We start from the raw sequence: 57,671 nt of genomic DNA on the forward strand, positions 1-57,671 counted from the left end.
ACGAGAATTCGCTTCATTTCTCCCCCCGTTTCGTGGCGTTTGTTGAAACGCTGGCCGAGCGCCTGAGCAGGACCTACGCGCTCTCGGGGAAGACGATCGTCGATATTGGATGCGGCAAGGGGGATTTCCTGAAGCGGCTAAGCATGATCAGCGGTGCGCAGGGAATCGGTTTCGACAAGAGCTTCGAGGACAATCGGGGGGAGGCGGTCCCTGGCGTACGATTTATCAACGACTGGTTCGGCGATTCCTACGCGGATCTGCGTCCTGACCTAGTGGTATGCCGCCAGGTTCTCGAACATATCGCCGAGCCGGTGAAATTCCTGCGCGGCCTTCGCGCCCATCCGGGCATCGGACCGGAGACGGTGTTCTTCTTTGAAGTCCCGAATGTCCTTTACACGCTCCGAGATATGGGAATCTGGGACATCATTTATGAGCACGCCTCCTATTTCACGCCCGCTTCGCTGAACGCGGCGTTCGAGACGGCTGGCTTTCGAGTGCTGGATGCAGGGACGTCTTTTGGCGACCAGTATCTTTACATTGAGGCGCGGCCGGCTGCCCCCAAGAACGTTACTTCCGTTGACAGCCGCGAGATCGAAATGCTCGTCCGCGATTTCGAGCGCGCCTATCGCGACAAGATCGAGCGATTGGGTGGTTACATCGCGAGGCGCAATCCCCAGCAGACCGTCGTCTGGGGAGGGGGATCGAAGGGCATTACATTCGTCAACGTGGTGCCAGGCGCCGATCGGATCCGCGCGATCATCGACGTGAATCCGCACAAGCAAGGTCGCTTTGCCCCAGGAACCGCCACTCCGGTCCTTGCTCCGGAGGAGTTGCGCGGCCAACCAGTCGAAACAATCATCGTCATGAACCCGCTCTACCGCGAGGAGATCACCAGTCTCGTAGCGGAGCTCGGCTTCACACCGGAGATTGCGGTTGCATGAAAGTTCAATTCAACCGCAGCGGCGCGAAAGCGCAGGATTGGTAGGGGATACTCCCACCAAGGGTCATCGGACTTTCTCGCCTCGTTTTACCCCGACAATCTGGCAGAGAGGCGCTCACCTTGATTGCCGCGGGCACCTCGCTTGCCCTTGAACATCAGCCGGCGCGGAAAGAGGTAGCCTCCCGCTTCTTGATCGCCTGCGCGGATGGGCGTGTGGGACGCGGGATGGTCCATCGGTAATCGTGCTGCACCAAACTGCCCCGGGTGCGTAAGACATACGTCGTTTGGGGACGTTTACGTTCCCACGCTCCGGCGTAGCGCCGAGCTACAGCACCTGTGGGGACGCGACCGTGACCAGTATCTCTTCATCGAAGCAAGCCTCCCGAAATCGGATGACGGCCGGTCTTTCAAGCCCTGGAGGGATCGATACCTTGGTCCGCCGCTTCGACCAAACCTATCGCGACAAAGTCGCTGGTGGCGCGATTACCCATTACCTTGCAACACGGAATCGAGAGCAGACCGTTGTCTGGGGTGCGGGATCAAAGGGCATCACTTTCGTCAACGTCGTTCCCGAGGGCGCGCGGATCAGCGCCCTGGTCGACGACAACCCGCACAAGCAAGGTCGCTTTGCTCCAGGTACAGGCACGCCTGTGGTTGGGCGGGAGAGCCTGCGCGGCAGACCCTGCGGTCGATATTGTGATGAACCCGCTCTATCGGGACGGAGTTGCCCAGGCGGCGAATAAGCTTGGTCTCGCGCCGGATATCATCATTGCATGAGCCGGCGACCCACCCTTTGTGGCTGACGGACTGACTTTACCACTCCATCGACGTCGATCCGTTGCAGGTTGACCGGCCTCAGCCAGCAATGTCGCGTATAGTCGGTCGACCGACGCATAAACTGTGTCCAATTGAGTGGTGTCCTGAACAGCGCCCGCCAAAGGGACAGGGAGTTAAGCCCGATCAGAAAGCGAGACTGGACGAGCTGCCCGCGCCTGTCCACCGCTGCATAGGTTACGAACCCGCGAAACGCAGTGCCGAACCTCTTCAGCACAGCATCAACCTGCACGTCGTAGCGTTCGTTGGCAGCGAAACCTTGAAGCGACTTTGTTGTCCCGACCGGCCGCGTGTGTCTTACAACAACATCGTCAACTATGGCGTACCGCAACCAAGGCATGTCAGTCAGGCGGGTCCAAAGAAGGTCTATTCCCGTTTCGTAGCCGAGCCCGAACAATTTCATCGCCGTTTGCAGGCACTTGGCGCTGAACACCGGGCACATCATCTCGACCGTGTTGGTATATCGCAACAAGTATCTGTCACCGCTGACAAGCGTCGCTGCGTAGGAGAAATAGCTGTTCCAAGACAGTGCTGGCTGAAACAGATCAAGTTTATAGCGGCGGCCGATAGCGAACAGACGATTCAAGTCCAGCTTCGTCGTCTCGATGTCATCATCGATCAGTGCAATGAGATCGTATCGCGTCACAATTTCAGGGTAGCGTTGAAACAAGGCATGATAGCCTGCGATCTTGCGCCCCGGGAGAAATACGCTGAAATCGTTCTGTCCATGGGAGACGCCAGCCTCGTAGGCGGCGACGAGAAGATCGAAGTCGGCGTCGCCCGCCCCATCAGTCCAACCGGCATGCAAAGAGCTACGCCCCGCCCGTACGATCACAAGGTTCTTCCTGCCGGTGCCGGCCGGCGGTCCCGATCCAGGCGAACCCTCTGAGCCGTTTGGTTTAGCGCGTCGCACGGTCGATCAGTCAGTTATCGGACTTCTGAAGGCGAACGCTGGGAGATTTCCCAAATAGCCCTCCTAGACGCCGAATCGACGTCCCAATCGATTGGCGCAGGTTTGGCGAGACGGCGCCGATTAGTTCCAGCACATAGCAACCAACCCGGAATGGATGCAGCGCCCACACTGTGAGATAAGGCAATGTCGTATGCAGCGGCGCGACGCTTCTGCCTTTCCAGGCGATTTCCAGCTGATGCGACAGCAGGCTCAGATGTTCGAAGCACCGGTGGTTCTTGACGCCGGGATTGGTCCACTTGCTGCGCGTCATCTTGTCCGCAAGTTTCGTCGAGCGCCCGGCATGATCCCGGTTGTAGAGCGTCATCCCTGGAACGTCGACGAATGTGCCCAGCACCGCTAGGTCAACCAGAAGAGCGCGGTCAGACATATAGTATTTTCGGTGAAGCGACGTTTTCGCCAGGGCCGCACGGCGCATGATGCCAAACATCGCATTATCCGACCCGCCCGCCGCTACTAGCATTCGAAACCGGCGGCCGGGTGTTATCCGTGTCATGTCGGGGAACGTCGTGGCATACACGGAAACATTTGGCTCGCCGCTGGCAGGCTTAGGAATGACGTTGCTGTTTGCGTCCACATATTCGAGCTTGCCATAAGCAACCACCGCTTCCGGATCCGCGACCAGTGCTTTCACACCAAGCCTGACGAAATTGGGACTTATGAAATCGTCATGCGCGCACCACTTGAAGAACTCTCCCCGAGCCAGCTGGAAAGTCAGATTGTAGTTACCCGACGCGCCCAAATTCCTTTCATTCCGGACATAGCGGATTCGTTGGTCGTCAGCGGCGAAGTCGAGACAGATTTCAGCCGTACGGTCGGTAGATGCATTATCAGCTATAATCAGCTCGAAATCACCGAAATCCTGCTCGAGGATCGACCGGATCGCCTCGGAGACGAAATTCTCGCCGTTGTAGACCGGCATGCCAAGGGAAACTTGCGGCGACTTGGAATGTTGCATTTTCCAGCTTCTTCTTGACGAGAGCGCAATCAGACCGCGACGACTTCCGGTCGCAGGTCCAGCGCAATCAAGGATTGCGCCACTTCGTTCAGGTATATCGGGTTCATGACGATGACGAGATCAGGCGGAGTGTCCAATAGGTCGCTTGGCGCGATGACCGGGTGACCGGTCCCGGGCGTAAACTTGCCTTGCTTGTAGGGGTTGATGTCGACTGCTGCCCAGACTTCGTCTCCAAGCTGCAAGGTCGTCAGGAAAGACACTGCCTTGGAGCCGCCGCCCCACAGGACGACCCGCCGGCCGGCGGCGTGCGCGGCGCGAATGCGCTCCTGCCAGGAATTCTGAGCGGCTCGCACGCGGGCGGGAAAGGTTTCCGCCAAACGGTGCATCACTTCCAGATCGTGCTCGAGCGGTAGTCTCGGCGTCGTCCGGCCGGCCGACGGCCGGGCGTACTGAACGATGTACTGGTTATCATAGACGAGTTCCAGATCGGTAACGTCGAAACCTTCCTGGCGAAACAGGCGTGCATGCGCACCAGGACTGAAATAAGAGCAATGCTCGTAGTAAATGTCCCAGAACGCGCTCTCCACGAGCACACGTTTTGCATCAGGCGTCTCGAAGACGGCCCAATCCTGGGTCCTTTTGCCAATCATCTTGCGGATCAGCCGCACGAAACTCGACACCGAGCTTACGTGTTCGAGTGTGTGGCGACAGAGGACCGTATCCGCCTGGAGATGCTGGTAGTCCGGTCCGAAATAGTCGACGATGATCTTGACGTCGCCGTACTCATCATTGCGGCCTTTGTCGGCTCGATAGGCTGGATCAATGCCGAGCCCGGTGGCGCCGCCCGCTATGCAAAGTTCGCGGAGAAATTCACCCTTGCCGCAGCCGATCTCCAACACGTGCTTGCCGGCTATCGCACATTTTTGTGCAATCTCGCGTGCAAGTCCCTTCGCGAAACCGTTGAAGGTGCTGGAAAAATGCTGGGATTCCTCGAAATTGGCCGAGTACCCCATGATCGTTTCGTCAAAGGCCCTGTTGAATATGAATCCGCATGCGTCACAGAATGCGAGGTCAAGATCGCGGCGGGGAAATGCGTGGGCTTCTTGGGCCGAGTTCAGCAGGACGCAACTATGCACCGGGATGGATTCGACCCGGTAGATTGACCGGCTGACTGGCGCCGAGCAGCACGGGCACGCGGCCGGTCCAAGCGCTTTTTTGTTGCTTGCCATGTGAAGGTCAAATGAGTTCATTGTAGAATTGGCTCGACAAGAGAACCGGTGATATCGCGCGTCGAGCTTTCGGCTCCGAAGAGTTCATTGTACTCGGTTGCGCGAGCGAGTTGGACAGACTGGGCCAGGCCAAAGGCGTCGAGTATCGCCAGGTCGAACCTTTCCTCGGAGAACCGGGTCGCGTTCATGCGACAGGCGTGCGGCGTAATGGACACCGCATTTTTCTCGAACAGATCAATGGCCCCAGCTACGGAATCGACAGTTTGACGGTCGAAGAGCACACCTGTCGGATGGGCGCTCTCGCCAAGCGGCCGGACAATGTCGCGCGCGCCGCCGCGGCCGAAGGCGATCAATGGCGTGCCGCACGCCTGGGCCTCGGCAAGCGTTATCCCGAAATCCTCGCATCCAGCGAACACCATAGCACGAGCATTGGCGATTTTTTCGATGTATTCATGCCGCGGCAGATAGCCGGTGAAGACGATGTTGGGGCCGGCAAGCGATCGCAGATGCCTGGATTGTACTTCGTCGCCGACGACAACCAGGCGACGCGACGGCGTTTTGCTGAACGCCTCGATTATCAGATCCGTACGCTTATACGGGGCGTGGAACGCGGCCGTGACGTAGTAGTCATCCTTGTTGACGACGAGATCAAGATCCTCGATGGCGACGGGCGGATGGACTACCCGCGCGTCGCGGCCGTAAATCCGCTCGATTCGAGAGCGGACATAATTCGAGTTCGCCAGCATAAGGTCAGGACCGTGCGCCGTTCTTGTGTCCCAGGTCCGCAGCCTGTGAAGCATGTAGCGAAAGGCGAGACCCTTCGGGCCAAATCCCAAGCGGGCTTGCTGCAAATAGGAGAATTGTTCGTCCCACGCATATCGCACCGGACTGTGCACATAGCACAAATGTGGTTGGTCTGGGCGAGTCAGAACGCCTCGAGAGAATGCGGCCGAAGAGGAAATTACCGCGTCATAACCCGTGACATCAAATTGTTCGATCATGAACGGACAGAGAAAAAATAGTGACCTGTAGTACTTTTCCACGAACGGAAGTCGATTCATGCCGGAAACGTGGAAAATCACGCCTGGAAAATACTCTTCCTTGATCTCCTTCGGAAGAAAATCGAACAGGGTGAAGACCTCGGCTTTCGGAAAAATCTTGCAGATCCGGGCAAGAACCTGCTCCCCTCCGCGAAAGTTCGGGCACCAATCATGCACGACGGCGATGCGCGCGTTGCGGTCAATGCCGGCAAATGGCGTCTTGCTAATGGATCGCAATTGTTTGGTATCCCGGCCCACCATGGTGGTTGCTTTCGGCTGTCGCACATGGCGCATGCATTGCCCTCCCGGAATGTTGGCACTTTTTTCCGGAATTCTTGTTGCCCGGATGCTCAGCGACTGTGTGGCGTCCGCCCCGTCCAAACAAGCTGCCTATCGGGTTAAGCGCCGCACCCTCCCGAGGCTGGATGTACTCCAACGAGGTACGCCTCCTACTTCGATGGGCCTAAGCACGCATCAACGCTAACCTTATGCGCAGGCTGTATCGGCGCGACTGGCGGATTAGGATCATAGCGCGCTCACTTCGCAAGCAGTGGTCGCGCGCCGTATCTGTATCCATTGCCCGCGAGGAGAGTTGATCGTCGATGAAAGTGGTCGTGATCGTCGCAACGTTTGGTCGCAAGGAACAAGTGACTCGGCTTCTCGCACAGCTTGAGCGGCAGACCCTGCTGCCTGACGACGTGATACTCTCGGCCCCCGACGCCGGCCATATTCCCAGCAACACGGTTTGCCGATTTCCTGTATCGTGCGTATTCGGAAAGACCGGCTTGCCGGCGCAGCGCAACATCGCCCTCGATGTCGCAGGCGACCGTTTCGACATAATCACCTTTTTCGACGACGATTTTGTTCCGGCGGACGACTATCTCGAAGGCGTATCGAAGGCGTTCACGCAGCAGCCCGACTGGGCAGTGGTAACGGGACACGTGCTGAAGGACGGCGCGACAACCGCAGGGCTCAGTTGGGACGAGGGTATCCAGGCGCTTCGCGAAGCCGGCCCAGCGACTGAAGCGCGTGGGGTGGATCAAATCAGCGCCTATGGCTGCAACATGTCGATCAGGGCGGCATGCATCGACGGCCTGCGCTTCGACGAACGGCTTGTGCTCTATGGCTGGCAGGAAGACGTTGATTTCACCAGTCAGTTGAGAGCCAGAGGGCGGGTCGTCTGTTTGCCGTTGATCCGCGGGGTTCACCTCGGCATCAAGAGCGGTCGCGTAAACGGCATTCGTTTCGGCTATTCCCAGGTGGCGAATCCAATCTACCTCGTCCGCAAAGGCACTGTTCCATCGACTTTCGCACTTAGGTTGATGGGCAAAAATCTGCTCGCCAATCTCGCGCGCAGCCTCTGGCCGGAACCCTATGTCGACCGGCGAGGGCGTCTGCGCGGCAATCTCCTGGCCCTTTCACATGTCGCAAGGGGCCGGGTGGAGCCCGAGTACATTCTGAAGATCTAGTCCAGAGGTAACAGATGCTCCATGAATTGCCCTTTTCAGTCGACAGCGGCGCTCGTTCAAATCATCGAGTTCGGCGCCTGGGCAAGCTGTCGGCTCGGCGCGACGGCTGGCGCATTCTCCACGTCGTGGCGTATGCGGGGATGTCCCTGGCCTGCATGTTGGGTGCCTCGGCTGCAAACGCCGAAGAGTATGTGCTCGGCCCGCAGGACAAGCTCCGCGTCAAGGTCTACGAATGGCGTGCGTCACGCGACACGATTTTTGCCTGGGATGCTCTCAACGACGAGTACACGGTCGGTCCCAATGGCTCCGTTTCGCTACCGCTGGTCGGCGAAATCAAGGCTGCCGGACTCACCACCGGTGAGATCGCGAACTCGATCGGCGACAGCCTCATGAAAAATATCGGCCTTGTCCGAAAACCGAATACGGCGGTGGAAATCGTCCAGTTCCGACCGTTCTATGTTGTCGGCAAGGTGACGCAGTCGGGAGAATTCGCATACCGGCCTGGGCTGACCGTCTTGCAAGCATTGAGCATCGCGGGCGGGTTGCGGACTCGAGAGGACAAGGACGCCAGGTTCGAGCGCGAAGTGATCCAGGGCCAAGGGGATGTGGGCCTGCTCAGACTGAACGAAGCCAGTCTCCTCGCTCGCAAGGCACGACTCGAGGCGGAACTCTCGCATGCCAGCGACATTCAGTTTCCGGCCCAATTGACATCGCGCATTCGGGACGACGTCTTTGCCATGCTCTTGAAGCAGGAACGCTCGATCTTCCAGGCGCGCAGCGAGGGATTGGACACTCAGGTCAAGGCGCTTCGTGGTCTGCGCGAGTTCCTCGAGAAGGAACTTGCTTCGCTGGAAGCGCAACTCGTTTTCCTCGACAAGCAAATCGGCTCAATCCAGAAAGAATTGACAGCGGTTTCGGCGCTTGTCGCCAAAGGTCTTGCGGCGGCGCCGCGCGAGTTTTCTCTGGAGCGGGCTCTTGCCCAGGCGCAGAGCGAGAGGTTGTCGGCGGAAACCAGTCTGCTGCGCGGGCGTCAGGAAATCAGTAAAACTGACATATCAATTCTCGAGCTCCAGGATGGGCGCAAAAATGAGGTAACGATCGACCTGCGTCAAACCCAAGCTGAGCTCGATGCTCTCGAAAGCAAGACAGAGACGGCAAGGCGGCTATTGTACGAGTCCGCGGTATCTGCCCCGACCCTTCTTGCCCGCCGAGCCGATGCGGAGCTGGCTGCGCCGATCTACACGATTTTCCGGCCGTCGGCGGATGGTGCGACAGTGCAAATCCAGGCTGACGAAACGAGTGCCGTCGAGCCCGGCGACACAATCAAGGTTGAAATACCACTGGCTGCGGATGAAACGGGCGCGCTGGACCTGACATCGACCGAGCGGCACGAGGCGCCGGGAATAGAACTCAAGGCAGAAACCGCCGGCGATACTGTAGGCATTCCGTAGCACCCCGGCGGATTCTGCTAGACGCGACCGGGAACGGCGCCGACCTGCGATTGAATCACGTCTTCACTGGAATCGCGCGAATGCTGGAGCGTCCTTGCAGGAGCTCCAGCAGCGCTGTCGTGTTCAACAGGCAGGCGCCGGCTGACAAGAACGACCGCGAGAGGAATCAGGAATACGATACCCGGGTCGGCGCTGCCGCTTGACAGGGATGCGGCCACGAGCCCCGCCAAGGCGCAAGCGCGAACACTCGATGCGATCGCGTCGACCTCGGGATCGATGCGACCGCGGCCACCCCGCAGCCCGCGCACCAGCATTGCCAACAGAACTGCCATCATCGCCGTGCCGAACAGTCCCAACTGGGACAGCAGAGCGATCGGCCAACTCGAGGCGCGCGAGCTTCCCAACCCGACCCCCAGTCCACCTGTATCGAAGAAAGACTGCAGGCTCTTGTAATTCCAGTAGCTGCGCTCCTGGCCGGAGGCTGATGTGAGTTTGTTAACGACCGTGGTGTCGAAAAGCTGCAAGACCGGATCGAAGAAATGCGGATAGGACAGACCGGCTGCCATCGCGGAGAGGAGCAAGGGCGGCAGCAACGCGATTAGCAGTGCCTCCGCCGACCTCAGCCGACCTGAAGCGAGCGACTTCACGATGGAAAAGACAACGGGCACGCTTACGATTGCAAGACCGACATAGGCGGTCGACGATGTCGACAGCAGCAGGAGAACGAACATGGCCGCTCCCAACCCCAATGCGCATTTGGAGCCGGTCTTGCGCCAATAGGTATAGGAGAACGCCAGCCCTGCCAGCGATGCCGCACCGAACGCCGATGCCTCTGAAAATGCCCCCGCGATCCGCGAAAACCCAGCTTCCGCGACTTGCGTCAGCATGGCGTAGTTGGCGGTACGGATCGGGGCAAGGATGTCGCCGGCACCGAGCACCTTGCCCAGCAAATCCAGGACGCCCATCAGCACGTGCAAGCCGAACCATAAGAAGAAGCCCCGCCTGATATCCGCTAACGTGCCGCTGCGCTGAAGCAGCAGACAGGCCGCCAGGAAGGTCAATCCGCCCAGAATAAAGTAACCCGCCTGAGAGATATTGGCAGACACCGGCGCCAAGGCCGCTTCGTAGACGCCCCTGCCCGTGCGGGACGCAACGAAGGCGCTCGTCTGACCTGCAAAGAGCCTCGGAAACAACAGCGCTCCGATGCAGACATAGATCATCAGCGCGCAGACGATCCATGCGGCACCTATACGAACGAAGACCGCTCCTATTTCCCTCCAGATTCCCCGTCGAGCCAGCGCGGCTAGTATCACCAGCATATCAAAGACGGTAAAGATAAGCGGCGATGAACCGCCAAGCGAGGTTATTGTCCCGATTGACGTCGCACCAAACGCCAGAGAGGCAATCAGCGCAGTGATCATCGACCAGCGCATATAGACGACGAGGGCCAGGATTCCCGTGCAAATCAGTGCTCCAACGACGGAAACCTGCATTTCACACCGCCACGATCAATGAACCAGACCCTGACTGCGCCGCCGGAACCGCTGAGCTAAAATGTTGGGCTTCACAAAATCGAGCGACTCTGATTTGCTTGGGACAAGGTCCGTCTTGCGTGGCGTCGATCGACCCTGGGAGGAGGTCGCCGTGTTGCTTGCCATTGTCGGCGTTGCCGGTCTTGCCCTGGCGATAGGGCTTACGTTGCGCGCGCCGGCGCTGATCGTGGCGACCTTGGTGGTGATCGTCGGCAGCATCGCTGTAGGCAGCTTTCTTCACCTGTCTGTTCCAAACACCATCCGCTCGACGTTTTATCTTGTTGTCGTCACCCAAATTGCCTACCTGGTCGGCCTTGCAATTGCCGTGCTGCGGCATCGCCCGAGGTGACAATAGAGTGGGCGGCAATAGAGTGGGCGACGATCCCTTGTGAGCGACGATCGCTTGAGGCCGTTTCTGCCGCGCCCCTGACATAGCCAAGGTCAGGAAGTCTGATCGAACTTCATCATGGCCGGTATCGTCCGCATCAGGATCGAAAGATCGCGGCGCAGAGACCATGTCCGAACGTACTGCGTGTCCAGCAATACGCGATGCGAATACTCGGTCGTGTTTCTCCCGTTTATCTGCCAGAGGCCGGTCAGTCCTGGCCGCGTCTTCAAATATTCGTGTGATGCGGCGCCATAGCGTTGCAATTCGTCGGCAACGACAGGACGCGGGCCGACGCAACTCATGTCGCCCCGCAAGATGTTGAACAACTGCGGCAGCTCATCCAGGCTCGATTTGCGAAGCATCTTTCCGAAGAACAGGATACGCGGATCGCAGCTCAGCTTCTGGTTGGCCGCCCACTCCTGGGCGGCTTGTGGATTGCAACTCAGATGCCGTTCGAGCACCTCCTCGGCATTCGGCACCATGGTGCGGAACTTGTAGCAATCGAAGGCCTTTCCATTGAATCCAATGCGCCGGTGAACGAACAGCGCCGGACCGCCTGTGGTGGCCTTGATCAGAAGCGGGATCAGAACCAGGATCGGACCGGCCAGGATGAGCGCTGTCGAGGCTACCATCAGATCCAGCAGCCTCTTGGCCCAACCGCCGAGCGGCTGTCGGCTTTCGCTGCGCGCATCGTCGTCAATAACGGCCAGCTCGTCGCACTGCCGCAGGTTACTTTCGATCACGTTGGACATTTTCCGCTTGCGCTCGATTTCAACTTTTCGTTTGCATTTTGGCGACGACGGATGATCTCCGGCAAGCAGGGAAAAGGTGGTAGATCGGGGGTGATTGGCAGCGTAGGCTACCCCTTAGTTGCTAGGCCGGGTACGGACGAATGGCTGCTCCGTTCAATGCCTGGCACGATATCGGATCGATTGTTCGACTCGCGACGCCCTGAAGGGGCGCGGATTGCCTTTGACAGGCAAGTGTCGAATTGACGGGGCGGTGTCGAGACTTGCCGCTGGGCTCTAAAGCGCGACGCATTTGAACGGATTCAGGCGACGCGCTTCAAGTTCTTGTTGTGATGCATGTCGTCATCGCAAAAACCGCTGCGCAGCAAAAACCGCTGCGCACCCTCGGTTCAAGCCCGAGGGCATGCTTTTGCGCGACATGCTGACGCCGCCGCGAGGAAGACAGGACGTCAGCGCGGCGCTTGACCTGCGCGCTTCCGGTAACGCCGAGCCGAAACGGTACGAACACGTGTCATCAACACGCCAAGGACGGAGGAATTGGTGTTTTTGAGTGTCTGCGTCAGGTCTTCCAGCTGATCAAGCGACGTCACGCCCCACTGCGCCACCACAATCACGCCATCGAGAAGCGGGCAAAGAGCAAGCCCTTCGGCTCCTGAACTAAACGGTGGGAGTTCAACAATGACAATACTGTAACTACCAACTTCGCCCAGCAATTTCTCCATATTATCGGGAACAAGCAAATTCGCCGAACTCGATGAATCGTTCTTCAAGTAATAAAACGATGTCTTTTCAATGAATCGGATTTGCTTGCCGATGTCTTTGGGGCTGCCGGAATCCCGATCGATCACGTTGAAATCGGAGGAAAAGAGACGTTCGTTGGCCAGTGCCGACTTATCGTCGGCATCGATCACGAGGGTCGCTGTGCCCGCCCCCCCACACAGCGCCGCCAGATTGCTTACAATGGTGCTCTTCCCATCGCCGGGGGACACGGACGTAATTCCGATGCGACGCCTTGAAGAGTTGGCCCCGGCCAGGCCCATGATCGCCTTGACGCTCCTGAGGCTGCCGCTGAATGAAGAGTCCGGGTTCCTGAGCACCTCGTCAAGCCGCCCAAAACCACCCCGCCTGAAGCTGACCGGCGGCAATTCTCCAATACAGGCCAGGCCCAGTTCGCGACGGATCTGACGCGGGGTCCTCACGTTCCGATCGAGTCCGCGTCGCGCTACGGCGAACCCGATGCCAGCCACCATTCCGGCAAGTGCGCCAAAAGCGAGGATCAGCGTCTTGCGCGGGCGACTTGCCTTCTTGGGGCTCGTCGCGGACGTGATGACGCGAGCATCGGCGATCAGATAAGGCTGTTGGTCGACCGAGTTTGTATATGCCGCGAGCAGGCTTTCATACATCTTTCGATACGTGTCGGCGGTAACCTCCAACTGCTCCAGCGTAATCTGGTGTGTTGGCTTTCCTTCGCTGTGTGCGAGATCCTGTCCGGCGACGGACGTCTCGTCCTGACCGATGCTGTAGTCGTGTTTTGCGCGAAACTCCTGGGCGACCCGGGTCGCCCGGTTCATCTGATCACCGACCTCCCGCATCCGCCTTTCCAACCAGGCGATGCCTTCGCTAGCCGTTGCTGTAGTTGTTTGCACTTGCTCGCGCACGAACGCTTCCGCCGTGGCGTTCGCGATGCGTGCCGCCAATGCCGGATCCTGAGACTGGAATGTAATGTCCATTGCATAGGAGACACCGACACGCTGGACATCTAGGCCATCGCTGAACATCTCCACCGCGTGACGCCGGCGCTCGGATTCCAGCTGCGGACTGTTAGCCTCCATTCGATCCGGCCAGGGCAGCACGCGATGGAAGAAATCCGTGAGCGCAGCATTGCCGGCATGGAATCCGCCGGCATCGACGATGCCCATCCAGGCTCTGCGAAACCTCTCGCCGATAGTCGGACCGTCCAGATCCCCGAAGGTTGGATTGTCCATGAGTCCAAGGTCATCGATCACCATCATCGCGATCTTCTGGGAGCGCAGAACTGCAAGTTGGCTCTCGACCTGAGCAGTATCGAGCGACAGGTTCACCTCGGCCGGTTGCTGCTGGAGGTTTCTGGGTATCTTCGGTTCGATCAGGATCTGGGTGCGCGCGGAATAAATAGGATCCGAGGTAGCAAAGTAGAACGTCGCGCAAACGATTCCGGCGACGACGAACGCAAGGATCGAGAAAAGATACTGCCGGGCAAACGAGACAACGTCAGCGAGGCTGATAAAGTCCTGCGGTGCATCCGCCCCGAGCCATGGCTTGTGAACAATTGCCGCCGGCCGGTCTAGCATGGCTTCAATCCATATCTGCAATAAAAAGAGCGGCGAACTGCAACGGTCGAGCAGCATCGCCACCGGGCCCCGGTTCGAGCATGCAGCCGCGCCACTGTTATGATGACAACCGTTTAGCTCGATCGGCCCAACAGGTGGGCGCCAGGAAACATCTCATTGAGCTTGTAGACGACCTCCGTCCTGTTCGTCGCCTTCAGCTTTTTCATGATGTTGCGGATATGAACCTTGACCGTGCTCTCTCGAAGGTTGAGCTCATGAGCGATTATCTTGTTCGCCTTCCCACGCCTGAGAGCCTGGACGACCTCTTCTTGCCGCTCCGTGAACACACTCGCCATGGGCCTTGTCATTTCGACGGTTGTGTCGATTGCCTTGTGCTGGGCAAGCACGCTGCTTGCAGGGACAAATGTGCCACCGGCAAGGACAAGATTTACGGCTTCAACACAGATCTCGAAACGGATCGATGAAGGGATGTAGGCTTTTGCGCCATAATTCAACGCCTTCAGAATCTGCTCTAGATCGTCGGTATCGGCCAAAATCACCACTGGAATCGGGTGGGCCTCATTCACGAGATCGGCGATTTCGCTGCCGGTCCTTGCATCTGTCACTTTTCGGCTGCCCACGTTCAGCAGAATGGCCGATATCGACAGTGCATTCTCTTGATGCCGCCACTCTTCGATCGAACCGAACGACAGGATTTCCTTGCCGATGCCATAGGCGGTCAGGCATTGCGCAAGACATTGCCGGTCAAGCACTCGCTCGTCCAGCAGAGCTAGGCAGGATTCGGTCAAGCCATGCCTATGAAGATGTATTCCATTCCCGGCCTTGCGCGATACGAATTCCAGTGCACCGGGTGATTTGCTATCCAGTTGAATTGTCGGAACCATGAACTTACTCCCCAAACTCTACCCAACGTTTCGAGACCAGTACGAGATGTACTGCAGGCAAATACTATTTCCCGCTAGCGATGTTCTGCTTGCGTCGCTTTCACTATAGCTGCGGGATTCCCAAGCCCCAACTTGGAACAGCACTACCCGTCAATAATGTTTATCGCCGAAAAGCTGTGCCTTCACTAATTTAGGTTAATAAAACGTAAAAAATTTTTACCCCGCTTCACTTGGCCCTAGCAATTTGGTCTAGGCGGGAGGGTAGCCAGAGAACACACCGACTGGAATCTGGGCCTCGCGTTGTTTGCCAGGCGCGGGTGGTGTCGGTAAAGACAGCCGGCGTCGCCGATGGCCAGTGCGGCTCTAAGCGCGTCGCGCCGCCTTTGCATCGACCGCCAAAGTAAGTGTCAACCATCGATATACCTGTCATCGAACTCAGCAAACTTCGTTACGCCCAGCCGATCCAGCACGCGGACATGACCTTGGCGGAACTCCAGAAACCCGCGTTCCCGTAATTCCCGCAGCATTCGATTGACATGGACCGGCGTCAGGCCGAGCGCGTCCGCGAGGTCGTACTGGGTGAGAGGGCATGCAAAGCCAGTGCGGCTGACAGCGCCGACGCGCTCCAGGCGCGCTCTCAGTTCGAGCAGCAAATGCGCTGTACGCGCCAAGGCGCTGCGTCGGCCTATATTGGTGAGGTGTTGGGCAACAAGCGCTCGCTGGCGCGCGAGCGTTTCTAGAAAAAGCGAGGCTATGTGCGGCGACTTCGCTGCTCCAAGAGCAAGCGTCTTGGCCGAGGCTTCCAGCACCGCAAGGTCGGTTTGAGCCACAAATGTCTGAAGAGCAGCGCCCGTATACGTCTGTGGCAGGACAATGTCGCCCTTCAGGGCAAAGTCCAAAATCTGTCGCTGTCCACCGGCAAGGTCATGAGAAATGCAACCCCAGCCAGACTCGATTATGAAGACGCGATCGCCGTCCTCCCCCTGATTGACGATAGCGGTTTCCGCCGCATATCGCTTCGGCACGAAGCCTAGCGCCTTGATATACGCCTTATCGTCGCTCTTGACTGCGACTGACGCCGGACGGTTTTCATTCCCACTCAATAAAAGGCTTGTAGCATACGTCATTCGAACCCCGCCAATCCTCCCCTAGATACCTCCCTACGCAAAAACGTACTCCAGCTTTGACGTGTTGAGTACCCTGCACGGGCTACAACCATTGGGTGATGTTGCACTGCACTCTCACAAAAAAGCAAGGATCACGCCAGATCGAGCACAGTAGGACCCGAATTCATCATAAAGTTCGACCGCCTTTCTGCACCATCCATTCGAATGGCGAGGCCTCCGGCGGTCGGAAGCGCCTGGTGACACCGTGCAACTTTCGACACGCCACTGTTACGGATCGCTTACGGCTTTCGAGCGTGACTGGCTCGCCCTACCGACTGCAAGCCAGGCATTGCTGCTGACTTGCGGTCGCGCTGACCTTGTCGGGGCGAACCGCCGCTCGTTCAAAATCGGGCGGAACGTGCCGCGACCGCATCCATGCAACGTTCTGATTTCACTCGCAGATAGCACTTCGGGTTGCCCCATACCGAGCAGCACCGGGCCACTCAAGTGTATTGCCGTGACGAGGTTTCAACGGACAAGAGCATTCGTTCACAGCCCGGCCAGTTCGGCTCGACGAGTAACCTTCGCTGCAGTTCCAGGACCGGATCGGGTCGATTGACAGCCCCTCTTTCGAGCCAGACTGTCCGGGTTCAGCCGCGACACAAAAGCCGCGGGATTTCCTGCCCTCCTCTCGGAGACGCTAAACCGCCATTTGATCTCGTTTGGCGTCGGGTCTAGGGAACCCTCGCCTGATGGCGTTTTGAATCCGCTTTTCCAGCGACATGACCGCCATGCTCAAACCCAAAACGCATAGCATGGACAGTGCAAAGGCAATGGGCGTCGAAAAACCTAACGAAAATAACCACCAGACCACAACCATGCCAACCGAGTAGTGATTCAAATATACTGGATAGCTAATTCCCCCAATGTATCTCACGAAATTATGGTAATCCGAAATCTTGTATTTAATAAATTCATTATACCTTATGCCTGCCGCCATCGCATACATGCACATCAACCACACAATCACGGCGGCGGTTTTATACGCATAACCGCGTTCAACCGACATAAAAATCTCAGCAGTGCCCATACAGCCAAAAAGCAATATCAATACTGTCTTCCCCGCATGTCCCATTTCGCTACGGCCATCACCGCCGTTCCTGACAAGAAAGAAGATCATGCCTGTCGCGAAGAAAACTCCGTGCTGCAGCAGAAGCAGTTTGAAGGGGAACCGCGAAAGCACTGATATCGCTTCTTCCGGCCGCGTGGACGGCGGCAGGAAGTGCAACCCGGAGAGAATGAGAAGGTATACCGAGCTCGAAAACCCTATTATTTTGGCCAGATCATAGAGTGACAAGCGAAACCTCGACAAAATTGACGCGGCCACCAGGACGTAGAATACGGCCTCGACGACGAGAGACCATACGACCCCGTCGATATAAGGGCCCTTGGGAGACAAGGTTACCGATCTGCCAAAATCCATCAGAAGATGGGAAAAATCCCCGCCATAAAGAGTTCGTACGGCCAAGCTGACGAGCGCGGACAGCCACAAGGCGGGCAAAATACGCGAAGCGCGCATGCGCGCGAAACGCAGCGCTTGCGACACGCCCCCTTCACCTGCGGCGCTCATGGCAACGACGAACCCGGAAATTACGAAAAAAATTTCGACCCCTACAGCACCCAAACCGGCAAACGCCGACAGAAAACCGAAGGCGACATCACCTCCCTCGGTGACTGACGCACTGCTCCAGGCGAATGTCGCGAAATGGTTCAGTAACACCAAGAGCGCTGCAAAAATGCGCAAGAAGTCCATGACGTGGTAGTGGACATTGCGTTCCATTAATGTTTCCGAACCTTGCCAGATTTCCGAACCATGCCGGAGGCCAAGGTCGAATATTATCGCGAAACGGTCAGTACACCTGCTGCTACCTTCGGATATAAGCCGAATTGATAAACCGTCGGATATGACTTGGTTCGTGGACAGATCCACCGATCTGCTACGCCTGGATTGCTCGGCGCCTTAATATGTTGGGCAGCATTGCGTCCGATCGTTGCCATTGACGAAGAATGCTACTACGCGCCGTCTTCAATGTGACCGCATGGCTGTTGCTCATCGCCGTCTTGGCCGCGACCTCGCAAGGGATAGCTGGTTGAGACGGTGGACGGCGGTAGGCTCCTGCGGCTCCACCCGCTCTACTCGCTCTACTCGCTCTACTCCTAATTGGTGTCGCCCTCCTAAATGATGCCGTGCTAATGTTTTAGCCGGCTTGGGAGGTTCCAATCGACCTCATTGCGAATGTTTTCGCCGGCACGTGGGCTGCCGCCGTGCTTGCCGCCATCTGGTATGTCTGGAGGCGGCCCTCGCTGCCCATTGCCGAAAACAAGCAGGACTGCGATTTGCGGGAATGGCTGGACGGGCAGGTGTAGAGGGCGCTTGTGCCGGGGCGAAGCGGGCGCCCGACCCTGGGTCGACATGACACGGGTCGTCTCGTTTCCTGCGAAGAGCGCGCCCAACCCGGTGTTCGGCGAGGCCATGCCGCAGCACGGCGCGCGAAGACCGGCCGTCAGCGCGGGAACCCCAAGCGGCGTTAGGCATCGCTACCGCCAGCCGCTGGGGCTTTTTGATTGGGCTACCGGCTCGCCGAGCGCGAAAGAGCAGCTTCTGCTTGATCGGCACTGCTCAGGAATTCGTCCCGTTCGGCTATCCACAGATTCGCATAGTCGACATTCTGCCACTCGGCAAACCACGGACCGCCACTTGTATAGTGGACCGCCTTGGGTGTGCCATGCGCCGGCTTTTCGTTCCAACCTTCAAGCCAGTTCCACTCTACCGGCAGCGAGCCCAAATCCTCATCGGCAACCCACTGCATTCGGTGGAGGTAGGCGCCACTTTCGCGGTTCACGACCTCCGGCGTAAGTGATTTAACCGCAGGGTGCGCGCAATTGAACAGCATCAGCGAGGACCAGTTTTTTCGAGGGTAGGATGTCTGGACAACGCCATCCATCTTGGTGGTGGCCTTCGGCGTATAGTCGTGCTGGACGCAATAGACCGCCTTGTTCGACTTCGTGTATTCCAGCAAACCTGCGACGTCACCGAGCCACAGGAAGTCGCAATCGCAGAACAAAGCCCAGCCCGTATAGTCGGCAAGAAAAGGCGTGAGAAACCGCGTATAAGTGAACTCTGTTGACGCGAGCGGATCTTTCTCCCTCCAATACAGTTCACGGGCACGCAGCTCGTCCTGTTTGATTGGAATGACGGAGACAGGCACCGAAGCGTTTTTGAGCAAAGAGTGCCGCGCCACGTCGTAGGCGATCGGCTCACGGCTGTCCCATCCAACGAATACCCTAAACGCATCAGTCATATTCAGTACCTTGGCTCCAATTTCAAAACGGTCATACACTAACTGTCTGGCAACAACTCGGCAACAATGGCGCGGAAATTAGCCAGGGCGATTTCTGAAACCCGCGGATTTGCCCTCCACCCCGGCCCGGCTTTCCTCGGCGCACCTCGACTTGCCGCCCAACGCGACAAGCGCCCATTTCTGATAGGTGTAGCCGGCCGAATAAGCGGCGACCATCGCACCGGTCGAACCGTCCAGAAACCCCAGCCTGAAGACATAGCTGTTCATATAAGCCCAGACCGAGCGCAAAACCGCCTTGCTGATCGAGCTTTTTTTCCCCTCGGCAAGCATCCGCGCGGCGGACGCTTGCGCGTATCTGCCGATCTTGTCATGCGCGTCCGCCAGGTCGGCGATGGAGTCATGCTCCATGGGATGGGACAACCGCGTGACCTTGCCATTCACCACCACCTTCTCATGCACGGTGTCATTGCTGAAGCGCCCGGACTGGCGACGGAAAAGCCTAAGCACCAGATCGGGCGACCAGCCACCATGGCGGACAATGCGCCCACAAAAGCGCGATCGTCTTGGTATTTCGAAGCCGTCACAGCCTTTCGGGTTGGCGATGGCAGCCCTGATTTCCGCGGCCAGCGGCGGCTCGACCCATTCGTCGGCATCAAGCGAAAGGACCCAATCGCCTGTCGCCGCGGCGAGGGCGCGGTTTTTTTGCGCGCCGAAACCCGGCCAATCGAGGGTGATCAGCACCTTGGCCCCGAGCCCACTGGCGATGTCCCTAGTCTGATCGGTACTGTTATTGTCGAGGACGACGATTTCGTCGGCAAAATGTACCGAGCGAAGGCAACGTGCAATGCACGCTTCCTCATTGCGGCTGATGATGACGACTGAGAGCGCCGGCACGGTCAGACGGTTCCGGCATCAAAACTGCGACTGTTGTTCAAATGAAACTGTCCCCCCCGGCCGGTTGGCACTCCGGTGATACTAACGGATTCAATAAATATATCGAAATTTATTTCAGGTCGAGACTTTCGTAGAGCGCTATCATTCTCCTGATCATGACGTTGAAATCGTAGTGTTCGGCTGCCGCCCTGACCCTGGCCGCAGTCTCAGGCCGTGACGACAGCTGCAGCGCGCGGGCAAGCCCGGCGGCAAGCTCGTTTACGCTGGCTGCGTCGCAAACGAGCGCCGGCTCGAAGCGATCGACAAGCTCGCGCGCCCCACACCCGGTGCTGACCACGGCGGGCAAGCCGCTGGCCATGGCTTCGATCACCACTGTGCCGAATGGATCATAGATGGAAGGCAGCACGGCAATGTCGGCGGCGCCGTACCATGGCAGCGTATCTTTTTGCGGCCCCAGCATGCGGAGCCTTGCACCAAGGCCAAGCCTGTCACCGGCCTGCTGGAAGGTATCGGCGCGCGAATCGTGGCCAATGACCCATAACTCCGGCTCACCATCGAGCATTGCGACAGACTTCATCAAGGCAAGAAGTCCTTTTCGCGCAAAACCCGAGCCTACGAAGAGAACGACCGACCTGTCATCGTTGACGCCAAGCCGTGAGCGGACCACGGCCCGATGCTGTTGGCGCAACTCTAGGTTGAAGCGGCCCAGGTCGACCCCGTTGGGAATATGGTGCACGCGTTCGGCCGCATAGTCGTAGTGACGGACAACGTCCTCAGCCACCATTTTCGAAATGGCAATCACCGCTTTAAGCCGTGGGCTGGCATAGGTCGCGCGCTCGAGGCGCAGCGTCTGGTGATGAAACGGACTCAGCGCCATCGCTGCCCTGCCAAGCCGCGTCTCAAAACGCCGTCGCTCGGCAAGGTAGGCGGCATGAACGCCTTCCCCGGCCCGGAAGACGTCGCAGCACGGAAGGCGATCGTTGCTCTGCACCAGGGCCGGTGGCATTTCGGCGATCTTGCGGCAGGCGGCTCGTGCAAAGGACGTCGCCCGCAGGTGGCGGGGAAAGCGGCGGCCGGCGCACTGGATGAACTCTATGCCTTCGTGTCGCGGCCAGTCGCCTGACAGCACGGCCACCGGCCGTTGACGCGCGGCGAACGCCGCCATGATGTTTTCCAGCATGATCTCGCCTCCGCCAAAGGGCGCGTAGCGCTGGCGCACGAACAGGATAGGCGTCTTCGGGTCAGCTTGAACCCGTTGATCATGCCGTGGCAAATCCATGCGACCTCGCTACGCCCTTTTGCACCCCGATCAAGCTTTCCAACTTGGCGGGACTTTGCTCGCAGTCTATTAAGCGTGGCAAGCCGGTCCTGGATAGGGGCGCTGGCGTATAGTTCCGCGTGGTTGCGGCTATGCCACGGCGGTAGACTGCTTTCAAGGCGAGGGTTTTGCCGATGATCACCAGCCATGTTTCGCCCGCCGACAAGGCAGTCTCGGCCAAACGCAAAGTCGGCTTGATCCGCCGCTTGGAGCGCTCGTTGCGACCGGGGCTGCGAAATCTCCGCGGTCTGGTCAAGGAGCCGTTTCTAGCCTGGGCGCATCCGGAAGCTCTGGCTTTATATCGCAGAGCGATGCAGACCGCTTATCTGCCGGACGATCTGATCGACGTCGTCCCGCAACTCAAGATCCTGTATCTCGCCACGCCGAAGGCGGCGAGCAGCCGCATTCGCAGCAACCTTGCAGCCATGATCGGCAATGACACCGTGTCGGAATGGCGCAGCGACCAGAACTGGAAGGTGCACAACCGAAAGGCGTCGAGCTTGCAGGCGCCCCGCCATGGCCTCGTGCAGTTCCATCGCATGGCCACAAGTCCCGAAGCCTTGCGGTTCACCTTCGTTCGCAATCCCTATACAAGGCTGTTGTCGTGCTGGGCCGACCAATATCGCGACCGCCCCCTTGTGCCTGGCTATGGCAGGGTGGAGGTCTATCTGGCGCATCGCGAAAGGGCGGATCCGGCGCTACCTGTCGGTGCTGACAAGAGCCTGTCGTTTGCTGATTTCGTCGCCTTTGCCTGCACGACCTCGACATGGCGCATCGACAAGCATTGGCAGAGGCAAAGCGACATCATCGACCTTCCAGGCGTTGTTTTCGACCTCATCGGCAAAACCGAGACTTTCGCACGGGATTTCGGACGGGTTCTCGATCATGTCGGTGCAAGCGAGGAAATGCGACGCGCGGCGATGCCACCTCTGCACACCTCCTCGCGCCGCAGGCTTGCCGACTATTTCACGCCAGAACTGGCGGATACCATCTACCGCGCCTATGAGCGCGACTTCGATCAGTTTGGCTATGCGCGCGCGCTTCCAGAGTGAAGCGGTCGCTCGGCCTTCTCAAAGATATCCGAACGCCTGCATCAGGGATTTCCCACGCCCCTCGGTAAGCTCCATCAATTCCTGCTGACCCAGTTCGGTCTTCCAGCGGCCGCGGCCATCATAAATTGGCTGGTTCACCTGCTGGTTGCGCAACGCGGCATGTTGGGGTTGCGCATCGAGTGTGAACCATCGTTGCGGGCTCCGATGATAGTCGAGCAAACTCTGGTCGAACGACAATCCCAGGAAGGTGCAGATCTTTTCGATGGTCGCTTCCGGGTCATCAACAAGATCTTCGTAGCGGTAAATCAGGACGTCCGTGGTGCCGCGCTCGGCAAGCACCAATGTGTTGTCCGAAATCCAGCGATCCAGGCTCTCGGTCGCATCGCCAAGCCGCCTGGTCAGCGAAGCAACGGTATCGCGCCCATCGCGTACCGGCATCACGAACTTCGCGCCCGGCACCAGGCGTCTTATCCGGTCCACACGCCGGATATGACGCGGTGTCTTTTCAAGCAGCACCGACTTGCCCGCCCCAATGGCCGCCTGTTTCAGCTTCGAGTAGCGATACAGCGCAAGTGGAGCCCATTTGAAAAACACGTTGGTTTCTTCGAATGGCAAAAAAACATCGGCATGCGAAGCAAGAATCGTAGCTATCAGGGTGGTGCCGCTATGTCCGCATCCGCAGACAAAGCCTTTGCATCGGATCAATTCACACCTGCCCTGGCGTCGGCATAAGATAGGCCATGCCGCTGAAAGGCGTCATCGAGCCGCCTCCAGTAATCGAGCCGCGCAAGCACATTGTCACAAAAGGCTACATCATCCGCGCTGAGGTAGTCCAAATAACCGCCGACCTTACCTTTTCGAACCTTGAAGCTTTCCGGGTCGTCAGGATTGCGCGGTTGCAATCTCCCGCCATAGCGCGCACCCAGCTCTCCTGAGATTTCAGATTGCTGCATCCGTTTGAAGGATCTGCTGATGGCAACATCGGCAAGCTGGGACTCCTCAAAGGATTTTCCCAAAAATTTCCCGATGCTGCGCAATGCGTCTTTTGTATCCCGCTGCACATCTTCATAGCGCAGAAGCGCAATCTTTCGCATTTGAGTTGCGGCTGCGAACCACTGCAGGTTGAAAAGGGCGATCTTCTCGACACCGTGTTGGGGGCTTCTTATACAATCGCCGATCGGACCTGCTTCCAGCCCATGGCGTTTGTTGACCTGGAAATATCCTGACACCGCAGTGTCGCGGGGGTCTCGCGTCAGGAACAGAATCCGTTGCCGTTTATAGCGGGATTTGTCGGCGCTGATCTGCGTAATGTCACGCAGATCCTTGTGGTCGCAACCGTCATGCGTGTAGGCCGCATCAACGCCCAGGTCGTCAAGCATTACGCGCAGCCAGGTCCGCCCGGATTTGGGAAATGAGACGACAAGCAGCGACGGCTTTCTTGCAAAAAAGTTGGACAATAAACTCAACGTGAGAACTCCGACTGCGGGCACTTTGATCGAGCAGATCAGCGATTGTAGATATCGATTAGGGCATTGGCGATCCGTTGCGAAGCCGGCACCTCTGGATCGATCGACAGATTGGCATTGAGGAAGTCCCGGCTTTGCTCAAAATAGGTCGGCCTTGACCTGACCGCAGCGCGGATATCCTCGACGAGGTCATGCTCCGACAATGTTGGTTTGAAGGCGCCCATGGGCCTGTCGAACTCGACCATGGGCGAAACCAGCGGAAACAGCACCACCGGAATGCCGCAGGCGACTGCTTCGTAAACAGTCGTGCTTGGGCGCGTTACAAGCGCCAGAGCGTCCGGGAGCAGTTGTGCGAAATCCAGGGGCGATTTGTTCGGCATATCGACTTTTGCGAACATCGTCGGGTGGACGCTAACGACATGGGCAAGGCCGAGTTTCGCACATGCGGCTGCCACGGCTTCAATCGCTTGGCGATCTGCGGGGTCCTCGATATCCCCTTTGAAGTTGACCAGCACAAAAAGCCCTTCATCGTGCCTGGTGCCAGCGCTTCCGACGGCACGCTCAATGACCGGGGAGCCGACAACGTATGTCGGCTGTGGTCTTTGCTGCAGAGCCGCTGGTCCCATCGACAGGATGTAGTCGGCTCTCACAAATCGATGCGGCTGCAGCAGTCGCGCACCTCCGATCAGGCCGACCACACGGACCATGCCGAAGTTGATGGAGTCGATGAACCGCCTAAAAAATTGCGGCGCATAGTCATTTCCAGTCACCAGCATGTCGCCGGGTCTGATCATCCGCTCGAGCTCGGCAAAGCCGATATGCGATATTCCCCGGGCGTTGAGTTCAGGTTGCGCTACGCCGCCGCGTTTCAATCCATCGAGATGCACGAACACGCATCGGATGCCGCGGTCAACCAGAATTTCTGCCGCGTCAGCCAGCAGGCGAACATTGTTGCGGTTGTGTGGGACGAAGTAGACAGTCCTAGTCGCTGCCCTGCCGCGAACGTAGATACGCCCGCGCTTGAACAGATTTCCCGGATGCACAAGCCGGTACGCGGCGACGAGCCGCTGCACAAAGCCTTCGCTGACAGGAGAAGCCGCCTTGGTTCTCGACCTACCCAAAGATATGCATCGCCTCTTGCCGGTGAAATTTAGAACGGCCGCCCGCCGGGTAGTTTACAATGCTCTCGCCGTCAAGAAAGACGCTTGACTGCTTCGCCGGTTGTGACCTGCCTGGCACACTTGCGATGCGATGGCTTCAAGTAGCGCTGATGAGTGAGCCCATGTGGTTTTGTGCGTCTTCCATCACCGCGGCCCAAGGCCTTTCCCGTTTCGAGACCAGCACGGCGGAAGGATAGTAGGGTGTGCGATCGCCCTCGACCGGCCAGGAACGCTTGAAACCATCGCCAAGGATAAAGACCGACGGGATGCCGAGCGCGCCCGCAAGATGCGCCCCGGTATTGCTGATGGTTACCACGGCGTCCATCGCGGCAACCTGCGCCGCGAAAAGGTCCATGTCGACGAGTTGATCCACCAAGACGTCATGCAAGATGCGCGCGGGATCACCATCGGTCAAGATTTTCAGGTCGGGCTCAATCCGGCCATATTGCAGCGAAACGAACTGCAGGTCCTGTCGACCGAGCAGGCCGCGCCATGCCGCCAGTGGCGGCAGGTCCTTGCCGGGATTGGAGCTGCCCCATGCGACGCCGACCAATGGGCGGCCATCCTTGCGATAGCGGGCGCGAAGGTCAGCGACCCGCGCGGGATCCGGCTTGAGGGGAACGAAATGCTCCCGGATCGTGGTCTCATCCGTCTCGAACACGGCAGTCAGATGCTGGACGCCGGCAAAGAGCTGGGCCTCGCCATAGGCGGCCTCGGTCCCCGGACCGACGGCCCGCACATCGGCGGCGGGAAATGTCCGCTGAAACAGCGGCACCAAGCGGTGCTCGACCAAGACGATCAGACGAGCGGCGCGGGCGAGCGCGCGGCCGACGGAACTCGCATGGTGGATCGCAGTGGCCAGCCCCTGCTTTTCGGTCTCCATCAGATCGACGAGCAGGACCTGGCCCGAGATATCCTGACCCAGCCATTCGCCGTCGACGCGGCCCTCGACGATGTGGCGCCGGGCGATCTTGAGCTCGGCCGCCGGGCCGTAGGCGCCCATGCGCATCAGCGCCTTGCTGAGCTCGTCGAGCAGGTGGACCTCGCCCCTCGACTTCGCGATCGACCCCAGCGCCAGGGCTTTCGGCAGCGCCGCCGACCAGTCGCGCGCCTCGATGCTTCGCCTATAATCCGCCATCTGATCGGCAATGTCGCCATCGCGCCAGCGCAGGAAAAGCTGCCGCCGGTGGCGACGGAACCAGACCTTGTAGTTGTAGCCTGCAAGCGCGACACCGCGGCGGAACCGGCGAAGGAGTTGGCTACCGGCCATCACCAACTCCATCGATGATTTGCATAACCCGTCCACCTGCTTCCTGCATTGCAGACGCCCATGCCTGGTCACTCTTTCGAACCAGCCGAACGTTTGGATATGTGGCTACCGTCTCGCCGAAGGCAGGCCACGACAGCCGAAACCCATCATCGAGCATGACTACGGTCGGCACGCCAAGCGCTCCCGCCAGATTGGCGCCGGTATTGCTGATCGTCACCACCGCGTCGAGGGCGGCGATTTGCGCGGCGAAGCGGTCCATATCCGACAATTGGTCCACGGACGCGTCATGGATGATGCGTCCCGGCGCCCAGCGCTCGAATTCGGCGAGCGCTGGCCGGACATCGCCATATTGCATGCTGACGAAACGGCCCGGCAGATTGCCGAGCAGCGCCCGCCAGTCGTCCAGGGCCGGCAGGTCCTTGCTCTTGTTCAGACTTCCCCAGGCAAAGCCGATCAGCGGACCCGGGCCATGATCGAGATAGGCGCCGCGCAACTCGGCGACAAGCCGGCGGTCCGGCTCCAACGGAACGAAGGGCGCGCGCGCCGTCGGCTCATCCGGCCAGAAGTGCCTCGCCAGTGTCTCGAAGCAGGCGAAGACATCGGCGTCGACCGCCGCCGCCTCTTCCGCCTCTGGCCTGACATCGAGCGCGGGATATGTTCTGCGATAAAGTGGCGCCAGGCGCGGCTCGACCAGGACGGTGCATCGGTCGGCGGCCGCGACCACCGGGCCAAGCAGCGACGCGAACTGGAAGAAGATTGCAAGATCGCCTTCGCGCCGCTCGACGGCAAGCCGGCGACCCGCAAGATCACTGCCATCCCATTCGGGCCGGCCGGGCACTTGCTTGCTCGACGCAATCAACTGCCAAGCGCGATTCCCAGCGCCAAGCCGTCTCAGTCCACGCCCGGCTTTTTTGACAAGCCCTCGATCGCCAAGCTGCTCACCGAGCAGGCCGAGTTCCAGCGCATGTTCCCGGGCCGCCTGCCAGTCACGCCGCTCAACACTCTGCGCCATCAGGCTCGCATGGCGTTTGACGCTTTCGTCAGCATGGCGCGAGGGACGCCTGAAAAACTTCTTTGCCCGATCGAGAACCTTCTGCAGCCGCTTGCCGTCAACACCTTGCGGGCGCAGGTCGGCAGCTTTTGCCTTCTCAAGGATGGATCGTCTGTTCGGCACGGCGACCCTCAACTATCGCTAGACAGCGTCGAACGCGCCGTCAGAACCGACGAGAGCCGCCGGCCGACTTCGTCGAGCACCACCGGCCATGCGCGCCCTTCCTTGTGTATGACGATGCCCTTTGGATACCAGGGCGTTCGATCGCCAGTCACCGGCCACGCTGTCTGAAAATTGTCATCGATCAGGAAAATGGTCGGCACGCCGAGTGCTCCGGACAGATGCGCCGCCGTATTGCTGATCGATACGACGGCGTCGAGCGCGGCGATCTGCGCGGCGAAACGGTCCATATCAACCATCTGGTCGACACTGTCATCATAGATAAGGCGTGCGTCATTGCCGTTGCGCAGGCGCCGCAGCGCCGGCTTGATCTGTCCGTACTGGAGGGAAACGAACGTCGCCTGCGTCTGAGCGATGAACCGTGCCCATTCGGGGAAATCAGGCACGTCCTTGCTATGGGATTTGCTGCCCCAGGACAGCCCCACCAATGGCAGATCCGTCATCGAACGATAGCGCTTGCGGAATGTCTGGACGAGTTCAGGATCTACCCGCAGCGGCACGAAATCGGCGGCAAGTCTTTCGGCATCGCGGCCGAAAACCCAGGCGAGATTTTCGAAGCTCGCAAATTTGTCGCCAACGACATTCTGCTGCGCTGGGACCACGGTCGCATTCGGGAACGTCCTCTGCACAAGCGATACAAGGCGCGGCTCGACCCGAATTGTTGCGCTTTGCGCGCATCCAGCGGCGGCGCCAGCCAGTCGCGCATGGCGGATAACCCGGCCAAGACTGCGAGGGTCATCCTCTACAAGATCGATCAGCAGTGTATCCGAACCGAGGTCTTCTCCAGTCCACTCGTTGGCACCTTTCCCTTTTCGTTGCCGGCGAGCTGAAAGCCGAAGCTCGGCCGCCCGCGCGAAGTTGCCCAGCCGTTCGAACGCCTGGCCTGCCTTCTGCATCATTTCAGGGTCGCGGGCACGATCGGCCGTGATGGCCATTTCATTGGTACTTGCTTCAAGCCCCGTCCAGTCCCGGCGCGCGATCAGCGCGTCGACCTTGGCCTGCTGCTCAAGAATGGAACGAGGTTTGGAGCCGGCAAACAGCGTCCGCACGGCCTTTGTGTACCGGCGCAACTGCAGGCCCAATCCGCCAATCACATACCGTATGTAAGAACCGTGGTAAAAACTGGTCATCGGCCTTCAGCGCAATACGCTCTGCCGCAGCGTTCTGCCGCCTTCGACGAGCGGAGCGGACGCCTCCAGATGGAAGATCGAGCGATAGATTTCGCTGCGACTGGCGAGCTCGTCATGAGTCCCGGAGTCCGCGAGCAAGCCTGCGTCAAATACCAGAATACGATCGGCCGCCTTGATCGTTGAAAGCCTGTGCGCAATGCAGATCACCGTGCGCTGAAATGCATCGTCGAACGCAGCCTCCATGACCGCCCGTTCGTTTTCGCCGTCGAGCGCGGATGTTGCTTCATCGTAGACAATCACGGGCGCATCCTTGAGCAGGGCGCGCGCGATGGCAACGCGTTGTTTCTGCCCGCCCGACAGATTGGTACCGCCCGGCCCTACCAGTGTGTCGAGCCCGTTTTCAAGGTTCGAAGCAAAACTTGTGACCCGGGCGAGTTCCGCCGCGGAATCGATTTCTTGATCCGTGGCGTTCGGGCGTCCGTCACGAATGTTGTCACGGATAGAACCTTCGAACAGGAAGATATCCTGTGACACCAGTGCGATATTGTCGCGAACGTCGGCCAGGCTGATCTTCGCAATGTCCCTGTCGTCGATGAAGATCCTGCCCCTGTCCGGCTCCATCAGGCGCAGGATCAGATTGACGATGGTGGTCTTGCCAGCGCCGGAGCGGCCAACGATCGCCAGCTTCTCACGAGGTCGCACCTCGAAGGAAACACCGTGCAGCGCCGGGCTGCTGCCGCCATAGGAGAAGGCCACATCTTCAAAACGGATACCGCCCTCGACGCCGGTGAGGTGCTCGCCTGCGGTTGCGAGTTGTCTCTGTTCGGGCGTGTCGATCAAATCATACATCTGCTCGACGGCAACCATTTGCTTCTGGATGTCGACATTGACCCGGGCCAGCCGCTTGGCGGGCTCATAGGCAAGCAGAAAGGCGGTTATGAAGGCCATGAATTCGCCCGGCGTCTTGCCGTTGCCGAGGGTCTGCCAACTGGCATAAATGAGGAAAAGGCCGATGATGAAGCCGCCGCCTGTCTCCATCAATGGACTCATCAACGCCGATGTCCGGTTGATCTGGATGCCGCGCCTTTCCATCTTGCGGACAGCCTTAGCGAAGCTGGCGATCGCCTTGTCCTCGAGTTGGAACGATTTGATGGTGCGAATGCCGTCTATGGCTTCCGTGCCGATCGACTGAACCTGTGCCGCCAGCTCTGTCTCGCCCCTTGCCAGCGACTTGATCTTTCGCGTGATCGTGCTCACCGAGAGGAAGATCACCGGCAAAGCCGCCGCCGATATAAGCGACATGGTCGGGTCCTGTACGACCATGACACTTGCCAGTCCGACCAGGGTCAAAACGTCGGAGGCCGTGTTGCTCGTCAGCGTGATGATGACGGACGCACCGGCGCGTGCATTGAACATTATCTTGGAAATGAATTTGGCCGGATGCTGATTGACGAAATGGCCAATGTCGAGGCGCATCACCCGGGAAAACTGCCGGTGTTGGAGGTCCGACACGATGGCCCTGCGGACCTTTCCGGTCGTAATGGTTTGACCGAATGCCGCGATGCCCTTGACAGCGGAAAGTCCGATGATTGCCGCGCTGATACCCCAAACGGCGGCGGCGTTCCTGTCGATATAGATGCTGTTGATCATGTCGCGCATGATCCAGGCAAATCCGGACGTCGCCGCCGCACCGGCAATCGTGCACAGCAAACCGGCGAGATACAGCTTTATGTGCGGCGGCAGGTTCTCGAGGATCAGGCGCTTGACCAGCGGGTACGCCAAGGCCGCTGAAATTCGTCTCTTTGCGCTCATTCGGTTTCCTGCTGCGATGTGTCGTCGGTGTCAGTTGGCCTTTGCCGATCCATGCGACTTTCGCGACACCGCTCGCACATCTGCTATAAATCTATGTCGGATTGCTTGTCTGTGACTTTGTTCGGACCTGCAGTCAATGCCGAATCCGGATGCCAGCCCGCGTTGACGGGATCGGCGACTATGGGAGCATACACAACTCTCCGAAGGGTCCAAGAGGAATGATCGCCTGGACTTTGGAATAGAGCCTCCGGCAAAATCGGGCTCCCAACCGCGAGAATTGGTGAGCAGCCAAGGACCGGGTTATCGATCTAATCATTCCAAGAAATAGCTTGGGTTAGGCCAGCACCGATTATATCCTGAATACCCGAATAACTTTGCGAAATATCGCTCATCAAATTGAAGTCCGGCTTGTTGATAGTGGCGGAAAGGTATTCCTTGTATTTTGAAGCACCGTTCCAATATTGGCCTTCATCGACGGCGACCTGAGCCTTGCTCGTGAAATTAGAGAAAAACTTAAAATGAAGAAGAGCGCCATAACTCTCCACGTGGTTACGCCAATAGGGTAGCGGAGCGTGAATTGAATTTAAGATCGTCAATCTATCCCAGTATACGAACGGATATTTGGTTAGGGTGTGCGTACCAAACGCCCGGCTTCTCGGGCCACCTCGGATTTTGATATGTTGCGGGCTCGTCGTGTAATCGTATCCTGAAGCATCAAAATGATCGGCTATCTCCCAAGGAGCGCGTTTTGGGTCAAACGGAAAGTCCCTTAAGTCTCCTGCTGGATACATATCGATCATCGGCGCCAGCAGGTGCTTCATGCCACTTTTTTGGATCCAACCGGCGAGGTCATGCAGGTCGTGGCGATCCATGCCCTCATAAACCAGGTATTCATCCGCATCCACTATCACGTACCACCGGTTTAACCCGTATCTGCGGATTATATCCTGCCGCCAAAAATTTCCGCGCCCTGCTTCTCCATAGGTCTTTCGTGAGATGAATACGTCCACATCTGGCTGGCCCAACAGAAATTCCCGTGTCCCGTCCTCAGAACGGTCATCGACAATGGCAAATCTGGAAACGCCGATCGACCTATAGTGATCAAGGAATGGAATTATCTCAGGGTATTCGTTCCTGACGACTGACACGAGCAAGATTTCTTTTTGAGAAACTGGCGATAGATTTCCACGCGCTTCTAAATCATCTTTCCTCAGCGCATTGCGAAATCTATACTGAATTGTGTCGCCAATCGATCTACGGAAAATATGAAACCGGCTTCTTTTCTTCATTTGAGCTCACAAATTTCAAGGGGCTGTCCGCACAAAGGTCGCAGCGATCATGTTCGGATCGCCATGTTTTTTTGGAACGTCGCTCATCACTCGACTTGATATAGGTGATGGCAAAGGTGGATATGAAGGCGCGATCCAACTCATCAACATCCAGGGCAGATGACTAGTGCCAGTCCAAGTTGATTTTATTGGCCCAATCTCGTTTGATTGCCTCGCGGAGCGCGCGCGTACGTTCCGCAAGCTGTGGGATTTTTTTCTCGTGGGTTTCGGCAAAGATCATATCGATCTTGTTCATTAATCCGCAGGATAATATCGATTCGAGCATTGGCACTTCCGCGCCCTCTACATCAATCTTCAGTATCCGCACTGGAGATCCCAGATTTCGAACGAAATCAACTATACTTAACTGCTCAACCTCAGTGTAGTCGTCTTTCGAGATGTTAGATTTGTCTGCATACAATGAAGAGGATTGCGACCAAAAGTCTGGGTCAGAACTGAATTCACGTGACCGGTAGAGCTTCGCGGTCCCGGATTGGTCGGCTAGCGCCTGCTGATACAGATGGACATTCTTGAATGCTCCAACGTTCTTGCGCAGCCGTTCGAAGGTGTAGGGGTCTGGCTCGAAGGCATGAACCGTCGAGCCCGTCTTAGCCAAGGCCGAGGTGATCTCACCCAGATTCGCGCCGGCATCTATGACAATATCGCCTGGCTTCAGCCGCCGGCAGGCCCGTCCGAACAGATACGAAGCATTCCATGAGGGACGCCCGAACCAACGGCTGTAAGCGTGATATTTTAGCAATTTTACGTTCATAGTCACACAAAAAGATCCTGTCGACTCCACTGAACGTCGGCACCAAAATCCTCTATGCGCAAGATCCAGATGAGAGGGAGACGTTCTATGCCAATTTTGGTGCGGCTCTGCAACAGCGTCGCCGCGATTCTTGGCGTGTCTTAGAGTAGTCGCTTTAGTGATCGGGGCTTGGGGCCCATTTTCGGTTGGCCTTGAAGAGAGCGTTTGCGACGATGATGGGCTTCCGCATGACGGCGGTGATTGCGAGCTTTGCGGCGTGCCGGCCGGATTGCGGCCAGCGGGGAAGCGGGCTAAATGTCGGGCATGCTGTCAGCGGCCAAGTATGACGATCATGGAGCGATGTGACATTGCTAGAGCGAGTTCGACGAAAGTATCTTCGGCTCCGCAAGCGACTCGGGTACATTCAACCTATCCATTTGGCGGCTGCGGACAAACTGAATAACAAGTATGGCGATTTTGCCAGTTCGGGCGTAATTACAATCCGTAAAAACGCAGTATTCACCCGAAACGATATATTTTTCACGATGGGAAGTTGCTTTGCGGAGGAAATTCGTCTTGCGTTGACAAGCAAGCAGGTCGCCTGCGTTCCGTCTTACAGAAATATCAGTTTCGACCCAGCGCAAGCCATTGTAGATGAGCTGCCCGGGCGAGAGCATATGAACTTCTATAACACCTTCACTGTTCGCCTTCAGATTGAGCAAATGCTCGGCTTGTGGGATCAAGCCCATGACGACTGGTGGCAGATCAAAAAACCTGCGCCTTGGGGTCCGATCTGCTTTCAGGACCCCTACCGCCGTCTCATCCTCGCCAAATCTCCGGAAGTTCTCAAAGAGGTGATCGAGAGCATGAACAGGGAGATGCGGGTTGGCTTCGATGCGGCCACGGCATTCATATTTACCTTCGGAATGACTGAGGTCTTCATCAACAGGGCCAGTGGCAAAGTAGCAGCACAGAAACCGCTTTATCGTGGCGGAGGCGGAATGCAGGAAACGACGCTTCACGTCAGCAGCTTTCAGGAAAACTATGCCAACGTGACGGCTACCGTGGACATGGTCCGTCAACACAAACCCGATGCACCGATAATTCTCACAGTCTCACCGGTTGCATTGGCTCGGACGTTTCAAGACGCGGATGTCGTCACTGCGAACACTGAAGGCAAATCCGTTCTTCGGGCTGTGCTTGGTCAAGTCTCCCGGGAACGGGACAATGTCCATTACCTTCCCTCATTCGAGCTTGTCACCTATGGAGGCCTCACTCGTAGCTACGAAGAGGACTTACGGCACGTAAAGAGATCAGTCGTCGACGAGATCGTTGAACAGTTCTTCAATGCGTACTTTGCTCCGTCGTAGGCGTAGCCGCAGCCATTCAGCACTAGCTTGCCTTTACGACAATCGCCTGCCCCGTTGGAAGTTCGATGATGCCTTCCGGGCGGTTTTCGAAGAATTGGTCAAAGGCCGTTCGGGCTCCAGGACAGAGCGCAGAGCCGTAGTCGTCACAAATGATCATGCCATTCCCGCACACCCGATCGTAGAAGAACGCGAGCGCGTCACGTGTCGGCTCGTATAGATCGACGTCAATATGGACCAGAGCGAAACGCCAGTCGGATACGCTGGAAAAAGTGTCTGGTATCCATCCCACATGAAAAGTGGTGTTGCTGAAGTCGGAAATATTCTGTCTGGCTACCTTCTCGTCAGTGCTGAGATCGCCGGACTTCCATGGCGTTCGGCCGTTTAGCTTGCGATCCTCTGCGGTTGGTTCGGAGAGGCCAGCGAACGAGTCGAAAAGATGGTAGTGCCGTGGCCGAAGATCGCTCATCAGCATGAATATCGTCGACCGGCCTTGCCTTACGTCGCATTCGGCCACATCGCCATCGATACGCTCGATCGATCGCAAGCAGCTTTGCAGGACAAAAGCCCGGGGATCTGGAATCCCACGGATGTTTTTCACCCGCTGCAGCGCCTTTCGGAAAAATGGCTGGTCCTTCCAGACCAGAAGCCGTATTGTCGGCCTTCTTCTGAGAGACCTTATACCAAGCCACGCCTCTGCGTTTTTTCGAAATAACAGCACGTGCCGCGTCTCTCAATTTCATCCTATATCCTCCAGCATTCGAAATGTTCATAACGCGGGCAGAAGAGAAAGCTCTACCGGCATCAGGCGCGGAATGAAATCGAGTTCCCGGCTGATTGGCCCTGGCTTATCGAGCGCCGCAAGGAGCGCGTCCCGGTGCTCGTAATAAGCCTATGCCTGGAATGGAACTCCCATGCAGTGCGACTCAAGATCACGGGTCATGTGCCTGGGCCGGTGCGGAAACAGACGCGGAGCCGAGTGGCCGTTCTTCGGCACGGCGCCGGCCAGGCGTTGTCGATCGGCTAATTCGCGAGGTTCAGTCGACTGCCCCGACCAGTACATCGGGATGATCAATTATCGCGACCCAGCGCCCGGTATGCGTAGACGACTGCCTTTTTATAAATCGATATCCAGTTGCCGACCAAGTCTTCACATCGTCGTTGAGGTTGTCGAGTACGTAGTCGCCTTTGTCGGTCTTCACGGTCAGCACCGCGTGCCCCTCGCCGTCGGGCTTCCTGACGACGGTGATCAGAAGGTTCGACAGCGATATGCCCTGCTGCCTGAGCAACTGGCGCTTAAGCAGGACATAATCCTCGCAGTCGCCGAGCGCGCCGTCAGGATAGGTCCAGAATTCCATCATCCCGTGAACGTCCAAATCGCTCGCGGGTCTGATCGACCTGTTCACCAACCTGGTGACGGAGGCGAGCTTGCCTTGCATGCCCGCGGACAGAAGGACTGGAGCGCTCTTGCCCGATCGTATTGCGCACTCCGCGGCCCGCCGTCTGCAGAATTCGATGTAGCCGACAGGGATGGAGGTTGGCTGCCCGGTGGCCATGGCGCCAGGCACGACGTCGGCCGAAGCCTTCTCCATCGGCGTCGCGGACATCATCAAGCCTATCAGTAGGCCGGCACACAGCCATGCCCGCGGTACCGCCAATCCCATTCGCCCCGCCCAAAGGTAACGACCCGAAACAATCTTTAATACCGCGTTACCATCTTTTCATAGGCGCATCAACACAGCCGACACACAATTTAAAGCGACGGTCGCGAACCATCTAACGGTGGGCGCCGCGCGGTCGCCCAATCAGCAAATTGTGCGTTCACCCCATCAGGGGAATTGTTCCGCTTTTACGTCATCCGCGTCTTCGGCAGCGCCGCTTACCGGACCTGATGACGACGCCGACAGGTCTTTGGCTACGCCAACGCCGACAGGCGGCCGAAAAAAATTGTAGCCAAATTTGTCGAAGTCCAAGAGCTGCGGGACCCTCGCATGGATTCTCATACCTTCGGATACACTTCGATAGCACTCGGGCAAATCTCTGCGACAGGCCTAGCGTAGTTTCATCCGTGAGCAGGAAGCCTCGTCATGGTGACGAGACAGAGCCGACGGGATTTCGCAAGCAGGAATCAATTCCGCGCGAGCGCCGTTCGGGTCTGCTCATGATGGAAAGGAAAAGTACGATGAACAAACTTGTAACCGCTATCGCCCTCCTCGCCTTGTCGACAGGAGTCTCGTTCGCTGCCAATCAAAACCCGGATCGCGACCCGACCCGCGGCTTCGCTACTGGCGTCGACAACAGCGGAATGACCTTGGATACCAGTCACACGGCTTCCTTGCCTCAACCGGTGGTAGCTCCGAAAGAAGAACAGCCACAGCCCGGCAAAGTCCTTAGGGGTCGTGCGCCATGGGCGGGCCGTTAATATACGGAACTTGTCTTCCCATGCAAAATTGTCCAATCACCCTGCATTCAGCGGGAGTGGTTGGACAAGGGCGCTCAGGAAAATCGCGCCGTCAGGGTAAATTCAACGTCTCAGGCGAGCGTGTCGAGGCGGCCATGGCGAACAACCATGCGATCAAGGCAGGCTCGGGCGACTTACTCAGCGTCTCGGAAATGACCCTGGCAGCAGGGAAAATCAAAGCTCAGGTCCTGCATCAACCTGCCGAGCGCCCCGGATCGCTGCTTCAAGGTCGATTTCGACGCCATAAGCGCTACCGATACGCGAGTAGAACGTCGACGCCGGCTCACGACCGGCTTGCCGGACCTCATAGGATTCCAGCGCGCTCAACCACGTCGGTGATCGAGCGGTTCTCGCGCCGGGCCAGCCGATGCGCAAGATCACGCGCCTTTGCGCTGCGCACGGAAATCCGCGGTTCGACCATGTGGGACTCCCTTTGCCGTTGATAGAGCTTGATCGCCTTTCTAGAGAGACGCCAGTTGATGGCGTTCTGATGGCGGGCGATCCGGGATGCCGTCGTCCAGCCGATCGCCGCAAACCGGCGCCGCGCCGTTTTGGCGGCACCCCCGCAATAGCGCAACATGTATAGACAACCGGCCGCAACTGGTGTTCGTTTCCAATCCGACCGCATGGGTTTTTTGGGAATGCAGGAAACCGCCATGGACGCCGCTCGCTTGTTCGACCTGACGGGAAAAAAGGCGCTGGTGACGGGCGCCAGCCGCGGCATCGGCCAGGCCATGGCGGAGGCGCTCTCGGCTGCCGGTGCCGATGTGGCGGTGACCGCCCGCGACGAAAATTCCCTTCGTGAGACGGCGGACCGAATTAGCGCACACGGGCGAAGGTCGCTTTGCCGGTCTCTGGACGTGCTCGATACCGATCGCATCCGCGTGGTGGTCGACGAGGTGGCGGATGCCTTTGGTCGGCTTGACGTTCTGGTCAACAACGCCGGCTACGAAAAAGTCCAGCCCTCGCTCGACGTGGACGAGGCGGTATGGGACAGCATCGTATCGACCAATCTGAAGGGCGCCTTCTTCTGCGCGCAGGCTGCGGCGCGGCGGATGGCTGCCGACAGGAGTGGTGGCGCGATCATCAATCTTTGTTCGCTGACCTCCTATGTCGGCATTCCGACCGCGGTGCCCTACGGCTCGTCCAAGTCCGGGCTTCTGGGCATGACGCGCGCGCTGGCCGCGGAATGGGCATCGCTCGGCATCCGCGTCAACGCCATCGCTCCGGGGTATTTCCATACGGCGATGACGGACGCCTTTTATCAGGATCCCGATTGGCAGACGGCGATGCTGGCCAAGATCCCGCAGCGGCGCTTCGGCACGATGCAGGATCTGGCCGGAGCCGTTGTGTTCCTGGCGAGTGGGGCATCAGCCTATGTCACCGGGCATTGCCTCCCGGTCGACGGCGGCTATCTCGCATCCATCTGAGCGACTGAGATGCGGCGCAACGAGTACTGTGTAGACCGAGCTTGTATATGGTTGTATATACCACCCGGCACGCTGGACGTTCTTGCATGCGACCGGCGACAAAAGGGGAACCCCAATGCAGGAGCCTTTCCGGGCCGCAGCTTCGCACGAAGCGAAAGGCGGCGGGGAAATCGCCGTCACGGTCCGCAACGTCGGGATGGACTTCGATGGGGTTCAAGCCGTCAAGAATGCGTCCTTCGATCTGCCGAAGGGCCGGTTTCTCACCATTCTCGGGCCGTCTGGGTCCGGCAAGACAACCCTCCTGCGCATGATCGCCGGGTTCCAGACCCCGAGCAGCGGCGAGATCTTCATCAACGGTGAAGCGGTGAGCGCGGTGCCACCGCACAAGCGGTCGATCGGCATGGTCTTTCAGAGGCTTGCCTTGTTTCCTCATATGACGGCGGCCGAGAATGTCGCCTTCCCGCTGAAGATGCGTCGGCGCGACGCACGCACCATTCCCGACCGCGTCGAGCGATATCTCGCGCTGGTCCGGCTCGGGGGCTACGGCGGCAGGCGCATTCACGAACTCTCGGGCGGGCAGCAGCAGCGCGTCGCGATTGCGCGCGCGCTGGTGTTCGAGCCCGACCTGCTGCTTCTCGACGAGCCGCTGGCTGCACTCGACCGCAAGCTGCGCGAGGAAATGCAGCTCGAATTCCGCCGCATCCAGCGCGAGCTCGGCGTCACCACGATCAACGTCACCCACGACCAGCGCGAGGCGCTGGTGGTTTCCGACGATATCGTCGTCATGGATCAGGGCGAAATTCAGCAGAAGGCGCGGCCGATCCACACCTACCGCCAGCCCCGCAACGCCTTCGTCGCCAATTTCATCGGCGTCACCAACTTCATTGCCGGCACGGTACGGGCCGTCTCGGAAGCAGGCGACGTCTCCATCCTTCGAGGTGATCTGATGCTTGCCGGAAAGATCGGCGATCCGGTCAATCCACCTGCCGAGGGCGACAAGGCGTCGGGAGCGATCCGCGCCGAACAGATCCGCCTCGCCGGCGATGCTGCTCAGCTGTCGAAGCTCGATTGCATGCTGGCCGGGACTGTGACCGACACCATCTTCGAAGGCGAGCGCATGGTCTACGAGGTAGCCTGCGCCGCGATTGGCGACGAGGTCATTCGCGTTTTTGACCATGACCCCGCCGCGCACACGCAGTTCGACATAGGCGAAAGCGTGTTCCTGGGGTGGAATGCCAGGGACATGCTTGTTTTTCGATAGAACCGGAAACCGGTCAAACCCAGAGGAGAATGCAGATGAAGCGCTTTAAGCCGACATTATCCCATCTTTCCCGCAGAACCTTCCTTCAGGCCACCGCCGCGCTCGGCGGCGCCTCGGCGCTCGGCCTGCGCGGCGCCTATGCGCAGGAACCGGAAAAGCCGGCGGAGATCATCGTGCGCGCCTGGGGCGGCAGCTGGGTGGACAGCCTGAAGGCCGGCGTGTCCGACAGCTTCACCAAAATGACGGGGATTGCTGTCCGTCACGACCTGACCGAAGACAACGAGATTCAGCCCAAGGTCTGGGCGGCCGTGGCGCAGAAACGGGTCCCGCCGATCCACATCAACTGGGACACCACCACCAATGCCACGAAATCGGCACTGCGCGGCGTGACGGAAGACCTCTCCGACCTGCCGAACCTCGCCAATGTCACGGACCTTGCCAAGCCGGCCGGCCTGGAAGGCTTCCCCATCGTCAACACCTACGGCTATGTCTATGTGCTTGCCTATCGACCTGCGGCGTTCCCGGACGGACCGCCGAAGTCGTGGAAAGACCTGCTCGACCCGAAGTTCAAGGGTCGGCTTGCCTTCTACAATGACGGCATCGGCTTCCATTTCCCCGCCCAGGTCGCCGGTGGCGGCAAGCTGGAGGACATACCGGGCAACATGCAGCCGGCTTGGGATTTCATCGCCAAGATGAAGGCGCAGCAGCCGCTGCTCGGCGAAGATCCCGACTTCACCACCTGGTTCCAGAACGGCGAGATCGACGCCGCCTGCACCATCTCGACCAACGCCCGCGAGGCGCGCAAGAACGGCGTCAAAATCGAATGGGTGGTGCCGGAAGAGGGTGCGAAATTCGACACGGACGGTTTGTGGATCCCCAAAGGCCTACCGGAAAACGAACTCTACTGGGCCAAGCAGTACATCAACCACGCCCTGACCAAGGAAGCCCAGCAGGTATGGCTGGATGGGCTTGGCTTGCCGGGCGTGGTGCCGGGCCTCACGCCGCCCAAGGATCTGGTGGGCGATCCGTCCTATCCGACCACCGAAGCGGATTTCCAGCGCCTCATCCGCATCTCGTCGAAGATCCAGGTCGAGAACGAGAGCGAGTGGTTTTCCAAGTTCAAGGCGATCATGCAGGGTTGACGCCGGGTCGGCCGGTGCTGCGCTGGCGGCACCGGCTCCTTCACGACGTCGGTTACGGATTTTTCATGCGGGCAGCCAGGACAGCCTATCCCCTGACATGGCGCATCATGGATGCGTTGGAAGGCGTTGCCGCCGCTATTTGGCCGGCGCGGTTCAGGCGCGCTACGCCCTATCTGATGCTGCTTCCGGCGGTGCTGCTTGTCGGGCTGCTCGTGCTTGGTCTCATCCAGATCGCGGATGCCAGCCTGCGCACGCTCGACACCACCACCTTCCAGTTTTCCGACGACTATTCGACCGCCAATTTCCGCCGCGCGCTGACCGAGCCGCTGTTCCTGGTTGTCGCGCAGCGCAGCCTGGTCGCCGCCCTGATCGTCACCGCGGTGACGCTCGTCTTCGCCTTTCCCTACGCCTATCTGATGGTGCGCACGCGTTCGCCAGGATTGCGCAAATTCCTGCTGATTGCGCTGTTCCTGCCCTTCTTCATCGGCCAGGTGGTGCGTGCCTATGGGTGGCTGATCATCCTCGGCAACCAGGGCATGGTGAACGAGGCGCTCGGCCTTGTCGGGGTCGCCCCGATGCGGCTCATCTATAACTATCCCGCCGTGCTGTTCGGCCTCGTCCAGTACATGCTGCCCTTTGCCGTACTGATGCTCGCGCCGGCACTCACCGCCATTCCCGAAGAGCTGGAGGCAGCCGCTGGATCGCTCGGCGCGAACTGGGTTCGCACGTTCATCCACGTCGTGTTGCCACTCGCTCGTCCAGGCTTCATCGGCGCCGGCGTGGTGGTGCTGACGCTTTCACTCACCGATTTCGCAGTCCCCGCAATCCTTGGCGGCGGCTCGCATGATTTCATCGCCAACGCCATCTACGATCAGTTCTTCCGCACCTCCGACCAGGGTCTCGGCGCGATGCTGGCGCTTATGCTGGTCGCGCTCGGGTCAATCCTTGTCGGCTTGGTATTCGCGCTATTTGGAGCCGGAACGCTCGCCATGGGGAGGTCCCGGGTGTGAGCGGCTCGCGCAGCAAATCGATTGTCCTGTGGACCCTGGTGACGATCGCCCTGGTGACCCTTTCGGCGCCGACGATCGTGGTGCTCGGCGCTTCCTTTACCGGCGGCAACATCATCACTTTTCCGCCGGATGGGCTGTCGCTGCGGTGGTACGCGCGTATTTCGCAGGCCGCCGACCTGCGCAACGCTTTCCTGCGCACGCTCCAGGTCGCGACGGTCTGTACGATGGTTGCCATTCCCGTGGGCACGCTGGCCGGCATCGCGCTGGCGAAATATGCGGTGCGTTTTGAGAAGACGATCCAAATCTATCTGCTGCTGCCCTTTACCATCCCGCTGATCGGATCGGGCATCGGCCTCATGCTGATCTTCGGCAACGCCGGCATTCTCGGCCAGCTCTGGCCGGTCGGCATCGCCTGCTGCGTCATCAACCTGCCCTTTATGATCTGGGCGGTCACGGCGAGTGCCACCGGGCTTGACCCGGACCTTGAGCTGGCCGCCGCCAATTGCGGCGCGCCGCCGCTCCAGGTGTTCTTCTCCGTCACCTTGCCAGCGGTCATGCCGGGGGTGATCACCGGCTCGCTGCTGATGTTCATCCTTGCGCTCAACGAATTCCTGGTCAGCCTGCTGCTCGTCGATGCCCGTATCGTGACGCTGCCGGTGCTGATCTACAACTCCATCCGCTCGATCATCACGCCGGATCTTGCCGCGATCTCTGTGGTCTTCATCGCCTGCTCTGGCGTCGCCGTTTTCCTGCTCGACAGGCTGGTCGGGCTCGACATCTTCCTGAAATCGAAATGAGGAAAGCCGGCTCGTCGGGCCGCAAAGGAAATCCTATGCCAAACGTATCATTCCACGATTTGAGCCAACTCGACGCCGCCAGTCGTGCGGCATTGATGCGGCGCTCAGAGACCGATCTCTCTGGCTTCATGGAGAAGGCCGCACCGATCATCGAGGCGGTCCGAACAGAAGGCGACGCCGCGCTCGTCCGCTTCGCCCGCGACTTTGATAAGGCAGAGTTCAACGCCACGCGGCTGAAGGTCAGCCCCGCAGAGTTCGACGCCGCCTTCGGCATGGTGGACGAGGACGTGATCGCCGCCATTCGCTTCGGCATCGACAACATCCGGCATTTCCACGAAGAGCAGAAACCGGAAGCGATGTGGCTCAAGGAAATGCGGCCCGGCGCCTTTGCCGGCGACCGCTTCACGCCGATCCGCTCGGTGGCGCTCTATGTCCCGCGCGGCAAGGGGGCGTTCCCTTCGGTCACAATGATGACCGCAGTGCCCGCAGTGGTGGCGGGCGTCCCGGAGCTTGCCATCGTCACGCCGCCGGCGCCCGATGGTTTGGTGGACGCAGCGACGCTGGTTGCGGCGCGCCTCGCCGGCGTCGAAACGGTCTACAAATGCGGCGGCGCGCAAGCGGTCGCCGCGGTCGCCTACGGCACAGAGACGATCAAGGCCGCGCTCAAGATCGTCGGACCAGGCAGCCCCTGGGTGGTTGCGGCCAAGCGGCTGCTTGCCGGCGTCATCGATCCCGGCCTTCCCGCCGGTCCGTCCGAAGCGATCATCCTCGCCGACGACAGCGTGCATGGCGGACTGGCCGCGCTCGACCTCCTCATCGAGGCGGAGCACGGACCGGACTCGTCGGCCTATCTGGTGACCCACAGCCGCCGCGTGGCGGACGAGGCACTGGCGGCGCTGCCGGAGCACTGGGCGCGCATGACCGAGCAACGGGTCGCGTTCTCCACCGCGGTCCTGACCGGGGCCTGTGGCGGCATCGTGCTGACGGCCTCGATCGAGGAGAGCTACCGCTTCATCAACGACTACGCACCGGAGCATCTGGAGATCCTTTCCACCGATCCCTTCGCGCACCTTGGCCACATCACCGAAGCTGCCGAGATCCTGATGGGGCCGCACACGCCGGTCTCGATCGGCAATTTCGGGCTGGGCCCCAACGCCGTGCTGCCGACCAGTCGCTGGGCGCGTACTTGTGGGCCGCTCTCGGTCACGGATTTCGTCAAGCGCTCTTCCATCGGCTACGTGACGGAAGCGGCCTATCCGGAATTCGCGCGCCATGCCCGCACACTTGCCCGCTATGAAGGCTTCTCCTCGCATGAACACGCCGTCTCCGGCGTGCGCGACCGATATCTGGCGCGGTAGCGGATGATGAAGGCGGCCAGACTCCATGCGGCGGGCGATTTGCGGGTCGAGGACGTGCCATCTCCCGGCGAACCAGCGCCTGGCTGGGTGCGGCTCAGGGTGACGGCCGCCGGCATTTGCGGCTCCGACCTCCACAACTTCCGCACCGGTCAGTGGATCAGCCGCGCGCCGAGCGTCGCCGGGCATGAATTCGCCGGCGAGGTGATCGCCGTGGGGGCCGGCGTGTCCCAGTTTGCGCTTGGAGACCGGGTCGTGGCCGATTCGCGCTTCTGGTGCGGCGAGTGTCCCGCCTGCCGGGCCGGCCTGCATAATTTCTGTGCCAGACTGGGCTTTGTAGGCGAGGTCTGCGACGGCGGCTTCGCGGAAGAGACGCAGCTGCCGGCGCGGCTGCTTGTGCGCCACGACGCCGCGCTCGATCCCGCGATCGCCGCCATGGCGGAGCCGCTGGCGGTCGCCCTGCACGCGGTGCGGCGGCTGGCGGCGCCGGCCGGAGCGCCGGTGCTTATCGCTGGTTGCGGCCCGATCGGCGGATTGGCTGCACTGCTGCTGTCGCGGCCGGGCGAGAGACCGGTCCTCGTCGCCGACCGCAATGCGGCGCGTGCGGAGCTTGTGGCCAAGGTGAGCGGCGCGACCGTCGTCGACCTGGACGCCCTGCCCTGTGATCCCAATCTGCGCCATGCCCCCAATCTACGCCATGCCATCGACGCGACGGGCAGCGTGGCGGTGATGGCGCGGCTGCTCGATGTTTTAGCCGGCGGCGGCACGCTGGCGCTGGTCGGCATTTCGCATGGCCGCCTCGACCTCGACCCCAACTTGCTGGTCGAGCGCGAAATCGCGCTTGTCGGCTGCCACGCCTTCGCCGACGAGCTTGCGCCGGCCGTCGCGATGCTTGGCGATCTCGCGCCCGCGCTGTCGCGCTTCGTCTCCGACGAGATCGCGATCGGCGAAATTCCCGCCGCCTACCAGCGCCTGATCGCCGGCGCGAGCGGCGGCCTGAAGACCATCGTCCGCATGGAGAGAGGATGATCAGGCTTCCCGAAACCGCCGGACCGCTCTACGAAAAGGTCAAGGACTACGTGCTCGGCAACATCGGAAGCGGCAACTGGCCGATGGACCGCAGGCTGCCTTCCGAAAACGAGCTGGTCAGCACGCTCGGTGTCTCGAGGATGACGGTGCACCGGGCGCTGAGGGAACTGACCTCGGAAGGCCACCTGCTGCGCATCCAGGGCGTGGGCACCTTTGTGGCGCCGCCGAAACCGCAATCGGCCCTCATCGAAATCAGGAACATCGCCGGCGAGATCGCCGCGCGCGGCGCACGCCACAGGGCCGAGGTCGTTGTCCTCGAGAAGATCCGCCACCCTGCGCTGGACCTCGTCGTCGCCTTCGAGTTCACGCGCCGCAGACCGGTCGCCCATTCGATCATCGTGCATTTCGAAGACGATGTGCCCGTCCAGCTCGAGGAACGCTTTGTCAATCCGGCGCTCGCACCGGACTACCATCGGCAAAATTTCGTGGCGACCACCACCTACGACTATCTGCAGCGGGCGACGCCGCTGACGGAAGTGGAGCATGTGATCTCGGCCGTCGCCGCCGACGAGGTGGCCGCCGGCCGTTTGATGATCCGACCTGGCGACCCCTGCCTGCTCTTGCATCGGCGAACCTGGTCGGGCGCGGCCGTCGCCACCGTCAACAAGCTCACCTATGTCGGCAGCCGCTATTCGCTGGGCAGCCGCTACGCGCCCTCACCCGCCGCATGAGCAGCGAGCCAAGCAGGGCCGGCGGCGCTATCGGCCCAGCCTTGATAGGGAATCAGTTCTACCTGCGCCGCCGTTTTTCTTGTTGACGCCGACCAGATCAGGTTCGGGGTCAAGCCTGGCCGCCGGTCAGATTGCACCGGAGCGGCCAGACTGATTGGGAATGTCCGGAAAGCGGCCGACCGTTCAAACCAACCCGGGGACCACGAAAACCAGCCAGGCGATGACAGGGCCGATGATGGCGATAAGCGCGCTGTAGATCAGCAACGTCTTCAGCACGCCCTCGCGCTCTGCTTCCTGGGCATTGGCGACGACCAGCGCGCCGTTGGTCGAAAACGGACTGGTGTCAACGACGGTGGTGGAGATCGCGATCGCGGCAACCACGCCTATGGCACTGATCTGTCCCTGCAGGAGGAAGGGCACGGCCAGCGGAATGATGGCTCCCAGCAATGCCGTGGACGAGGCGAATGCCGATACGATGGCGCCGGTGAAGCAGAGGAGGAGTGCGACCAGCAGCGGCATGCCCAGGCTCGAAATGCCCTGGGCGACGTAGTCGATCGTGCCGATCTTCTCCATGAGGCCGACATAGGTGATGATGCCGGCGATCAGGAGCACCGTCGACCAGCTGACCTTGTCGATCGCCGCCTTTTGGGTCTTCGGCGAGAGCAGCGCCAGCGCGACCGCGACAGTGATCGCAACCAGGCCGACATTGAACTTGAAGACAAGCGCGCCGACTGCGAGCGCGGTTAGGCCGATCAATGTCGTCAACCTTTCCATAGTCAGGCCGGAAAGCGCCGATACTTTTTTCGTCTGCTCCTCAAAGACGTGATGGCTGATCGGAGTAGCCAGCGTGCCGCCGTGGCCGACGATTGACTGCGTCACGCCCTCGGGGTGGAGGTCAGGCAACGGTCCCGAGGCGACCGAATGCTTACGCAGCACCTTCGAGCCGCCGAAGACGAAGAAGACGAGGACGGCGATGGCCAGGTTGAAGAAGAAGCTGGAGAGAAACAGCGATGTCGGCGCGAACGGCAACCCCGCCTTTTCGACGATCTGGTTGGTGATGCCGCCATAGACGCTGATCGGCGAAAAGCCGCCCGCCTGTGCACCGTGAATAACCATCAATCCCATCATGACCGGATTGATGCGGTACTGAAACGCAAAACCCAGCGCCACCGGGGCCAGGATGGCGACTGCCGCGGGTCCGAGCGCACCGAAGCCGGTGATGACGGCGGCGACCAGGAACATGACCCAGGGAATCCACACCACATGTCCGCGCACCAGTTTGACCGCGCCCTCGACCAGCCAATCGATGGTGCCGTTGATCTGGGCGATGGCGAACAGGTAGGTAATGCCGACCAGTGTCAGGAACAGGTCGCTCGGAAAACCGGCGAATATCTCCACCGGCTTCATCGCCATGATGAGCGAGCCGACCAGAAAGGTGCATGCGAAGGCGAGCGCGCCCATATTGATCGGCTGGATGGTGGCGATCACGAACATGCCGACCAGCAGCGCGATCGACAGAATCTGGATGTTCATAGCTTCCTCCCTCGGGAAACGCCTTCAGGCGCCCGTTCTCATTTCCATCGGTGGTAGATCAGCCTGCGTTGGTCTCGCTCCCAAGCCCCAACGCAGGGTCGTCAGCGCCTCCTAGGAGGCGGGCATGTAAAGGTTGCTGAACCGGTCGCGCAGAAGGTTCTTCTGCACCTTTCCCATGGTGTTGCGCGGAAGGTCCTCGGCGAAGATCACCCGTTTCGGCTGCTTGTAGCGCGCGAGGCGGTCGCGCAGCGCGTTGAGCACGGCCTTTTCGTCCATTGTGGCACCGGGCTTGAGTACCACGATGGCCGTCACCCCCTCGCCGAAATCCGGATGTGCAATGCCGATGACTGCGCTCTCGGCGACACCGTCGAGTTGATCAATCTCACCCTCGACTTCCTTCGGGTAGATATTATAGCCGCCGGAGATCACCAGGTCCTTGTCGCGGCCGACGATGTGGAGATAGCCCGCCTCATCGATCTTGCCGAGGTCGCCGCTGATGAAATAGCCGTCCTTGGTGAACTCCGCAGCCGTCTTTTCGGGCATCCGCCAATAACCCCGGAAAACGTTCGGGCCCTTGATCTCGATCATGCCGGTTTCGCCTGGTCCGAGCGTCTCACCGGTGGCCGGATCGGTGACCCTCACCGACACGCCCGGTAGTGGGAAACCTACTGTCCCTGCCCTTCGCTCGCCGTCATAGGGGTTTGAGGTGTTCATGTTGGTTTCGGTCATGCCGTAGCGTTCGAGAATGGCGTGACCGGTGCGCTGCTTGAATGCGGCGTGCGTTTCAGCGAGCAGCGGCGCCGAGCCGGAGATGAACAGCCGAATGTTGGCGACCGTCTCCCGGTTCAGGCCCTCATGCTGAAGCAACCGGACATAGAAGGTCGGCACGCCCATCATCAGCGTCGCCCGCGGCATCAGAGAAAGGATTTCCTCCGGCTCGAACTTTGGCAGCAGAAACATCGAGGCGCCGGCGATGAGCGTGACATTGGTCGCCACGAAGAGCCCATGCGTGTGAAAAATCGGCAGCGCGTGGATCAGCCGGTCGGCTGCCGTCAGCTGCCAGCATTCGCGCAGTGCTATTGCATTGGACAAAAGGTTGTCGTGCGTCAGCATTGCGCCTTTGGAACGGCCGGTGGTCCCAGATGTGTACAGGATCGCGGCGAGATCGTCAGGCGCGCGCGCCGCGTCGAGAAAATCGGCAGACTCGTCCCGGGCCAACTCCATGAGCGACCCGGAGCCGTCCGCATCGAGTGTTTCGACAATCGCGCCGTAGCCGTGCGCGATCCTTTCGACATCAGCTCGCGACTTCGAGGAGACGATGACGAGCCGCGGTTCGGCGTCACCGATAAAATAGTCGAGTTCAGCCAGCGTATAGGCGGTATTCAGCGGCAGATAGATCGCCCCGCAGCGCACGCATGCGAGATAGAGCATCAGAGCCAGCGGGCTCTTGTCCACCTGGACCGCGACGCGGTCGCCTGGGCGAACGCCGAGCACATCAATTGCGCTGGCGATCTGTCCGGAGAGCCGCAGCGCATCTCCATAGGTCCAACGCTGACCATCAATAGTCTCGATGAAAATCGACTCGCCTGACTTGGCGGATGCTCGCATGGCGTCGAACAGGTGATTGCTCATTGAACTCCTCCCAATTTGCTTATTAGGTTTTCTGCATTTCGGTGCGCCGTCGACGAACCGGGGCGCCGATACTGGTGTCGGTCGAAGCGGTTGCCGCCAGTTTTCTCACCTCCGGCGAAGCAGCGATCTCGCCATGTTGCGCCAAGGCTTCGTGGTTCGCCTCGATGTCGTCCAACTTGTAAAAGTAGTTGACCATCAAGCCGTGGGACTGCCGCATCGCCTTGGCGGAGCGATCGGCGAGGAAGTTCAGCCGTTCAAGGCGAGCGCCGTTGCCCAAATGAAAACGCGCCACAGGATCGACAGGCCGTCTGCCGGTGGCTCGTTCCCTAATGAAATAGCGTGCGGCGAGCGGGAGGAGCACAGCTTCAACGACCCGTGCCTTCTGCGGATTGTCCGCCCAGCTCGGATCGTCCAGCAGCTCGAGCGTCTTGAGGGCCTGATCATCGAGGCGCGCATCGGTCGCCTTGCGCAGTCTTGCTAGCCAGCCAGCGAAACCCGGAACCGGCGACAGCGTCACGAAGGTCTTCAAGCCCGGCAGGTCGCGGCGCAAATCCTCCACCACCTGCTTGATCAGAAAGTTCCCGAAAGAGATGCCGCGCAGTCCGTCCTGGCAGTTGGAGATCGAATAGAAGACAGCGGTGGTGGCGTCCTGGGCTGTGATCGGCGAACGGTTTACATCGAGCACATCAGCGATGGCAGAGGGAATCGCCTTGGTCAGCGCAACCTCAACGAAGATCAGCGGATCGTCTGCGAGCCGCGGGTGGAAGAACGCAAAGCACCTGCGGTCGGCTGGAGCTAGCCTCCGCCGCAGTTCCTCCCAGCCGGCGATTTCATGCACCGCCTCGTATCTGATGATCTTCTCCAGGATGTCGGCTGGCGTCGACCAGTCGATCGGACGCAGGGTCAGAAAACCGCGGTTGAACCATGAGCCGAACAGGTGGGCGAAGTCGGCATCGACGGCGCGAAACGGTTCCGTCGCATCCTTCATGGCTAATAGGCGCTCGCGCATCTCCACCAGCCTTGCCGTGCCTCTGGGGGCAAGGTTCAGTCTGCGCACCAGTTCCTGGCGACGCGGCTCGGCGGCTTGGTGCAGTTCGATGACGGCGTCCGAACTCCTGTCGCTGCGGTAGCGCTCGATGGCTTTGTCAAGCTTGGCGATGTCTGGTCCGAACTGTTCGTGCAGCATACGCACGAAGTCTTGCTGACCGGCAGCGTCCAGTTGGGCCCAGCGCTGAAGGACCTCGGCGGCCAATGCCATGCCCGAGGCTTCGCCCCGGCTCGACAAAAGCATGTCGCAGAGTGTTTCGATATTGGTTTCGGCTTGGACCGGCTCGCTGCGCGCCCCTGCCGCAAGCAGCCTGCGGCCCCGATCGGTGATGCTTTGCACCATATCGCTAAAGAACGAGATGCCTGCCATGTCGGAGTCCCTCCCGGCAAAGTCGAAATCGACGCAAGCAGACCCTCCGCGCGGTCTCGACGCGTGCTGGTGCTCGGATGCGTCCACACATTTGTGTGCGACTTGCCTTTTGTGGTATCGTTCTTAAACATCCTTGTACGCAAAGTCAATGCTCTTGCATACAAGATTTATCGTTTTGCATTGGAAGGCCCAAAAATGTCGGAGAATGTCGTTCAGCGCCTACGTGACGAGATTGAAAACGGCATAATCTCGAACGACTTCGCCCCCGGTGCACGACTAGACGAGGTGCAATTGGCCACACGCTTCGGCGTCTCGAGAACGCCGGTGCGCGAGGCGCTGATGCAGTTGAACGCGATCGGACTGATAGAGATCCGGCCGCGCCGGGGCGCCGTGGTGATCGATCCGGGACCGCACCGTATTTTCGAAATGTTCGAGGTGATGGCGGAACTTGAAGGTTTGGCCGGTTCGCTGGCCGCGCGACGGTTCACCGATGCCGATCGCACAACCATCCTGGCCGCGCATGCAGATTGCGAGCGTTCGTCTTCGGCCGGCAACAGCGACGCCTACTATTACGATAACGAACGCTTTCACAAAGCTATCTACGCTGCCAGCCACAGCGGTTTTCTGGCCGAGCAGTGCGTCGCACTGCATCGCCGTCTGCAGCCCTACAGGCGTCTGCAACTGCGCGTGCGCAACCGCGTTGCCACATCGTTCGCCGAGCATGGCGCGATCGTGGAAGCAATCCTCGCCGGCGACGCGGAGCAGGCGCGCACGCTCCTGCGCCAGCATGTCAGCATCCAGGGCGAACGTTTCAGCGATCTTGTAGCGACGCTGGCGAGCAGATAGTCCGTCACAAGTCGAGCCTCTCGCCTTTCACCGCCGCCTCAATGAAGCCAAGCGGCATGCCGAGGCCGGCATGGCAGCGGGCGTTCGCCCCGTTCGGCGTGGTGATCGAACTGTAGAGGCGAGGCCTAGCCGCGAAAGCGTGACGTGCGCGACAGGCAACAACTCGACAGCAAACCCTCGGAATTTGACGAACAAGGCAGCCTGACGAGCGCGCATTACTCAAACGTCCGATATCGGAAATCCCGGTGTAGCAGCCGTCTGCTACCAGCAAAGCAAATTTTGGCGCTATCTGATATGAATGGCGAACTTCGCCGAGGCGGTGTAGGGTTCACCTCAAAAGAAGAATTGAGCCGTAGAAACGGCGACGCGGAGCGAATCTGGGAGGATTCATGGTCGAGATTATCTCCAAGCGGGATGGCCCGCGGCGCGAGGACGCACAAGTCAAAAGACTGATCGAGCAGAACCGCTCGACCATCGTCCGACTTGCCGACCAGATCAGCGGTGGCGGCTATTCAGCTTCCAGGAAGCCACGACAGCAACCAAAGGCGGAAGGTCTGATCATCCATGTTGGCGGCAGTGCCGCGCCTGTGACCGAAGCCAAACCGTCCATCCATGTCACCATGAACGGCCGCGTGATCTCGAAGGATCAGAACACGGGCCGCCAACTTCATCACATCGGCGATATCCGCAACCGCAGCGGAGGCCAGATCTTCGTTCTGGCGACGAAGCAGAATGGCTTCTTCTCGCCGGTCGACGAAACCGTCGCCGAAGCGCTTGCCGAGTTGGACGGATCCCGCCTCGCCGCCACCTACACCGAAGAGCAGCTTGCCGCCGACATCGGTGCGAAACTTGGCATCGACTGAGCGGCAGGCATGGGCGTGCTTCCTCACGTCCACTCCGCGGCAGCCTACAACCGCGACATCATACAGAAATGGCATGCCTCAAAGGTTCTGTGATGACTGAATGAAACGCGAGATAGCCCCCAATCAGATGAAGATCGATGCCCTTCCGGCGCGTACTTCGCTGGCCACCGGCCAAATGGCTCTGAGCAACATCGACTATGACGAGCGTGCCACCATGCGCGCCTGGGAAAGTTTTCTGGCTGACGAGCCCAAATGCGCCGGCGATCCTGTCCACCCAAGCCACGTCCGCTCCCTCATTCACGATTCCTGGTATCGCAGTGCCACCGGCGGCATCAACGCTCAAGGAATTGAAGCGCCGCTGAGCAGTGATCGCGACGAAATCGAATATCTTACCCGGGCCAATGCAGAACTGCTTTCGGCGGCGCGGCGGTCGTTCGCATCGCTTGGCCAGTTACTGGACGGGACCGGCGCAATGCTGGTTCTGGCCGACAGCGACGGCGTGCTGATCGACGCCATCGGCGACAAGAAGACGCTGCATGACGGCATGGATATCCACCTGGCCATCGGCGGGAAATGGAACGAGGATGCCGTCGGGACGAACGGCATCGGTACGGCGCTGTGGACCGGCGAGCCGACTTTCGTGCATGCGGCCGAGCATTTCTGCGCCGGCATCAAATCCTGGACCTGCGCCGGCGCGCCGATTCGCGACCCGCTCGACGGCAAGATCATCGGTGTGGTCGACCTGTCAGGCTATTCGCCGATCTTCAGGCCGCACAACACCGCGCTCGTCGCCGCGACAGCCCGGCAGATCGAAAAGGCATTGGCCGAACAGCAGCAGGAACAGCGCACGCGCCTGCTCGAAGCTTTCATTTCATCGGCTCCCGGCTACCGCCGAAAAGACGGGCTGGTAATCGTCGACCACCGCGGTCGTGCCATCTTCTGCAACAATGTGCCTGATGGCGAGGCCACTGAGATGATGGACGGCCCGATGGAGCCAGGCCGTGGCCGCTGGCTGATGAACCTTCCGTCCTCCGGCTCCGAAGCCGACCTTGCCAGGGCGCTGCCGGCCCATCTGCGATCCTGCCATATCACCCCGCTCAAGCTCGATGGCGACCTCCGCGGCGCGGCGCTGGTGTTCCCCTCCGTGCCGGCAGTCTCCAGTGCGGCGGTGGTCCACCGGGAAGTGAACAAGCATCTTCAGGATGCTGTCGCCATGATCGTCGGCGAAAGCGAAGCGCTGCATGCCGCCATCGACGTCGCCTGCCGCGTCGCCCGGTCGAGTAGCGTAACATCGCTGTTGGTCGAAGGTGAAACAGGGGTCGGGAAAGAGCTGTTTGCGCGGCTTGTCCATGCCGGCACCCGGCGCACGGCGAACGATCCGTTCATCGCCATGAATTGCGGGGCGATCACCAGGGACCTGTTCGGCAGCGAGTTGTTCGGCCATGTCGCCGGCGCCTTTACCGGCGCCTCGCGTGAAGGCAAACCGGGGGTTTTCGAGCTCGCCCATGGCGGCGTCCTCAGTCTCGACGAGATCGGCGAATTGCCGCTCGAGATCCAGCCGTTTCTGCTGCGTGTCCTGGAAGAGCGCGTGGTCAACCGCATTGGCGACAGCCGGGGCCGCCCGGTGGATGTGCGCCTGGTCGCCTCGACCAATCGCGATCTCAAGCACGAAATTGACGCAGGCCGATTCCGCCGCGATCTCTACTATCGAATTGGCGCGGTTTCGATCACTGTTCCACCGCTGCGCGAGCGCGGCGAGGATGTGCTGCTGCTGGTCGAACATTTCAACCGGCAGATCGCCACCGCGGCGGGCGAGGACCTGCTGGAATTCTCGCACGAAGCACTCGATGCCCTGCTCGCCTATGATTGGCCGGGCAATGTGCGCGAACTGAAGAACCTCATCGGGCGGCTGCATGTCCTGACGCGCGGCCGTGATGTTGGGCTTCATGACCTTCCTGAGGAGATCACCGCGTCCGGCTCTGGGTCGGGAGCCGGGTCGGACAGCAGTGCAGCGAACCCGCAGGATGGAGGCACGCTCGTCGAGGCCGAACGCCAGGCAATGAAGAACGCCTTGGCCGTGGAAGGCGGCAACCTCAGCCGGGTCGCGCGACGGCTCGGCATCTCCCGGCCAACGCTCTACCGCAAGCTCGAGCAATACGGCATCCGGCGGGGTTTCCTCTAGGATCAGAATCCGTCACTGGCGACGAAAGAGCCCCGCAGCATTCGCGCCACTGGGTGGGGGGAAGTCATGCCAAGGCCAGCGAAATCACCACAGCTGGCGCGATCTTGGTGATGCGGCTTGGACCCTCTATCTCCCGCTAGATGATAGTGGTGACCGGACCGCACCCGTCCGCGCGGCTCCGGTCCGGATAGATCACGGCACGATAACGCCGCGGCCGGTGAACCGCCGGTTCTTGAAATCGTCGAGTGCGGTGTTGATGCTGGCGAGATTGTACTCGGTGTAGTGCATCTTCACCTTGCCATCGGCGTTCAGCTCCATCAGCTCGACAAGCTCAGTGAAATTGCCGACCAGGCTGCCGCCGATGTTGATCTCCTCGATGACGAGATGCGCGGTCGGCACGTTGATGTTGCCGCCATAGCCGACGACGAACAGCTGGCCGCCCTTGCGCACCATCTTCCAGCAAATGTTCTCGACGCCGAGTTCGCCGACGAAATCGATGACCACATGGGCTCCGCCGCCGGTGATCTGGCTGACCTCCTCCACCACATTCGGCCCGCCGTCGAGGACGAAATCGGCGCCCAGATCCTTGGCCAGCACACGCGCCGCCGGTTCGCGATCAACGGCGATGATGCGGCAGCCTGAGATCGCGTGCAGCGATTGCAGCGCGATGTGGCCAAGCCCGCCAATGCCGAGCAGCACGCAGTAGCTCCCCGGTCGCAGCAGTTTGGCCGCCCGCTTGGCGGCGCGATAAGCGGTGATGCCGGCGTCGGCAAGCGGCGCCACCTCGATCGGCGTGACATTTGCGTTCAGCTTGATCAGCGAGCGCTCGCTGGTGATGAAATATTCGGCGAAGCCGCCATTCATCCCGAGACCGGGGAACTGGCCATTGTCGCAATACATGTCCTCGCCGTGCCGGCAGTTGAGGCAGATGCCGCATGAGCGGAAGGGATGGCAGATCACCGCGTCACCGCGCTTGACCGACCTGACGCCGCTGCCGACCTCCTCGACCCAGCCTGCATTCTCGTGGCCCATGATGTAAGGCAGCAGCGTGCCCTCTGGATCCATCGTCGGCTTCCACACACCCTCGATGATGTGGAGGTCGGTGCGGCAGAGGCCGGCGGCACCTACTCGCACGACGACCTCGTCGGGAGCGGTAATGGTCGGCGCCTTGACCTCCTCGATCCTGAGCTGGACGTTCATATGCGGGTCGTATTCGTACAGTCTGGCAGCTTTCATCGTCGTATCCTTTCAACGTCGAGATTGTTCGGATTGCTTAGGCGCGGCCGAGCTTTTCAGAGCCGCCGCCGCGAGCCGGTCCGGCCGTCGGGTCCTCGTCCTCGGCGAGATGGCCAATCAGCGTTTCGGTGGTCAGGATCAGCGTCGCCACCGAAGCTGCGTTGGCGAGTGCCGTGTAGGTGACGCGCACCGGATCGATGATCCCTGCCTCGAACATGTTCTGGTAGCTGCCGGCAGACGCGTTGTAGCCGTAGCCGCCGTTGATGCGCGTAACTTCCGCCACGACTGCTTCGGGATCGGCGCCGGCATTGGCGGCTATGCGCCAGAGCGGCCGCGACAGCACCGACCGCACCAGGCGCACGCCTTCGGCGACATCGCCGTCGACACCGGCCGCCACCTTGTCGAGCAGCGGCGCTATCTGGGCAAGCGCCGAGCCGCCGCCGGCGACCACGCCCTCTTCGGATGCGGCGCGCACCGCATTCAGCGAATCCTCGATCAGCTGGATCGTTCGCTTCTGCTCGACCGGCGTGACACCGCCGGCATAAAGGATCGCCGTGCCGCCGGAGAGCTTGGCCAGGCGTTCGCGCAGCTTGTCCTGGTCGATGTTCGGCGGCGAAGCTTCATACTGCCGCTGCACCTGGGCGCGGCGCGATTCGATTGCCGCATGGTCGCCGCCGCCGCGGATGATCGAGGTGTAGGACGAGCTTGTCTTCACCCGGTCAGCCGTTCCAAGATCATCGGCGGTGATGTCCTCCAGCTGGCCGCCGAGGTCGCGCGCAATCACCTTGCCGCCGGTGATGATCGCCAGATCCTCCATCATCGCCTTGCGCCAATGGCCATATTCCGGCGGGTGGACGACGAGGTATTTTCCAGGTCCCTGTTTGCCGAGCAGCGTCACCACGACTTCCGGCGACATTTCTTCGGACACGATCAGTAACGGCCGACCATCCTCGTCGGCAATGCGGCGAGCCGCATCCAGCGCCCCGGGCTCCTTGATCTTGAGATCGGTCAACAGGATGTAGGGCCGTTCGAGAACTGCCTCCATCTTCTCCTGGTCGGTCACCATGTGGTGAGAGAGATAACCGCGTTCGAAAGACATGCCCTCGACCACATCGAGCGTGGTCTCGGTGGTGACGCTGAAGTCCGTGGTGATGACCCCTTCGGCTCCCACGCGCTGATGGGCTTCCGCCACCAGCGCGCCAAGCTTGGTGTCGGTCGCGGCGATGTTGGCGACCGAAGCCAGGATGCCGTTGCCCTTTGCCGGCTTGGCCGAGGCCTTGAGCGCCGCCACCACCGCCGCCACGGCAAGGTCGATACCCTTGCACAGATCGACGGATTTCACGCCGCGTTCATTCGCCTCCACACCGCCCTGGATGAGGGCGTTGGCGAGCACGATGGCAGTCGTGGTACCGTCGCCGGCCACCTCGTTGGTCTGCATCGACACCTCGCGGACCACCTGCGCGCCCATGTTTTCGAAACGGTCGTGCAGCTCAATCTCAGAGGCGATGCTGACGCCGTCGCGGGTCACCATCGGCGTACCGATCGGCCGGTCGATCATGGCGTTCATGCCTTTGGGGCCGAGCGTCGGCTCGACGGCAGCGGCCAGCCGAAAGACGCCACGGGCGAGAGCACGGCGGGCCTCGGAATTGTGAAGCATTATTTTGGGCATGATTCCTCCTTCCGCCTTACGGGCGGGTTGTTGGTTAGGGGCCTCGTGCGAGGGAGGCCGTTGCTTCAGCTCTGCTTCAGGCGGTCGGCGCGGCTCGCGCCGGCACGCGGTCCATGATGAAATCGACCAGCGTCGGTTCGCCCTCGATCACATCCAGTTCCTTGTATCTGGTCTGCTTGAGACCACGACACAGCGCGCCGTTGAACTCCATATTGACGCGCACAACGCGCAGTTCGGCGAGATGGGCACCGAGAGCGCCAGGCGGGATGCGTTGCCCGTCCCAGGTCACGAAGACAGGATCATCGGCCTGGCGGTCGGGGAAGCGCTCGAGCAGGGCCGCCCTGTATCTCGGCTTCTGTTTGGCCGCCTCGCCCGGTTCGAACCGTGCGACGTCGTATGCCGGCAGGTCCATATCGAGGATTTCCCGGTCTGTCAGACCATGCTGCCGAAGGCCGCGCAGGACCGCCTCCTGGCGCCGCTTGAATGCCTTCATCCTGAAGGTTTCGCGCAAAGCGCCCAGATCCTGATCCTCGGCAAGTTCGACGAAAATATCGGCGAATGTCTTGCCGGCTTCCATGCCGCGATTGACCTCTTCCGCGAACATGTGGTCGTGCAGCTTGACGCGATAGGCCGGCGCCCAGGAGAGCTGGTCGAGCGCCTTGCGGACGCCGTCCAGCATCAGGAACGCGAAGTTGGGCGAGCACCAGTAGGTCGGCAGGCGGAAATCTATCTCCACGCTGCCATCGCTCGTAACCTCGGCCCGCTCGACAAAGCCCATCTCGGTAATAGGTTCGTCGAGTTCCGGGTCATTGACCTCGGTTAGCCGCCGCCAGACTTCTGCCTGGCGGCTTGGTATTCTGGCGGCGCCCATCGTGACTACTCCGCTGCGATGCTGAAGGCGGAGCCCGCGAGTGCCTTCGTCTTGGCATCGATATCGATGTCGTAAAGACGCGCGGCGTTGAGGCCGAGGATCTTCTCCTTGATCTCGTCGGTGAGTTGCACTCCGCGTTCGGCAGCGATGTCGTCGGGGATCTGATAGGCCCAGAATTTCTCCAC

Annotated in this window: 50 protein-coding genes and 1 pseudogene (2 of these 51 running past the window's edge); 19 read left to right on the forward strand and 32 right to left on the reverse strand. The window is 59.9% G+C overall.

Going from position 1 to position 57,671, the window contains the following annotated elements; all coding sequences use genetic code 11:
- Both NMG70_RS02270 and NMG70_RS02275 read left to right on the forward strand, forming a co-directional pair.
- Window positions 1-941: the 3' portion of a class I SAM-dependent methyltransferase gene (locus NMG70_RS02270; protein ID WP_254023023.1), read on the forward strand. Its footprint begins 283 nt before the window's first position; the window shows 941 of its 1,224 coding nt (coding positions 284-1,224); its start codon lies beyond the left edge, outside the window; the stop codon is at window positions 939-941.
- 391 nt (window positions 942-1,332) lie between these two features.
- The gene (locus tag NMG70_RS02275; protein WP_254023246.1) at window positions 1,333-1,683 is read left to right on the forward strand and encodes a Rossmann-fold NAD(P)-binding domain-containing protein; all 351 of its coding nucleotides are present in this window, start codon (window positions 1,333-1,335) and stop codon (window positions 1,681-1,683) included.
- A gap of 23 nt (window positions 1,684-1,706) precedes the next feature.
- On the opposite strand, the gene NMG70_RS02280 is transcribed toward NMG70_RS02275, so the two are convergent.
- The 4 genes from NMG70_RS02280 to NMG70_RS02295 form a co-directional block, all read right to left on the reverse strand.
- Window positions 1,707-2,609, reverse strand: a complete 903-nt coding sequence (locus NMG70_RS02280) for a hypothetical protein (protein WP_254023024.1) — start codon at window positions 2,607-2,609, stop codon at window positions 1,707-1,709.
- Window positions 2,610-2,697: 88 nt separating this feature from the next.
- Window positions 2,698-3,702 carry a glycosyltransferase family 2 protein gene (locus NMG70_RS02285; RefSeq protein ID WP_254023025.1) on the reverse strand — a complete coding sequence of 335 codons (1,005 nt, stop codon included), beginning with the start codon at window positions 3,700-3,702 and terminating at the stop codon, window positions 2,698-2,700.
- A 29-nt stretch (window positions 3,703-3,731) separates the two neighbouring features.
- Window positions 3,732-4,715 carry a class I SAM-dependent methyltransferase gene (locus tag NMG70_RS02290; RefSeq protein ID WP_367185486.1) on the reverse strand — a complete coding sequence of 328 codons (984 nt, stop codon included), beginning with the start codon at window positions 4,713-4,715 and terminating at the stop codon, window positions 3,732-3,734.
- Between the two features lie 233 nt (window positions 4,716-4,948).
- Window positions 4,949-6,232 carry a glycosyltransferase gene (locus NMG70_RS02295; protein WP_436798337.1) on the reverse strand — a complete coding sequence of 428 codons (1,284 nt, stop codon included), beginning with the start codon at window positions 6,230-6,232 and terminating at the stop codon, window positions 4,949-4,951.
- Between the two features lie 341 nt (window positions 6,233-6,573).
- Between NMG70_RS02295 and NMG70_RS02300 the strand changes: the two genes are divergently transcribed.
- Window positions 6,574-7,440, forward strand: a complete 867-nt coding sequence (locus NMG70_RS02300; protein ID WP_254023028.1) for a glycosyltransferase family 2 protein — start codon at window positions 6,574-6,576, stop codon at window positions 7,438-7,440.
- 140 nt (window positions 7,441-7,580) lie between these two features.
- A complete protein-coding gene (locus NMG70_RS02305) occupies window positions 7,581-8,891 on the forward strand; it encodes a polysaccharide biosynthesis/export family protein (RefSeq protein WP_436798338.1) in 1,311 nt (436 codons plus the stop codon).
- Between the two features lie 17 nt (window positions 8,892-8,908).
- On the opposite strand, the gene NMG70_RS02310 is transcribed toward NMG70_RS02305, so the two are convergent.
- Window positions 8,909-10,384, reverse strand: coding sequence for a hypothetical protein (locus NMG70_RS02310; protein ID WP_254023030.1), 1,476 nt, complete (start codon window positions 10,382-10,384; stop codon window positions 8,909-8,911).
- A 154-nt stretch (window positions 10,385-10,538) separates the two neighbouring features.
- Between NMG70_RS02310 and NMG70_RS02315 the strand changes: the two genes are divergently transcribed.
- Entirely contained in the window at window positions 10,539-10,772 is a 234-nt protein-coding gene (locus tag NMG70_RS02315; protein WP_254023031.1) for a hypothetical protein, read from the forward strand.
- 92 nt (window positions 10,773-10,864) lie between these two features.
- On the opposite strand, the gene NMG70_RS02320 is transcribed toward NMG70_RS02315, so the two are convergent.
- The 8 genes from NMG70_RS02320 to NMG70_RS02355 all read right to left on the reverse strand — a co-directional run bounded on the left by NMG70_RS02320 (window position 10,865) and on the right by NMG70_RS02355 (window position 21,415).
- Window positions 10,865-11,551, reverse strand: coding sequence for a sugar transferase (locus tag NMG70_RS02320; RefSeq protein ID WP_436798339.1), 687 nt, complete (start codon window positions 11,549-11,551; stop codon window positions 10,865-10,867).
- A gap of 458 nt (window positions 11,552-12,009) precedes the next feature.
- Window positions 12,010-13,947 carry a GNVR domain-containing protein gene (locus NMG70_RS02325; RefSeq protein ID WP_254023248.1) on the reverse strand — a complete coding sequence of 646 codons (1,938 nt, stop codon included), beginning with the start codon at window positions 13,945-13,947 and terminating at the stop codon, window positions 12,010-12,012.
- Between the two features lie 56 nt (window positions 13,948-14,003).
- The gene (locus NMG70_RS02330) at window positions 14,004-14,774 is read right to left on the reverse strand and encodes a response regulator transcription factor (RefSeq protein WP_254023032.1); all 771 of its coding nucleotides are present in this window, start codon (window positions 14,772-14,774) and stop codon (window positions 14,004-14,006) included.
- Window positions 14,775-15,181: 407 nt separating this feature from the next.
- The gene (locus tag NMG70_RS02335) at window positions 15,182-15,901 is read right to left on the reverse strand and encodes a Crp/Fnr family transcriptional regulator (protein WP_254023033.1); all 720 of its coding nucleotides are present in this window, start codon (window positions 15,899-15,901) and stop codon (window positions 15,182-15,184) included.
- 679 nt (window positions 15,902-16,580) lie between these two features.
- Window positions 16,581-17,720 (reverse strand): acyltransferase family protein, encoded by a 1,140-nt coding sequence (locus NMG70_RS02340; RefSeq protein ID WP_254023034.1) that lies wholly within the window; start codon window positions 17,718-17,720, stop codon window positions 16,581-16,583.
- Between the two features lie 790 nt (window positions 17,721-18,510).
- The gene (locus NMG70_RS02345; protein ID WP_254023035.1) at window positions 18,511-19,242 is read right to left on the reverse strand and encodes a glycosyltransferase; all 732 of its coding nucleotides are present in this window, start codon (window positions 19,240-19,242) and stop codon (window positions 18,511-18,513) included.
- 78 nt (window positions 19,243-19,320) lie between these two features.
- A complete protein-coding gene (locus tag NMG70_RS02350; RefSeq protein WP_254023036.1) occupies window positions 19,321-20,136 on the reverse strand; it encodes a glycosyltransferase family 2 protein in 816 nt (271 codons plus the stop codon).
- Window positions 20,137-20,245: 109 nt separating this feature from the next.
- A complete protein-coding gene (locus NMG70_RS02355) occupies window positions 20,246-21,415 on the reverse strand; it encodes a glycosyltransferase family 4 protein (RefSeq protein ID WP_254023037.1) in 1,170 nt (389 codons plus the stop codon).
- Between the two features lie 173 nt (window positions 21,416-21,588).
- Between NMG70_RS02355 and NMG70_RS02360 the strand changes: the two genes are divergently transcribed.
- Complete coding sequence (locus NMG70_RS02360) at window positions 21,589-22,506, forward strand: sulfotransferase family protein (RefSeq protein ID WP_254023038.1); 918 nt, start codon at window positions 21,589-21,591, stop codon at window positions 22,504-22,506.
- Between the two features lie 18 nt (window positions 22,507-22,524).
- Here NMG70_RS02360 and NMG70_RS02365 read toward each other — a convergent pair whose 3' ends face one another.
- Genes NMG70_RS02365 through NMG70_RS02375 form a run of 3 tightly spaced genes read right to left on the reverse strand, consistent with a single transcriptional unit; the run spans window position 22,525 to window position 24,352 of the window.
- A complete protein-coding gene (locus tag NMG70_RS02365; protein ID WP_254023039.1) occupies window positions 22,525-23,211 on the reverse strand; it encodes a sulfotransferase family protein in 687 nt (228 codons plus the stop codon).
- On the reverse strand, window positions 23,208-23,972 hold the full coding sequence (locus tag NMG70_RS02370) for a sulfotransferase domain-containing protein (protein WP_254023040.1): 765 nt from the start codon (window positions 23,970-23,972) through the stop codon (window positions 23,208-23,210). Before NMG70_RS02370 ends, NMG70_RS02365 begins: the two co-directional genes overlap by 4 nt.
- Before the next feature lie 38 nt (window positions 23,973-24,010).
- A complete protein-coding gene (locus tag NMG70_RS02375) occupies window positions 24,011-24,352 on the reverse strand; it encodes a glycosyltransferase (protein ID WP_254023041.1) in 342 nt (113 codons plus the stop codon).
- Between the two features lie 39 nt (window positions 24,353-24,391).
- On the opposite strand from NMG70_RS02375, the gene NMG70_RS02380 reads away from it, so the two are divergent.
- A complete protein-coding gene (locus tag NMG70_RS02380; protein ID WP_254023042.1) occupies window positions 24,392-25,126 on the forward strand; it encodes a hypothetical protein in 735 nt (244 codons plus the stop codon).
- 103 nt (window positions 25,127-25,229) lie between these two features.
- Here the strand turns inward: NMG70_RS02380 and NMG70_RS02385 are convergent, their stop codons facing one another.
- The 6 genes from NMG70_RS02385 to NMG70_RS02410 all read right to left on the reverse strand — a co-directional run bounded on the left by NMG70_RS02385 (window position 25,230) and on the right by NMG70_RS02410 (window position 32,675).
- The gene (locus tag NMG70_RS02385; protein ID WP_254023043.1) at window positions 25,230-26,402 is read right to left on the reverse strand and encodes a glycosyltransferase family 9 protein; all 1,173 of its coding nucleotides are present in this window, start codon (window positions 26,400-26,402) and stop codon (window positions 25,230-25,232) included.
- A complete protein-coding gene (locus NMG70_RS02390) occupies window positions 26,392-27,576 on the reverse strand; it encodes a glycosyltransferase family 9 protein (RefSeq protein ID WP_254023044.1) in 1,185 nt (394 codons plus the stop codon). The genes NMG70_RS02385 and NMG70_RS02390 overlap by 11 nt, the downstream gene beginning before the upstream one ends.
- Window positions 27,577-27,584: 8 nt before the next feature.
- Complete coding sequence (locus NMG70_RS02395) at window positions 27,585-28,763, reverse strand: glycosyltransferase family 9 protein (protein ID WP_254023045.1); 1,179 nt, start codon at window positions 28,761-28,763, stop codon at window positions 27,585-27,587.
- 6 nt (window positions 28,764-28,769) lie between these two features.
- Window positions 28,770-30,575, reverse strand: coding sequence for an ABC transporter ATP-binding protein (locus NMG70_RS02400; protein WP_254023046.1), 1,806 nt, complete (start codon window positions 30,573-30,575; stop codon window positions 28,770-28,772).
- A gap of 308 nt (window positions 30,576-30,883) precedes the next feature.
- Window positions 30,884-31,864 carry a glycosyltransferase family 2 protein gene (locus NMG70_RS02405; protein ID WP_254023047.1) on the reverse strand — a complete coding sequence of 327 codons (981 nt, stop codon included), beginning with the start codon at window positions 31,862-31,864 and terminating at the stop codon, window positions 30,884-30,886.
- 163 nt (window positions 31,865-32,027) lie between these two features.
- Complete coding sequence (locus tag NMG70_RS02410; protein WP_254023048.1) at window positions 32,028-32,675, reverse strand: FkbM family methyltransferase; 648 nt, start codon at window positions 32,673-32,675, stop codon at window positions 32,028-32,030.
- A 341-nt stretch (window positions 32,676-33,016) separates the two neighbouring features.
- On the opposite strand from NMG70_RS02410, the gene NMG70_RS02415 reads away from it, so the two are divergent.
- Window positions 33,017-34,024, forward strand: coding sequence for a GSCFA domain-containing protein (locus tag NMG70_RS02415; RefSeq protein WP_436798331.1), 1,008 nt, complete (start codon window positions 33,017-33,019; stop codon window positions 34,022-34,024).
- A 22-nt stretch (window positions 34,025-34,046) separates the two neighbouring features.
- Here the strand turns inward: NMG70_RS02415 and NMG70_RS02420 are convergent, their stop codons facing one another.
- The 3 genes and pseudogenes from NMG70_RS02420 to NMG70_RS02430 form a co-directional block, all read right to left on the reverse strand.
- Window positions 34,047-34,622: a TylF/MycF/NovP-related O-methyltransferase gene (locus NMG70_RS02420; protein ID WP_254023050.1), complete on the reverse strand. Its 576-nt coding sequence runs from the start codon at window positions 34,620-34,622 to the stop codon at window positions 34,047-34,049.
- A 436-nt stretch (window positions 34,623-35,058) separates the two neighbouring features.
- Window positions 35,059-35,685 carry a transglutaminase-like cysteine peptidase gene (locus NMG70_RS02425; protein WP_367185481.1) on the reverse strand — a complete coding sequence of 209 codons (627 nt, stop codon included), beginning with the start codon at window positions 35,683-35,685 and terminating at the stop codon, window positions 35,059-35,061.
- 971 nt (window positions 35,686-36,656) lie between these two features.
- Window positions 36,657-36,903: pseudogene (locus tag NMG70_RS02430) on the reverse strand (plasmid stabilization protein).
- Between the two features lie 235 nt (window positions 36,904-37,138).
- Between NMG70_RS02430 and NMG70_RS02435 the strand changes: the two are divergent.
- The 8 genes from NMG70_RS02435 to hutC all read left to right on the forward strand — a co-directional run bounded on the left by NMG70_RS02435 (window position 37,139) and on the right by hutC (window position 45,237).
- Window positions 37,139-37,912, forward strand: coding sequence for an SDR family NAD(P)-dependent oxidoreductase (locus NMG70_RS02435; RefSeq protein WP_254023051.1), 774 nt, complete (start codon window positions 37,139-37,141; stop codon window positions 37,910-37,912).
- Between the two features lie 115 nt (window positions 37,913-38,027).
- Window positions 38,028-39,173 carry an ABC transporter ATP-binding protein gene (locus tag NMG70_RS02440; protein ID WP_254023052.1) on the forward strand — a complete coding sequence of 382 codons (1,146 nt, stop codon included), beginning with the start codon at window positions 38,028-38,030 and terminating at the stop codon, window positions 39,171-39,173.
- 35 nt (window positions 39,174-39,208) lie between these two features.
- Entirely contained in the window at window positions 39,209-40,315 is a 1,107-nt protein-coding gene (locus tag NMG70_RS02445) for an ABC transporter substrate-binding protein (RefSeq protein WP_254023053.1), read from the forward strand.
- A 65-nt stretch (window positions 40,316-40,380) separates the two neighbouring features.
- The gene (locus NMG70_RS02450; RefSeq protein WP_254023054.1) at window positions 40,381-41,325 is read left to right on the forward strand and encodes an ABC transporter permease; all 945 of its coding nucleotides are present in this window, start codon (window positions 40,381-40,383) and stop codon (window positions 41,323-41,325) included.
- Window positions 41,322-42,122, forward strand: coding sequence for an ABC transporter permease (locus tag NMG70_RS02455; RefSeq protein WP_254023055.1), 801 nt, complete (start codon window positions 41,322-41,324; stop codon window positions 42,120-42,122). Before NMG70_RS02450 ends, NMG70_RS02455 begins: the two co-directional genes overlap by 4 nt.
- A gap of 35 nt (window positions 42,123-42,157) precedes the next feature.
- Window positions 42,158-43,480: a histidinol dehydrogenase gene (gene hisD / locus NMG70_RS02460; protein WP_254023056.1), complete on the forward strand. Its 1,323-nt coding sequence runs from the start codon at window positions 42,158-42,160 to the stop codon at window positions 43,478-43,480.
- Window positions 43,481-43,486: 6 nt separating this feature from the next.
- A complete protein-coding gene (locus NMG70_RS02465; RefSeq protein WP_254023250.1) occupies window positions 43,487-44,506 on the forward strand; it encodes a zinc-dependent alcohol dehydrogenase in 1,020 nt (339 codons plus the stop codon).
- Window positions 44,503-45,237, forward strand: coding sequence for a histidine utilization transcriptional repressor HutC (gene hutC, locus NMG70_RS02470; RefSeq protein ID WP_254023057.1), 735 nt, complete (start codon window positions 44,503-44,505; stop codon window positions 45,235-45,237). The genes NMG70_RS02465 and hutC overlap by 4 nt, the downstream gene beginning before the upstream one ends.
- Before the next feature lie 183 nt (window positions 45,238-45,420).
- Here the strand turns inward: hutC and NMG70_RS02475 are convergent, their stop codons facing one another.
- The 3 genes from NMG70_RS02475 to NMG70_RS02485 form a co-directional block, all read right to left on the reverse strand.
- A complete protein-coding gene (locus NMG70_RS02475) occupies window positions 45,421-46,770 on the reverse strand; it encodes an SLC13 family permease (protein ID WP_254023058.1) in 1,350 nt (449 codons plus the stop codon).
- 111 nt (window positions 46,771-46,881) lie between these two features.
- The gene (locus tag NMG70_RS02480) at window positions 46,882-48,402 is read right to left on the reverse strand and encodes a malonate--CoA ligase (protein WP_254023059.1); all 1,521 of its coding nucleotides are present in this window, start codon (window positions 48,400-48,402) and stop codon (window positions 46,882-46,884) included.
- A 22-nt stretch (window positions 48,403-48,424) separates the two neighbouring features.
- Window positions 48,425-49,819 carry a malonyl-CoA decarboxylase gene (locus tag NMG70_RS02485; protein ID WP_254023060.1) on the reverse strand — a complete coding sequence of 465 codons (1,395 nt, stop codon included), beginning with the start codon at window positions 49,817-49,819 and terminating at the stop codon, window positions 48,425-48,427.
- A gap of 195 nt (window positions 49,820-50,014) precedes the next feature.
- Here NMG70_RS02485 and NMG70_RS02490 point away from each other — a divergent pair, with 195 nt between their 5' ends.
- From NMG70_RS02490 to NMG70_RS02500, 3 genes are all read left to right on the forward strand, one after another.
- On the forward strand, window positions 50,015-50,665 hold the full coding sequence (locus tag NMG70_RS02490; RefSeq protein WP_254023061.1) for a GntR family transcriptional regulator: 651 nt from the start codon (window positions 50,015-50,017) through the stop codon (window positions 50,663-50,665).
- A 389-nt stretch (window positions 50,666-51,054) separates the two neighbouring features.
- A complete protein-coding gene (locus NMG70_RS02495) occupies window positions 51,055-51,528 on the forward strand; it encodes a hypothetical protein (RefSeq protein ID WP_254023062.1) in 474 nt (157 codons plus the stop codon).
- Between the two features lie 100 nt (window positions 51,529-51,628).
- Complete coding sequence (locus NMG70_RS02500; protein ID WP_254023063.1) at window positions 51,629-53,710, forward strand: sigma-54-dependent Fis family transcriptional regulator; 2,082 nt, start codon at window positions 51,629-51,631, stop codon at window positions 53,708-53,710.
- Window positions 53,711-53,902: 192 nt separating this feature from the next.
- On the opposite strand, the gene NMG70_RS02505 is transcribed toward NMG70_RS02500, so the two are convergent.
- The 4 genes from NMG70_RS02505 to NMG70_RS02520 form a co-directional block, all read right to left on the reverse strand.
- A complete protein-coding gene (locus NMG70_RS02505; RefSeq protein WP_254023064.1) occupies window positions 53,903-54,946 on the reverse strand; it encodes an NAD(P)-dependent alcohol dehydrogenase in 1,044 nt (347 codons plus the stop codon).
- Window positions 54,947-54,983: 37 nt separating this feature from the next.
- Window positions 54,984-56,615 carry a molecular chaperone GroEL gene (locus NMG70_RS02510; protein ID WP_254023065.1) on the reverse strand — a complete coding sequence of 544 codons (1,632 nt, stop codon included), beginning with the start codon at window positions 56,613-56,615 and terminating at the stop codon, window positions 54,984-54,986.
- A 76-nt stretch (window positions 56,616-56,691) separates the two neighbouring features.
- A complete protein-coding gene (locus NMG70_RS02515; protein ID WP_254023066.1) occupies window positions 56,692-57,486 on the reverse strand; it encodes an iron-sulfur cluster assembly protein in 795 nt (264 codons plus the stop codon).
- A 5-nt stretch (window positions 57,487-57,491) separates the two neighbouring features.
- Window positions 57,492-57,671: the 3' portion of an amidohydrolase family protein gene (locus tag NMG70_RS02520; RefSeq protein ID WP_254023067.1), read on the reverse strand. Its footprint extends 843 nt past the window's final position; the window shows 180 of its 1,023 coding nt (coding positions 844-1,023); its start codon lies beyond the right edge, outside the window; the stop codon is at window positions 57,492-57,494.

This window comes from Mesorhizobium ventifaucium, from assembly GCF_935822925.1.
Classification (GTDB): Bacteria; Pseudomonadota; Alphaproteobacteria; order Rhizobiales; family Rhizobiaceae; genus Mesorhizobium; species Mesorhizobium ventifaucium.

Excerpts from the sequence above, each read along its gene's own strand:
- NMG70_RS02275 (WP_254023246.1), top strand. The coding sequence starts at position 1,333 with ATGACGGCCGGTCTTTCAAGCCCTGGAGGGATCGATACCTTGGTCCGC.
- NMG70_RS02285 (WP_254023025.1), bottom strand. The coding sequence starts at position 3,702 with ATGCAACATTCCAAGTCGCCGCAAGTTTCCCTTGGCATGCCGGTCTAC.
- NMG70_RS02290 (WP_367185486.1), bottom strand. The coding sequence starts at position 4,715 with ATGGGGTACTCGGCCAATTTCGAGGAATCCCAGCATTTTTCCAGCACC.
- NMG70_RS02295 (WP_436798337.1), bottom strand. The coding sequence starts at position 6,232 with ATGGTGGGCCGGGATACCAAACAATTGCGATCCATTAGCAAGACGCCA.
- NMG70_RS02300 (WP_254023028.1), top strand. The coding sequence starts at position 6,574 with ATGAAAGTGGTCGTGATCGTCGCAACGTTTGGTCGCAAGGAACAAGTG.
- NMG70_RS02305 (WP_436798338.1), top strand. The coding sequence starts at position 7,581 with ATGTCCCTGGCCTGCATGTTGGGTGCCTCGGCTGCAAACGCCGAAGAG.
- NMG70_RS02310 (WP_254023030.1), bottom strand. The coding sequence starts at position 10,384 with ATGCAGGTTTCCGTCGTTGGAGCACTGATTTGCACGGGAATCCTGGCC.
- NMG70_RS02325 (WP_254023248.1), bottom strand. The coding sequence starts at position 13,947 with ATGCTGCTCGACCGTTGCAGTTCGCCGCTCTTTTTATTGCAGATATGG.
- NMG70_RS02330 (WP_254023032.1), bottom strand. The coding sequence starts at position 14,774 with ATGGTTCCGACAATTCAACTGGATAGCAAATCACCCGGTGCACTGGAA.
- NMG70_RS02335 (WP_254023033.1), bottom strand. The coding sequence starts at position 15,901 with ATGACGTATGCTACAAGCCTTTTATTGAGTGGGAATGAAAACCGTCCG.
- NMG70_RS02340 (WP_254023034.1), bottom strand. The coding sequence starts at position 17,720 with ATGGAACGCAATGTCCACTACCACGTCATGGACTTCTTGCGCATTTTT.
- NMG70_RS02345 (WP_254023035.1), bottom strand. The coding sequence starts at position 19,242 with ATGACTGATGCGTTTAGGGTATTCGTTGGATGGGACAGCCGTGAGCCG.
- NMG70_RS02355 (WP_254023037.1), bottom strand. The coding sequence starts at position 21,415 with ATGGATTTGCCACGGCATGATCAACGGGTTCAAGCTGACCCGAAGACG.
- NMG70_RS02360 (WP_254023038.1), top strand. The coding sequence starts at position 21,589 with ATGATCACCAGCCATGTTTCGCCCGCCGACAAGGCAGTCTCGGCCAAA.
- NMG70_RS02375 (WP_254023041.1), bottom strand. The coding sequence starts at position 24,352 with ATGCCGAACAAATCGCCCCTGGATTTCGCACAACTGCTCCCGGACGCT.
- NMG70_RS02380 (WP_254023042.1), top strand. The coding sequence starts at position 24,392 with ATGGGCAAGGCCGAGTTTCGCACATGCGGCTGCCACGGCTTCAATCGC.
- NMG70_RS02385 (WP_254023043.1), bottom strand. The coding sequence starts at position 26,402 with ATGGCCGGTAGCCAACTCCTTCGCCGGTTCCGCCGCGGTGTCGCGCTT.
- NMG70_RS02395 (WP_254023045.1), bottom strand. The coding sequence starts at position 28,763 with ATGACCAGTTTTTACCACGGTTCTTACATACGGTATGTGATTGGCGGA.
- NMG70_RS02400 (WP_254023046.1), bottom strand. The coding sequence starts at position 30,575 with ATGAGCGCAAAGAGACGAATTTCAGCGGCCTTGGCGTACCCGCTGGTC.
- NMG70_RS02405 (WP_254023047.1), bottom strand. The coding sequence starts at position 31,864 with ATGAAGAAAAGAAGCCGGTTTCATATTTTCCGTAGATCGATTGGCGAC.
- NMG70_RS02410 (WP_254023048.1), bottom strand. The coding sequence starts at position 32,675 with ATGAACGTAAAATTGCTAAAATATCACGCTTACAGCCGTTGGTTCGGG.
- NMG70_RS02425 (WP_367185481.1), bottom strand. The coding sequence starts at position 35,685 with ATGGGATTGGCGGTACCGCGGGCATGGCTGTGTGCCGGCCTACTGATA.
- NMG70_RS02435 (WP_254023051.1), top strand. The coding sequence starts at position 37,139 with ATGGACGCCGCTCGCTTGTTCGACCTGACGGGAAAAAAGGCGCTGGTG.
- NMG70_RS02440 (WP_254023052.1), top strand. The coding sequence starts at position 38,028 with ATGCAGGAGCCTTTCCGGGCCGCAGCTTCGCACGAAGCGAAAGGCGGC.
- NMG70_RS02445 (WP_254023053.1), top strand. The coding sequence starts at position 39,209 with ATGAAGCGCTTTAAGCCGACATTATCCCATCTTTCCCGCAGAACCTTC.
- NMG70_RS02450 (WP_254023054.1), top strand. The coding sequence starts at position 40,381 with ATGCGGGCAGCCAGGACAGCCTATCCCCTGACATGGCGCATCATGGAT.
- hisD (WP_254023056.1), top strand. The coding sequence starts at position 42,158 with ATGCCAAACGTATCATTCCACGATTTGAGCCAACTCGACGCCGCCAGT.
- NMG70_RS02465 (WP_254023250.1), top strand. The coding sequence starts at position 43,487 with ATGAAGGCGGCCAGACTCCATGCGGCGGGCGATTTGCGGGTCGAGGAC.
- hutC (WP_254023057.1), top strand. The coding sequence starts at position 44,503 with ATGATCAGGCTTCCCGAAACCGCCGGACCGCTCTACGAAAAGGTCAAG.
- NMG70_RS02475 (WP_254023058.1), bottom strand. The coding sequence starts at position 46,770 with ATGAACATCCAGATTCTGTCGATCGCGCTGCTGGTCGGCATGTTCGTG.
- NMG70_RS02480 (WP_254023059.1), bottom strand. The coding sequence starts at position 48,402 with ATGAGCAATCACCTGTTCGACGCCATGCGAGCATCCGCCAAGTCAGGC.
- NMG70_RS02485 (WP_254023060.1), bottom strand. The coding sequence starts at position 49,819 with ATGGCAGGCATCTCGTTCTTTAGCGATATGGTGCAAAGCATCACCGAT.
- NMG70_RS02490 (WP_254023061.1), top strand. The coding sequence starts at position 50,015 with ATGTCGGAGAATGTCGTTCAGCGCCTACGTGACGAGATTGAAAACGGC.
- NMG70_RS02495 (WP_254023062.1), top strand. The coding sequence starts at position 51,055 with ATGGTCGAGATTATCTCCAAGCGGGATGGCCCGCGGCGCGAGGACGCA.
- NMG70_RS02500 (WP_254023063.1), top strand. The coding sequence starts at position 51,629 with ATGAAACGCGAGATAGCCCCCAATCAGATGAAGATCGATGCCCTTCCG.
- NMG70_RS02505 (WP_254023064.1), bottom strand. The coding sequence starts at position 54,946 with ATGAAAGCTGCCAGACTGTACGAATACGACCCGCATATGAACGTCCAG.
- NMG70_RS02510 (WP_254023065.1), bottom strand. The coding sequence starts at position 56,615 with ATGCCCAAAATAATGCTTCACAATTCCGAGGCCCGCCGTGCTCTCGCC.
- NMG70_RS02515 (WP_254023066.1), bottom strand. The coding sequence starts at position 57,486 with ATGGGCGCCGCCAGAATACCAAGCCGCCAGGCAGAAGTCTGGCGGCGG.